The organism is Streptomyces sp. NPDC057307 (assembly GCF_042667665.1).
GTDB lineage: Bacteria > Actinomycetota > Actinomycetes > Streptomycetales > Streptomycetaceae > Streptomyces.
The window spans coordinates 1-42,044 of sequence record NZ_JBHUZM010000065.1; the positions used below are offsets into that span (position 1 = coordinate 1).

The following is a 42,044-nucleotide window of genomic DNA, read 5'->3' on the forward strand; positions in this document are numbered from 1 at the left end:
CCCTTACCGCCACCCCGCACGGCCACCCGCCGGTCGAAGCGGCACAGCAAGGAGCCACCATGAACGCGGTCCCCGACATCACGCTCAACAACGGGGTGAAGATCCCCCAGCTCGGCTTCGGCACCTTCCAGATCCCGCCGGCCGACACCCGGGCGGCGACACTGACCGCGCTGGAGATCGGCTACCGGCACATCGACACCGCGGAGATGTACGGCAACGAGAAGGAGGTCGGCCAGGCGGTCCGCGACTCCGGGCTCGACCGGGACGACATCTTCATCACCAGCAAGCTGAACAACCCCTTCCACGAGCCCGCCGCCGCGCACGCCGCGTTCGACCAGAGCCTCGCGGACCTCGGGCTGGCCCACCTCGACCTCTTCCTCATCCACTGGCCGCTGCCCGCCCTCGGGAAGTTCGTGGAGACATGGAAGGCGCTGGAGGAGATCTACCGGTCCGGGCGGGTCAGGGCCATCGGCGTCTCCAACTTCCAGCCGCACCATCTGCGCCGCCTCCTGGAGGACTCCGTGATCGTGCCCGCCGTCAACCAGGTCGAGGTGCACCCGTATCTCACCCAGGACGAGGTGCGGGCGTTCAACGCCGAGCACGACATCGCCACCGAGGCGTGGTCCCCCATCGCCCAGGGCAAGGTGCTGGACGACCCGATCATCGTCGGCATCGCCGACACGGTCGGCCGGACACCCGCCCAGGTCACGCTCCGCTGGGCCCTCCAACGCGGGGACATCGTCTTCCCGAAGTCGGTGACCCGCTCGCGCGTCGAGGAGAACTTCGCCCTGTTCGACTTCGAGCTGAGCGAGGGCGACATGGCGGAGATCTCGGCACTGAACCGGAACGAGCGCACCGGTCTCGACCCCGACCGCAACAACGGCTGACATCCGCCCCGCCGTCCGGTCCGTAATGGATGTCCCAACTCCGCAACTCTCGGCGGAGAACGGCCGGTGAGTACGGCAAGATCGGTCGTATGACCGAACAACGGGGCAGCGCACCGCGACAGAGCGCTACGGACGAGACGATCGCGGCCCTGGCGGTCCGCCTCCGCGCGGCGGACACCGGCGGCTGGACGGCGGACGCGACACGGGCCCTGGTCGTCCGGCTCGGCTGGGGCTGGAGCGGCAGCCCCACCGTGGTCACCGGCCGCTCCACCGGCGACGCGCGGCTGCGGCCCGTGGGTAAGTTCGAGGAGCGGTACGTGAGCGGGGAGGCGTACGTCGAACTCGCCGTCCCCGTACGGCACACCGCGCCGGACGCTGCCTCCCAGGCGGAGGCGTTCCGGCTGGTCAAGGACGAGCTGACCGCCGCACTCGGCGAGGCGTCGATCATGGGTGTGCACGGGAGGCTGGCGCCGTTCCTCGGCACCGTGCCCGGCTGGGGCTCCCCGTACCTGCGCTGGCGTGGTGAGTCCGACACGATCGAACTGCGCGCGGGAGCGACGGGGCCCGAGCTGGTCCTCCAGCCCACCGACCCGGCCGAGAGCTGGTTCGTACGCCAGGGGAACGGCGACGAGCACGGCATCACCGGCTTCTTCGGCTTCCGGCCCGACGGGTCGAACGGCGGCCTCACCTTCCCCGGCGGCTGGCGGACCCGGAGCTGGGAGACGATGACCAGGGCCCTCGCCGCCTTCCTGACGACGCTGCCGGCCGAGACGACGGCGCTGCGGACCCCGATGTGGATGCCGATCTACGGCCGGATCGAGGGGAAGGGCGCGCCGATTCTCTTCGACATCGACTGCGGCGACCGGCTGATGCTCGCCTCCTTCGCGGACGAGTCCGTCGACCCGCCGTCGCTGGGCTGGGGCACGGCGGCCGAGTACCCGACGACCGGCCGACCTTGGCCCGACCCCGGCCACCCGCGGCTGCGCATCGACGCCGGCGGTCCGGGCGAGCCCGACGGCCAGGTGCTCGCCGAGACGATCGTGGCGACGGCCCGCGCGATGGGTGTGGAGTCTCCCGAGGACCTGCTCATCGGCTCCGAGGCCACGGACATGGGCGCGTACCGGGTCACGTTCTACGGTCTGGGACTGCCGATGGGCTGAGGCCACCGGAGCCTCGCCTCCGCGTACCCGGAGCACCGCCTTCGCGCACCGCGAACTGATCAACTCGCGGCCGCTGTGGCAGACTTCTCCGGACGGCCGGTGACGCCGGGGGAAGCCCTGCGACGGCGCTCGCACGCGTCGTACCGCCTCCCGTCGCACCACCACGCACCCAACGGAGTTTCGTATGACGGCAGGGACGCCCAAACCTCAGGTCGACACCAGCAAGCCGCACCCCGCACGGGTCTACGACTGGCTGCTCGGCGGCAAGGACAACTACGAGGTCGACCGTCAGGTGGGCGAGAGGCTGCCGGCCGAGTCGAGGGACGGTGCCCGCCAGAACCGGGAATTCATGCACCGCGCTGCCGCCTGGCTGGCCGGCAACGGCGTGACCCAGTTCCTGGACATCGGCACCGGCATCCCGACCGAGCCGAATCTGCACCAGATCGTGCAGGCGATCCTGCCGACGGCGCGGATCGTCTACGCCGACAACGACCCCATCGTGCTGCGGCACGCCGAGGCCCTACTCGTCAGCACGCCCGAGGGCTCGACCGACTACATCCAGGCCGATGTGCGCAAGCCGCAGGAAATACTGCAGTACGCCCGCGCCACCCTGGACTTCGAGCGCCCGATCGCGCTGTCCCTCATCGCGCTCATGCACTTCGTCCCCGACGACCAGGGCCCGTACGACATCGTCTCCAGCCTGGTGGACGTGCTCCCGTCGGGCAGCTATCTGGTGCTGTCCCACGCGGCGTCCGACCTGGTGCCGGAGCTGTCGGACAAGGTCGTCGCGGAGTACGCGAAGGGCGGCATCAGGCTGGGATTCCGTACCCACGCCGGGGTCGGCCACTTCTTCGACGGGCTGGACATGGTCGAGCCCGGACTGGTCACGGCGCCCGCCTGGTTCAAGGACACGGACGCGCCCAAGGACGAGATGAGCGGCATCTACGCGGGCGTGGCGCGCATCCCGTAAGCCGCGGGTCGCTGCACCCTCGCACGGCCCGGTCCGGCTTACGCTGCGGTGGCCCGACCGCCGACGTGAGACCGAGGTGCTGTGCGATGCCGACGACCCTGCGCAAGTGGGCATGGCTGCCGGTGCTGGCCGTCGGGCTCGGGCTGTACTTCCTGGTGCAGGGCACGCTGATCGACACCGGCAACGTGAACTACGTACCGTCCCTGATCCTGTTGGGCGCGCTCGTCGTCCCGCTGTCCTTCCTCACCTTCGTGGCGGGGCACACGGGCGAGTGGCGGATCGGGCCGTTCGTGCTGGGGATCGCGGCGCTGTTCGGCGGCGTGGTCGGGATCGTGGCCGCCGGACGGCTGGAGTTCGACACCCTCCGGGGCCTCGGCACACTGTCCCTGATCGGCATCGGCCTGATCGAGGAGTCGTGCAAGCTCATCGTCCCGGTGCTGATCCTGGTGTGGCAGTGGCAGCGCGGCACCGTGCGGGTCGGGGACGGGCTGCTGATCGGGGTCGCGGCGGGGATGGGATTCGCCGTACTGGAAACGATGGGGTACGCGTTCACCGCGCTGCTGGCGTCCCAGGGGAACATCGGGGACGTCGAGGAGACCCTGTTGCTGCGCGGACTCAGCTCGCCCGCCGCGCACATGGCGTGGACCGGGCTGGTCTGCGGAGCGCTGTGGGCGGCCGTGGCGGCGCGATGGTCCCTCGCGGCCACCGCACGGCTCGTCATCACCTTCGTGTTCGCGGTCGCCCTGCACGCGCTCTGGGACGGGGTCGGCAACCGGGCCGCGTACGTCCTGCTGGCCGCGGTCTCGCTGGGCTGGCTCCTCGTCGAACTGCACCGGAGCGACACCCTGTCCTGGGACCGCCCGGCCGCGGGCGCGAGGCCGGTACAGCGGCCGTGAGACCCGTACAGCGGCAGTGAGGCCCGCACGGCGGTCGTGGGCGGGGGTTAGGTTCTCTCCATGTACTCGACCCAGATCTCCCGGCGTGTACGGGCCCCGCGTGCCGCCGTCTACCGCGCGCTGCTGAACGCGGACTCCGTCGCGAAATGGCGGGCACCCGAGGGAATGACCACCGAGGTGCACGAATTCGAGGGCCGTGAGGGCGGGCGGTTCCGTATCTCGCTCATCTACGAGGCGCCGACGGCTACCGGGAAGTCCGGTGCGCGGACCGACACGTACCACGGGCACTTCGAACGGCTCGTGCCCGACGAACAGGTCGTGGAGGTGATCGAGTTCGAGACCGCCGATCCCACGATGCGGGGCACCATGACCATGACGACGACGCTCTCGGACGTCGAGGGCGGTACGGAGGTCCTCATGGTGCACGCGGGGGTCCCGGACGCGGTGCCGGTGGCCGACAACGAGATGGGCACGCGCATGTCGCTGGACAATCTCGCGAGGCTCGTCGAAGGCGACGGCTGACCGGCGACGGCTGACGGACGCGCGGTACAGGTGTGCCGGGAGGGGACGACGGTGTCTCAGGAGCGGCGGCCCGGTTTGCCGCGCCTGCCGCTCTTCGCACCGCCGGAACCGCCGCCCCGGGGATTGCCGCGGGGGTTCTTGCCCGTCGACTTGCCGACGCCGCGCTTGGGCGCCCCTCCGGATCCGGCCCTCGGCGCCGACTTGGCCTTCGACGCGGACTTCTCCGGCGCGGGGGCCGAGCGGCGCCCCCGTGAGCTGTTGACGGTGCGCCCCCGGACGATCCCGATGAACTCCTCGACCAGGTCGGTGGTCGCCTCCTCCGGCCACGACAGCGCGATGCGCGACTCGGGGACGTCGGAGACCGGCCGGTAGGTGAGGTCCTTGCGGTGGTGCAGCCGGGCGAGCGACTGCGGTACGACGAGAAGGCCCACGCCCGCCGCCACCAGCTCGACGGCGTCCTCCGTCGTGGCCGGTCGCTCGTTCGCGGGCCGGCCGGGCGGGCCCACCTCCCAGTCGAGGGTGTCGTCGAGGGGGTGCAGCACGATCTCGTCGGCCAGATCGGCGGCGGAGATCTCGTCCACGGCGGCTACAAGGTGGTCCTTCGGGACGAGCACCACCGTCGTCTCGGTGTAGAGCGGGATCGCGCTGAGGTCGGTCCGGTCGACCGGCAGCCGGACGAATCCCGCGTCGGCCCCGCCCGCGCGCAGTGTGTCGGCGACGGCGGCGGCGGGCACCCCGGTCAGGGTCAGCGGAGTGTCGGGCAGCCGCTCGTTCCAGATCCGCACCCACTTGGTGGGGGTCACCCCCGGCACGTACGCGAGCCGGAACGTGGGGGACGCGAGGGGTACCTCCGAGCCAGTCACACGGCCAGGCTACCGGTCGTGGTCAGAGGCCCGGCACGCGCTCGATAGTCTGGGCACCATGACGTCGCACCAGACCACCCAGACGATGAAACCCGCCACGGCGGCGAAGAAACTGGGTGTGTACCTCGAGGCCACCCCAGCCGATTTCCAGGAGGGTGTCGTCTCACGCAACGAGTTGAGCGCACTCCAGGCCGATCCTCCCGAGTGGCTGCTGGAGCTGCGGCGCGACGGCCCGCATCCCCGGCCGGTGGTCGCGGCCAAGCTGGGCGTCTCCATCGCGGGTCTCGCCCGTGGCGGCGTCACCGACGCCCTCACGACCGAGCAGATCGACGCGCTCAAGGAGGAGTTTCCCGCGTGGCTGCGACGCGAGCGCGCCACCCAGGCCGAGGTACGGAAGGAAGCGGCCCGTATCAAGGAGAAGAACGCGGAGCGGACCGCCGAGGCCCGCCGCCCGCGCTCCTGACGGCGACGGCGCGACGGCGCGACGGCGAGCGGCAGGGAACCCCGGCCGCTCGCCGTACATGATCACCGCGCCGGCCCGACCGCGTCGTCGGCCCGACCGCGTCGTCGGCCCGACCAACGTGCCGGTCCGACTACCGTGCCGCCCTGGTGCGGTCGGTCAGCAGGGACCAGATGACGAAGACGCCGATCGCGATGGTGATGACCGCCCATACGGGCTGGTAGGGCAGCCACATGAAGTTCGCGACGACGCTGATGGCCGCCACGCCCACACCCAGCACCCGCGCCCAGGGCGCGCCGCTGATGATGCCCAGTCCCGTGAGGATCAGAACCGCGCCCACCACCAGATGGATCCAGCCCCATGAGGTCAGGGTGAACTGGTAGGTGTAGCTGCCGTTGAGCGTGAAGACGTTGTCCCGGGCGATGGCGACGACGCCGTTCAGGACGCCCAGTACGCCGTCCACGAACAGCAGGACCCCGGCGAACATCGCCCCACCCGTCGCCCACGCGGTCCCGCCGTGGCCTTTGCGACGCGGTGTCTGATGTGCCCCCGAAGGGGTCGCGGTCTGTGCCATGAGAGCCTCCTCGGCCGAGTACGTGGCCCGCTCTCCGGACCACTCCGGCATGGGCCCGACAATCCGCCGCTCCGGCTCCCACGACCAGCCGGACTGGGCCATTGGAGTGAATGGCCATGGATCGGTACCGCGTACGTACGCGCCCGCGAATTTGCCGTTATTTTTCTCCGGGCCCTACAACCATTCGGCCTTTCGGCCCACTTCAATTCATCCTGAAAACAGTGTGGGAATTGGCGGAACTATTTCTTTGCCGGGGCAGTCTTAGGCGGTGACCAAACGGCTCCGCGACAGACCTGGACCGAGACCACGTCGCGGCGCCGGACTACGGGGAAGGCACATTCTCATGCGCACTCGCATTCGCACGACGCTCATCGCCACCGCGGGCCTCGCCACCGCGCTCTCGCTGGTCGCGATCACCCCGGCCCTGGCCGGCGCGACCGGCCCGTCCGGGAAGGTCGCCGCACCGTCGCACAGCGTCGCGGCCGCCGCCGCGCCGGCCCAGGGCGACCCGCGCGCCGTCACCGACCGCGTCGCCAACTTCTACGGCTCGTACATCGACTCCGTGTACGACCTGGAGGACCCGACGGCGAGCGCCAACGCCAAGGCGCTGAAGAAGTTCTACCTGAGCGCCGCCGCGCAGAAGAAGGTCGCGGCGTTCGAGGCGAAGGAGCACGCCAACGGGATTCTCTTCGCGCAGAACGTGCCGGTGAAGTGGAAGGTCACGTACACCGGTTCGGGCGCGGGGCACGCCACCGCGCTGGTCACGCTGACCTGGAGCGACGGCGAGAACCCCGGGATCAGCAAGATCAAGGTCCAGTCGGATCTGCGGACCCGCAAGATCACGGATCTCGCTCCGGCCAACTGACATCGGCGCGGGCCGGTTTCCGGCCGGCTGAGGCCGGTGGTCGGAGGGGCGGCAGTCGGGGACTCCCGGCCGCCGCCCCTGTGTCGTTCCTCGTCATTCCTCGATGTGGATGGCGAGCGCCGGACAGACGGACGCCGCGTGGCGGCTGTCGGCGGCCTGGTCGGCCGGGGGCTCGGCGTCGAGGAGTACGGCGATGCCGTCCTCGTCGCGCTGGTCGAACACCTCCGCCGCGGCGACCACGCACTGTCCGGACGCGACGCACTTGTCCTGGTCGAGGGTGATCTTCATGAGGGCTCCTTCGGTGGGGGCTGGTCGTGGGCCCGGCCCGGCCGGGCCGGTCGCGGTGGAGTCACCAGGTGACGGGGAGTTCGTAGACCCCGTACACGCCGCCGTCGTGCTTGAACGGGATCTGCTCGATGTCGGCCGCGAGCCGCAGCGTGGGAACGCGCCGGTAGAGGGTGCTGTAGACGACCTGGAGTTCCAGCCGGGCCAGCGGCTGGCCCAGGCACTGGTGGACGCCGAAGCCGAAGGCCACGTGCTGCCGGGCGTCGCGCTCGATGTCGAGGCGGTCGGGTTCCGGGAAGACGCCGGGGTCGCGGTTGGCGATGTCGTTGGCGATGACCAGGCCGTCGCCGGCGCGCACGCGTAGACCGGCGATGTCGATGTCTTCGAGCGCGACCCGGCGGCGGCCGTTGTGGACGATGTTGAGGTAGCGCAGCAGTTCCTCGACAGCCGAGGCGACCAGCTTGGGGTCGTCGGAGTCACGCAGGAGCGCGAGCTGGGTGGGGTGTTCGAGCAGCGCGAGCGTACCGAGCGCGATCATGTTCGCGGTGGTCTCGTGTCCGGCGATCAGCAGCAGCACGCCCATCTGGGCCGCTTCGTGCCGGGTCAGCTCCCCCGCCTTCACCCGCACGGCCAGGCTGGACAGCACGTCGTCGGCCGGTGTGGCGAGCTTCTCGCCCATGAGGTCGTCCAGGTAGTCGAGCAGCCTTCGGAAGGCGTCGTTCCGCTCCTGCGGGTCGTTGTCCCGCTTGATGAGGATCTTGCTGTTGTCCTGGAAGAAGTCATGGTCTCCGTAGGCGACTCCGAGCAGTTGGCAGATCACCAGCGAGGGCATCGGCAGGGCGAACGCCTCCACCAGGTCCACCGGTTTCGGACCGGCGAGCATGTTGTCGATCAGGTCGTCCACGATCCGCTGGACGGCCGGTCGCATGGCCGCCACCCGCTTGATGGCGAAGGGCGCCGTCACCATGCGGCGCAGTCGGGCGTGCTCGGGGTCGTCCAGCATGATGAAGCTGGCCGACGGGGCGTCGGGAGGGAGCGGTGCCTGGAGCGGGTAGCCGGGCCGTTTCATGTCGGCGCTGACGCGGGGGTCGGCGAGCAGGGCGCGCCCTTCGGCGTAACCGGTCACCAGCCAGGGGGTGCTGTCGTCCCACATCCGGATCCTGGTGAGCGGCGCCTCCTTCCGCTGGGCGACCGCCACGGGGGGCGGGTCGAACGGGCAGCCGGCCGCCCGGTCCATCGGGAAGTGCGGGACTCCGGCCGGGGTCTCGCCGACTGATCCGACAGTGCTGGTCATGTGTCTCCTCCAAGGGGGTTGGGGCGTGGGGGTGTTGTGGGAGGGTCCGGTTGTCTGTCAGTGCGGGGCGGGGTCTGTCAGTGCGGGGCGGGCGTCCGGGCCGGTCCGGTGGTGAGGGCGTCGGCGACGTCCTGGCGGCGCAGGCGGGTCTGCTTGGGCATGTTCCAGCCGAGTACGCCGGTGACCCGGCCCTCGCGGCGGTAGCGCGCGACGAATCGTCCGGTCGCCGGGTCTCCGTCCACGACGGTCATCTCGGCGTCGGCACCGGTGGGAACGACGCCGTGCACCTGGATCTTCGTGTCGAACTGGTCGGTCCAGAAGTACGGCACGGGGGTGTACGCCCGGTCGCCGCCGAGGATGTTGGCCGCGACGGCCATGGCCTGTTCGCCGGCGTTGGTCCGGTTCTCCAGCCGCAGCAGCGCGCCGAGCCGGTCGTGGTGCCAGCGCGCCACGTCCCCGACGGCGTACACGCCCTCGCCCGCCCGGCAACGGGAGTCGCAGACAAGGCCGTTGTCCACCCGCAGGCCGCTGTCCTGGAGCCAGTCGGTCACCGGGTCGGCGCCGATCGCCACCACGACGAGGTCCGCGGGCAGCACCTCACCGTTGTCGAGACCGACGCCGGTGACGGTGCCGGCGCTGCCGACCAGTCCGCGGACCCCGGCGCCCAGCCGTAGCCGGATTCCCCGTGCGGTGTGCAGTTCGGCGAGCAAGTCGGCGACGCCGTGGCCGAGTTGGCCGGCCATGGGCGCGTGCTGAGGTCCCGCGACGGTGACGTCGAGACCCATGGTGCGGGCGGTGGCGGCTATCTCCGCGCCGAGCACGCCGTCCCCCACGACCACGAGTCGTCCGGCGCCCAGAAGTCCGGCGCGGAGCGCGAGCGCGTCGTCGAGGGTGCGCAGCACGTGGACCCCGGTAAGACCGGCCTGCCCGGGGAGGGTGCGGGGTCTCGTACCGGTGGCCACGACGACCGCGTCGGCGCGCAGGGCGCGTCCGGACCCGGTGCGCACGGTGCGGGTCGCGGCGTCCAGGCCGACCGCCGGGTCGCCGAGGATGAACTCGGCGTCCAACGCCGACAGCGCTTCCCGTGGGCGCAGTTGGGCTCTGTCGGGCTGCCAGGTGCCGGCGAGTACCTGCTTCGACAGCGGTGGCCGGTCGTACGGCGTGTGTGTCTCGGCGCCCAGCACCGTCACCTTGCCGGTGTAGCCGTGGCGTCGTAACGCTTCCACGGTGGTCAGCCCGGCGGCGGACGCGCCGACCACCAGCACGTCGGCGGCCTCGCGGTGTGGGGTGCGCGGTGTCCGGTCCACCGTTGCTGTCATCGTCGGAACTCCTCCGTCTGCGGTTCGGCGAGGAACGTGGGGTCGCAGGGGTGGCCTCGACAGCGCCCAGGGCATGAAAGGGCTCAAGGGCGAGGCGATCAGGGGTGGGGAGTGGTCGGGGGGTGAGCTGTGGTGAGGGTGAGGGGTGGTCAGGGCTGTGTGACGGGGGCCGCCCAGAGCCCGACGATCGCGTCGATCAGGCCCGTCCCGGCGTCGTGCCAGTTCGACCGTGGAGTGGCGGCGCCGAGGGCGAGCGCGCGCTCCCGCTCGGCGCAGACGTGCACCATCAGCTGGCGGGCCATGTCGCCGCGATCGGCCCGCACTTCGGCCGGCAGATCCGGCAGGGACGTGTCGAGCCCCTGAATGATTCGGTGCAGCGAGGGCGCGGTGAGCGATTCCTGCGTCATGATCTCGCGCAGACCGGGGTCGGTCATCGCCTGGGCGGAGAACCGGGCGTGCCACGTGGGGCTGCCCAGCTCGGCGAGATGGTCGGTGACGGGGCGTACGAGACAGGCCACCCAGTCCCGTACATCGGGGGAACCCCCGACGTCGGCCACCATGCGCTGCCGGAGTTCCTCGATCGGCTCCGCGTGCTTGCGTGCGATCGCCCGTACGAGATCGGTCTTCGTACCGAAGTGGTAGCCGACAGCGGCGTTGTTGCCCTGCCCGGCCGCTTCGCTGACCTGTCGGTTGGAGACCGCGAACACTCCGTGCTCGGCGAACATGCGCTCCGCCGTGGCGAGAATCAACTCCCGCGTCGCGTCGGCGCGTTCCGCCCGGCCGGTCTTCCCTCTCACGGGCACGAGAGTACCGGCACTCTGCGCGGAGTCACCCATCGCACATCCTCGTGGTCGGCTTCGAGTACGTGATCAGTTAACCGCCGCCTTCCAACTAAAGCAAGCGACTGACTTAATCTCGCCGTAGGGGCCTCCGCACCCGGCGCCGAAAACTCTGCCGCCGTCCGGCATCGGAGTGGTCTCCGCCGCGACTCGGTTATCGAGAGGCGTCCGGCGTCTATGGGTGCAGTGTCCGAAAGTCCCCGTAGCACCGTAGAAAGAGAAGTCCCATGCGTATCCGTACAGCAGTCGCCGCCACCGCGCTCGCCGCCCTCACCCTCCTCGGCAGCGCCGGCGCCGCCTCCGCCAACGACCGGGGCGGGGAGCACGACGGCAACAGCATCGTGAACAGCGACTTCGTCGCCACCTGGATCCACGACAGCTTCAACACGGTCATCGTCTTCGGCGACAACCTCTGAGACCCCTCGTACGCAGTCGTCGGCCACCCGCCGTCAGCCGCGGGGGGCCGACGGCCGTTTCGGAGTCGGCGACCGGTCAGAGTGAGCCGGGGACGACGAAGAGGCACCAGGTGACGAGGGGGCCGACGACGGCGATCCCCAGGCCCCAGGTCATGAGGCGGCGGAAGACCAGATCGCGCTGGTCCGCCGGGGTGTTCGCGGTCACCAGCGCGCCGCTCGTGGAGAACGGCGACGCGTCCACGATCGACGCGGATATGGCCAGCGCGGTGATCAGCCCGACGGCTCCCACCTGGCCGGTGAGCAGGAAGGGCACCGCGAGGGGGATCAGCGCCCCGAGCATGCCGGTGGTCGAGGCGAAGGCCGACACCACCGCGCCGATGAGACAGATCAGCAGGGCTCCCAGGAGTGGGGCGTCGATGCTCGCGACCCGCGTCCCGAGCCAGTCGATGGTGCCGAGGCGCTCCAGCTGGCTCACATACGTGACGATGCCGCACACCAGCAGCACGGTGGACCACGCGCACTTGTCCACGGCGCCCTTGGCCGACGTCGGCGCGACCAGGGTCAGGACGACGGAGATGGTGAGCGCCATCAGGCCCACGTCCAGGTCGAAGAAGAGGGCGCCGGCGACCAGGGTGAGCAGTCCGAGGAGGGTCAGCGCGCGCGGGAGGTCGAGGCGGAGGGGCTCCCGCGACGGGGTCCCTCCGGCCGCCTCGGCCGGGGCGCCCGCATCCTTCCCGGTGGCCGTCGCTATTCGCCCGAGCAACTGCCGGCCGCCGAAGAGCAGGAAGACGATGACGCACAGGCCGACGTTGAACAGGAACGAGGCCGTGAACAGCAGCGCGGGGTTGCCGGGCAGATCGTTGCGTTCGACCACGTTGTTGGTGATGCTGCCGAAGACCCCGATGGGCGAGAAGCCGCCCGCGCTGGCCCCGTTGGCGATGAACAACCCCATGAGTACGGGGCTGATGCCGTACGTCACGGCGAAGCCGAGCCCGATCGGCGCGACGATTCCGACGGCCGCGGGCGTGACCGCGCCGACCGCCGTGAGGACGGCGGTGACCAGGAACATGACCCAGGGAATGAAGGCGATCCTGCCGCGCACCGCCTTCACGGCCGCGTCGATGAGCCAGTCGACGGTGCCGTTGCTCTTCGCGATCCCGAACAGGAGGGTCACGCCGACCAGCACGACGAACAGGTCGCCGGGGAAGCCGGAGAAGATGTCGTCGCTGGACTCGTCGGCCACCGTGGAGCCGACGATGAACGCCGCGACGATCGCGAGGACGCCCAGGTGAACCGCGGAGAAGGTCGCGACGGCGAAGATCAGTACGAGGGCGATGATGGAGATGACTTGGTCTGACACGAGGGCTCCCTTGCCGTCGGCCGAAGGTCATGTCGCGGTGCACCGGGGCATGCTGGTGCCCTGGCGCGTCGGGGCATGACGAGGGGTGCGCGCGGCACCGGAGATGCCGGGACGTGAGACGGCGCGCGAACGATTCCCCAAGGTCCCGGGCCGGCCCAGGGATGGGTGATTCATTCCGCCAGGCGGAAATTGATTTCCGCAGTCGGGAGTATTGAAGAGGTTTTCCGGCGGCGTCAAGGGGCCTGCCGGAATCCTTCGCGACGGGCGGGGCGGGGACCCGTCCGGTCGGACGGTGAGCGGCCGAGGCGGCCCGGCCCTTCGTCGTACGACGGGAACGAGGCGGCCCGGCCCTCGTCGGACAGCCGCCCCGTTCCGCTGAAATCCCCTGGTGGGCGGCCCCGTTACCCTGGTGGACCGCCCCAGATCAGCCCTGGCGCGAGTGCCCCAGCGCCGCGCTGACCTGACGCGCCGTCTCGCTCACCAGCGCGCCGTGCGCGGCGGTCGACTCCGGGGTCATCCGGCTCGTCGGCATGTTGACGCTGATGCTCGCGATCGGCGTACCCGACTCGCCCAGGACGGGGGCCGCGACGGCGGAGACGTCGTCGCGCCATTCGCCGCTGTTGGTGGCGTACCCGCGCTCCCGGATCAGCGCCAGCTCGGCGAGCACCGCGTCCCGGCCCGTGAGGGTGGCGGTCGTGAACTCCTCCAGCCCCGAGGTCAGTTGGCGCTCGATCACCTCGGGTGCGCTCGCGGCGAGCACGGCCTTGCCGTTCGCGGAGGCGTGGAGCGGCAGGTGTGTGCCCAGGGCCAGGATGATCCGGACCGCCTTCGACGTCTCCAGGCGCTCGATCAGCACCACCTTGTCGCCGTCCGGCACCGTGAGATGAACCGTCTCGTCGGTGCGTCTGCGCAGCTCCTCCATCATCGGCACGGCCACGTCGCGCAGGCTCAGCTCCCCGGTGGCACGCCGTCCGACCTGCAGCGCCTTGGTGGTCAGGACCCAGCGGGTGACCTCGCCGCCGGCCGGGCGGATCCAGCCCGCGGTGTCCAGGGTGCGCAGCGCGCGCTGCGCCGAGCTCTTGGGCAGATCGAGGGCGCGGGCCAGGTCCGCGACGCCCACCGGCTGCCGTGCGGCGACCTCTTCCAGTACCCGAAGTGCGTTGAGAACGCTCTGCATCCGTTGACTCCCGAGTGGTTGGCTCATATGCTCCGCCGTGCCATCTTACGACACACCGTGCCACATAGTGGCACGCTTTTCAAGGGAGTTGGCCACCGTGACCACTCACACCGGGCGGCACTTCTTGCAGATCCCCGGCCCCACCAACGTCCCCGACCAGGTACTCCGCGCCATGTCGGCGCCCACGATGGACCATCGCGGCCCCGAGTTCGCCGCGTTCACCACGAACCTGCTCGCCCGGCTCAAGCCGGTGTTCGGCACCTCAGGGCCCGTCGTGGTCTTCCCCGGCTCCGGCACCGGAGCCTGGGAGGCCGCCCTCGTCAACACCCTCAGCACCGGCGACCGCGTCCTGCACCTGGAGACCGGCCACTTCGCCACCCTCTGGCAGCGCATGGCCACCGACCTCGGTCTCTATGTCGACTTCGTGCCGGGCGACTGGCGCCACGGCGCCGACCCGGAGGCCGTCGCCGAACACCTCGCGGCCGACACCGCCCGTACGATCAAGGCCGTCTGCGTCGTGCACAACGAGACATCGACCGGCGTCACCAGCCGGATCGCCGAGATCAGGCAGGCGATGGACGCGACGGGACACCCGGCGCTGCTCCTCGTCGACACCATCTCCTCGCTCGGCTCGATCGACTACCGGCACGACGAATGGGGGGTCGACGTCACGGTGGCCGGCTCCCAGAAGGGGCTGATGCTCCCACCGGGCCTGAGCTTCAACGCGATCAGCGAGAAGGCCCTCGCCGCCTCCCGCACCTCGGGACTTCGCACGTCGTACTGGGACTGGCAGCCGATCATCGAGGCGAACCGGCGCGGCTTCTTCCCGTACACCCCCGCCACCAACCTGCTGTACGGGCTCGACGAGGCACTGCGGATGCTCGCGGCGGAGAGCCTGCCCGCGGTCTTCGCCCGGCACGACCGGCACGCCGCCGCCACCCGGGCCGCCGTGCGGGGATGGGGACTTGAGGTGCTGTGCGCCGACGACCGCGAACACTCCTCCGCGCTCACCGCCGTCCTCGTGCCCGACGACGTGGACGCCGACAAGGTGCGGGAGATCATCCTCGACCGGTTCGACATGTCCCTGGGCGCCGGACTCGGCAAGCTCGCCGGACGGATCTTCCGCATCGGTCACCTGGGGCACTTCAACGACCTGACGCTCGCGGGCACGCTCGCCGGGGTGCAGATGGGTCTCCAACTGGCAGGCGTACGTATCGATCCGGGCGGGCTCAACGCGGCGCTGGACGTCCTGAGCGCGGGCTGAACACCGAGGAGGTTGCCGAGCATGACCGTCACCAGGGGCGAGCGCCCCACGCACGACAGCGCGGAGAGCCAGGAGCTGGCCCGCACGCTCCAGAGGGATCTCAGCGGGGATCTCGACGGAGAGGCCCAATTCGACGACTACACACGGCAGTTGTTCGCACGCGACGCCAGCATGTACGCGATCACCCCGCTCGGGGTGGTCTTCCCCCGGCACGCCGACGACGTCGCCGCGGCGGTCGCGGCCGCCGCCGCCCACCAGGTGTCGGTGGTGCCGCGCGGCGCCGGGACGAGCCTGGCCGGCCAGACCGTCGGTCCCGGCCTGGTCCTGGACCTGTCCCGGCACATGAACCGCGTCGTGGAGCTGGACGCCGGCAGCGGTACGGCGCTGGTCGAGGCCGGAGTCGTACAGGACCAGCTCAACCGCGCCGCGAGCCCCTGGGGGCTGATGTTCGGCCCGGACACCTCGACCAGCAACCGCGCCACGATCGGCGGGATGATCGGCAACAACTCCGCCGGCAGCGGTTCGGTCCGCCACGGCATGACCATCGACCACGTCCGCGAACTCGACGTGGTGCTCTCCGACGCGAGCCGGGTCCGGCTGGACCGCGTCGACGAGGCGACACGCGCGCACCGGGCCACGCGGACCACCCTGGAGGGCGCGCTCTACCGGGAGTTGCCCGAGATCGTCCGGGCCAACCACGCGGCCATCGCCGACGGCTTCCCCGCCCACTGGCGCCGCGCCTGCGGCTATCGGCTGGACCGGCTGGCCCGCGAGGACACCAGCTTCGACCTGGCCAAATTCGTCGTCGGCTCGGAAGGAACGCTGGCCGTCGCGACCAGCGCGCTGGTCGACCTGGTGCCCAAACCGAGCCGTACGGTGATCGCCGTCGGCCACTTCACCTCCGTGGCCGGCGCCATCGACGCGACCCAGGACGCGCTCGCCTGCGACCCGGCCGCCGTGGAGCTGATGGACCGGACGATCCTCGACCTGTCACGCCGCAAGATCGAGTACGCGGCGCTGGGCGAACTCCTCAACGGGGATCCCGAGGCCCTGCTCTTCGTCTCCTTCAGCGGTGACGACGAGGCCGAGCTGCTGGGACAGTTGAAGCGGCTCACGGGACTGTGGTCCCGGAACGGGCACGGCTATCACACGCTGCGGGCGGTCACCCCGACCCAGCAGGCGTCCCTGCTGAAGGTCCGCAAGGCGGGCCTCGGCCTGCTGATGGCGGCCAGCGAAGGCACCAGGCGCCCGCTGGCGTTCGTCGAGGACACCGCCGTCGATCCCGTCCATCTCACCGAGTACACCCGCAGGTTCAAGGAAGTCCTCGACCGGCACGGGATGACGGCCGGCTTCTACGGGCACTGTTCGGTCGGCTGTCTGCACATCCGGCCGTATCTCGACCTCACCGATCCGGCGGACGTGGTCAAGATGCGCAGCGTCGCGGTGGAGATCAAGGATCTCGTCGCCGAGTACGGCGGCGTCAACTCCAGCGAGCACGGCGACGGGCTGGCCCGGAGCGAGTTCAACCGGGAGATCTTCGGCGACGCGCTGTACGAGGCGATGCGGCAGGTCAAGAAGCTCTTCGACCCGGACAACGTGCTCAACCCCGGCAAGATCGTGGACGCGCCCTCGATGACGGACAACCTGCGGGACGTGACACTGCTCCCCGTCGAGCCCCTGCGCACGCGGCTCTCCTTCGAGGTCGTCGGCGCGGGAGCGGCGCCGGGAGCGGGCGACGGCGGCGGGGGCGCCATGCGGGCCGCGGCGGACCGGTGCATGAACATCGGCCTGTGCCGCAAGTCCGGCAGCGGCGCCATGTGCCCCTCGTACATGGCCACCCGCAAGGAGGAGGACTCCACCCGCGGCCGGGCCGCCGCCCTGGTCAAGGCCCTGTCCGAACCGGACCCGCGCGCCGCGCTCGGGGACGAGCGGCTGCACGAGGTCCTGGACCTGTGCCTGATGTGCAAGGCGTGCAAGAGCGAATGCCCCCTCGGCGTCGACATGGCGACCCTCAAGAGCGAGGCGCTCTCGCACCACCACGACATCCACGGAGTGCCGTTGCGCTCCCGCGTCTTCGGGTCGATCCGGTTCCTCAACCGCATGGGCTCGGCGACCGCGCCGCTGTCCAATCTGCCGGGGCGCATCCCCCTGGTACGCCGGCTGATGGACCGTACGGTGGGCATCGCCCCGGCGCGACCGCTGCCCGTCTTCGTACGGCAGAATCTGACGCGCTGGTTCCGCCGCCGTAAGAACACCACGCATCCGATCACCCAGGGCACCGTCACCTACCTCGCCGACTCCTTCACCACCTTCACCGAGCCGGACATCGGCCGGTCGGCCGTCCAACTCCTGGAGCGGGCGGGATGGGACGTACGGCTGGAGAGCGGCGTCTGCTGCGGCAGGTCGAGCCTCTCCAAGGGCCTGGTGGACGACGCGAAGAAGAAGGCCCGCCACCTGGCGGACACCCTCAGCAAAGCGACGGAGGCGGGCTCACCGGTCGTGGGCTGCGAACCCTCGTGCCTGATGACCCTGCGCGACGAGCACCTGTCCCTGCTGCCGGACGACCCGGCGGTCAAGGACATCGCGGGGAGGGTGCGGCAGGTCGAGGAGTTGCTCGTCGAAGCGATCGACGACGGACGGCTGCGACCGCGCGAGGACTCCTGGCTCGCCGGGCGCACCCTCATGTATCACGGCCACTGCCATCAGAAGGCGGAGGTGGGTACGGCGGCGACCGTCGCGCTGCTGAACCGTATCCCCGGCGTGACGGTGGTCGAACTGGACGCCGGGTGCTGCGGGATGGCGGGGTCCTTCGGCTTCGAGTCGGAGCACTACGACGTGTCGATGACGGTGGGCGAGGACCGGCTCTTCCCCGCGATCACGGCCGAGCCGCAGGACACGGTGGTGGTCGCCACGGGGGTGTCCTGCCGCCAGCAGATCTTCCACGGCACGGCGCGCGACGCCTGGCATCCCGTCCAGTTGCTGTGGGAGGCCGTCGCTCCGGAGGCCGGTCAGGGGCCGCCGAACTGACGTCCCGGCGGAGCCCGGGGAGGAGTGGCGGGACGTCAGGGCCCGTGGTCCGCCGCGTCCTGCGTGGCGGCGCGGGCCGGCCGGGTCACATCGGTCGCTTCGGTCGTGACCACGACCACCTGGTCCTCGGCGCTCCACACCCGTCGCTCGCCCTTGTGGGGGTTGAGCCGCACCCCGTGGTCGGGCGTCGCCGTCAGCCGGTCGTGACGGCGGTAGCCGATGGCGCACTCGCCCCGGTCGCGGGCTGCGGCCACGACGGTCGCGAAGGCCGTCGTGACACCCGGACGGACATAGGTCCCGGCGGGCCGCAGGCAGATCATGCTGCCGTCGGCCGAGAACAACTCGTCGAACACGTCGGCCAGATGCCGGTTCTGCGCGATCTGCGCCATGAGCAGTCCGGTCAGTTCGCCGCTGACGATGACGTCGGAGCCGGGGTCGACGGGTGCCAGGGGCCGGTTGCGGTCGTCGGTGAGTTCGCTGACGACGCGTAACTCCCGCCCTCCGGTTCGCTCTTCGAGCAGTCGCAGCGCCAGCAGGGTGACCAGTGTCCAGTCGTCGGGGCGGTCCGGCCCGTCGCCCGGGTCGGGGCCGAGGACCACCAGCCCGTCGTACGGGGTGAGGTCGAGCCCGAGGAGGGTGTCGGGCCGCGACAGGGCGGCGGACCGGAACCGTACGGTCAGTCTCGTCCCGGAGACCGCCGCCTCCTCCGGCTCCGGCTCGCGCGGGCCGGGCACGGCCCGGTCCGTCAGCACGTCCAGGACGGCACCCGGCCGGGCGGTACGCCGTAACTGCCCCACCACGAGCGGCGCCCGCCGGTTCCAGCCGAGCATCAGCAGACGCGCGGGCCCCTCCGGCGGTGACGGGTCCGTGGTGATCGCCGAGGGGTCGACCAGATGCCGGCAGTCCGCCGGCCGGGACGTGCCGTCGTCGCGGGTGACGACGATCAGCCGGCTCCCCGGCGTGACGGCGGTGCCGGCGGGCGGATTGAGCAGCGTACGACCCTCCGGGGTGAGCAGTCCGACCACGCAGGAGTCGGCGTGCCCGAGCACCGCGGTGCCGAAGGGGCCGCCGTGGAACGCGGTCGCGTCGATGACGTGGAACTCGTCGCCGGCGAAGTCGAGCAGATCACGCAGGACGAGGGAGAGTCCGGGGCGGCCGACGCACTGGGCGATGAGCCGGGCCGTGACCGTGTCGGTCTCCAGGACCGTGCCGCGCGGGCCCGCGGCCAGCCGGGCGGACGCGCGGTAGTGGTCGTCCCGCACCGCCGCCAGCACCGGCGGCCCGTCCGGTCCCTCGCCGACGACCGCCCGCAGCGCGAGCAGGACGCGCAGGACCTCGGCGTCGCCCCCCGCCTCCCCCGACGGCAGTACCAGCACAGTGCTCGCCGTCCCGGGGCTGACCAGTGCCAGGACGGCGGGGTCGCTCGCGGGACCGCTGCGGCAGATGAGCCGGGCGCGTCCGGCCGGGCCGACGTGCGCGGCCAGCGTCCGTTCCATCTCGGTCTTGTCCCGGTCGGCGAGCAGGACGACGGCCCGCGCGCGGCGGGCGGCGACCGCGGCGATCAACTCCCCCACCACCGTCGGCACTTGGTCCGACCAGCCCAGTACGACGACATGGCCCTGCTCCAGGACCGTCGACCGCCCACGGCTCAACTCCGCCATGCGCTCGGCCAGGCTGTTGGTGATCACCCCGACCAGGGTCGAGACACAGAGCAGGGCGACCAGCCCGAGAAAGGCCGACATCACCATGCGCGGCGCCGTGCCCGTCATGGCCCCCAGGCGCAGTGTCTCCGCGCTGGTGCGCCACGCCGCCGTCAGCCGGCCCGACAGTGACCGCGGCGACCCGGGATCGGTCCACACCAGCAGCGCGCTCACCGGGACGACGACGGCCAGACAGGTGACCACCAGCCAGCCCATCAGCGTGCCGGTGCTTCGGGCCAGCGTACGGTCGAACCGGTAACTCGCCCTGTCCCGCAACGAGACCGGCCGCCGAGTCCTGTCTCGTGCCACTCCCGCCCCCCTTCCCCCAGGCCCTGTGAAGCGGTTACGACGCAGGTCGGCCCGCCTTCGCACAGTGCTGCCTCCGGCACCGGAACACGCCGTGTTCGGGGGCCGGTTCACCCTTTCGGGCAGGCGTACATGGGGCGGGCGTCAGCGACGGGGCTGATATGTGCCGGGGGTGTGTCCGAAGGCACGGCGGAAGACATCGATGAACGCGCTGGCCGACGACCAGCCGCACCTGTGGGCCACGGTGGTCACCGGGGTGTGCTCCGCGAGCAGCACCAGTGCGTGATACAGGCGCAGTTGGGTGCGCCACTGCGGGAAGGTCATACCGAGGTCGGCCTTGAAGAGGCGGGAGAGAGTGCGGTCGCTGGCGCCGACCTCCCTGCCGAGCGCGGGGAGGGTGCGGTTGTCGGCGGGGTTCGTGCGCAGGATCTCGCAGACCGCCCTCAGCAGAGGAGTGGTGGGGGTCGGCAGATGCACGGGCTGCTGCGGCGAGACGCGCAGCTGGTCGAGCAACACGGCCCGCAGCCGGGCGCGTTCGGGGCTGTCGTCGTGCGGAGTGCGCGCGCCCGCGCCCCCATCCGTGTGCGTGTGCGTGAGGATCAGTTCCCGAAGGAGGGGGCCGACGGTCAGCACGGTCGGCTCGTCCAGACCGAGCGGGTTCTCGCTCGCGGGCAGACCGACCAGACGCAGTTCGAGTTCACCGTGGGCCTGGTGGGCGTGCACCGTGCCGGCCGGTACCCAGATGGCGCGCGTTCCCGGCGCGATCCACAGACCCGCACCGGTCGTGACGGCCAGCACGCCGCGGCCCGCGTAGACGATCTGGTGGTCGTCGTGGCGGTGGGCGTCGATCGCGGCTCCGGGCGCGAGCCGCTGGGTGCGGGTCGGCGCCACAGGCGTGTGGCGGATTCCCTTCATCGTCTGGCAGTTTATCGGAAGCGCGACAGGCGGCTCGGCGATGACCATGGCGAGGTGCCGAGGAACAGATCGATCATCCTGCTCGCGGTCGGCCACGCCTGCGTGGACGTGTACCAGGGCGCTGTCGCGTCGCTGGTGCCGTTCTTCGTCGCCGAACGCGCCTACAGCTACGCCGCGGTCTCGGGCATCGTGCTCGCCGCGTCACTGCTGTCCTCGGTGGTGCAGCCGGTGTTCGGCGCGCTCACCGACCGTTGGGCGATGCCCTGGCTGCTGCCGGCGGGCACGATCCTCGGCGGGGTGGGGATCGCGCTGAGCGGTCTGAGTGGTTCGTACGCCATGACGTTGGCGTTCGTCGCGGTGTCCGGCATCGGGGTCGCCGCCTACCATCCCGAGTCCGCCCGCGTCGCACGGCTCGCCAGCGAGGGCAGCCACAGCGCGATGGGCTGGTTCTCGCTCGGTGGCACCCTGGGCTTCGCCACCGCGCCGCTCCTGGTCACCGCGGTCGTCGCCACCGGCGGTCTGCGCCTGTCGCCGCTGCTCGTGGTGCCGGCCCTCGCGGGCAGCGTGCTGTGTCTGCCCGTCCTGCGGGCCCTGCGGAAGTCGGCGGATGCCCGCTCCGACAAGGCGGTCGTGCCGGCCACCGACGACGTGGCCTCCTTCGTGAGGCTGTCGCTGGCCGTGGTCTGCCGGTCCGTCGTCTTCGTCGGTCTGAGCACGTTCATCTCGCTCTACATCGAGCAGCGTCCGGGCGGCAGCAGGACGGCGGGCACGGCGGCGCTGTTCGTGCTCTACTGCGGCGGCGCGGTGGGCTCGGTGCTGGGCGGCGCCCTGGCGGACCGCTGGGACCGGGTCACGGTCGCCCGCTGGTCGTATCTGGTCTCGATCCCCGCCGTCGCGGGGATCGTGTTCGTCCCCGGCCCGGCGGTCTTCGTGTGTGTGGCACTGACCTCGGCCGGCCTGTACGTCCCCTTCTCACTGCAGGTCACCCTCGGCCAGGACTATCTGCCCACGCGCGTCGGCACCGCCGGCGGGATCACCCTGGGGCTGACCGTCAGCATCGGCGGCCTGGCCAGCCCCCTCGTCGGCGCGGTCGCCGACGCGACATCCCTGCGTACGGCCCTGACACCACTGATCCTGATGCCCGCGCTGAGCTGGCTGCTGTTCCGTACCCTGCCCGAACCGGGCGCGCCCAGGTCCGGGGCAACGGCGCGGCGGAGCGCCGAGGCGCGGTCAGAGCCCGGGGGCACCCCAGACGGGGAACCAGCGGGCGAGGTCGGACTCCATCCGCAGGTCGTCGCCGAGGACCGCCCTGACCTGTAGCTCCCGCTGGTTGTCCCGCTTCTCGGCGGCACCGGGCAGCGGTGCGAAGGGGTAGAAGCTGCCGCGCTTGTAGAGATAGACGAGGGCGAGCGGCCGCTGCTCCGTGTCCCGGAAACTGATCAGTGAGCAGAGGAGCTGCGGGCCGAAACCGCCGTCCTGGAGCAGGGTGTTGACCGCGTGCAGATCGTTGACCAGCGAGGCCGTGTCACCGGGTGCCTGCCGGGCGAGCAGCCAGGTGTAACCGTACGAATCCTGGCTGAACTCCACGGGGTGGCTGCCCTCGCCGGTGTCCGCGTCGAGCAGTTCCTGTACGTCCTGTCTGATCCGGGCGAAGCCGCCGCCCTCGACCCCGGCGAAACAGACCGAGCCGAGGCCGGTGGGTGTGTAGCCGGCCCCGGCCTGGAGGGTGAGTGCGGCGGACGGGAGGGCGAAGAGCTGGTCGAGATCCGGGCGGACCGGTTTGCTCCGGCCGAGGATGGTGTCGAGAAGGCCCACGGGACCAGCTCCTCACGGTGACGATCGGACGGGCGGCGGATTCACGGGCGGCGGATTCACGGGCGGGCGAGCTCGGCGGACATCCGGCCCAGCTGGTCCAGCCGCTGTTCCAGTGTCGGGTGGGAGGAGAGCAGCCGCCCCAGGCTCTCGCCGGAGGAGAAGGCCGGCACGAAGAAGAAGGCGTTGTACGGCTCCGCCTTGCGCAGGTCCCGCGTCGGGATCCGCGCCATCTGGCTGTCCACCTTGGTCAGCGCCGACGCGAGGGCCGAGGGCCGTCCGGTGAGCAGCGCCGCCGTACGGTCGGCGGACAGCTCGCGATAGCGGGAGAGCAGCCGTGTGAGCAGGAAGCCGACCGCGTACACCACCGCGCTGACCAGCGGAATCAGCAGGAACGCGATACCGAGGGGGCCGGAGTTGCCGGCGCTCCTCGACAGCCCGCTGTAGAGGGCGAAGCGGGTCAGCAGGCCCGCCAGCACACCCAGGAACGACGCGATGGTCATGACGGCGACGTCGCGGTGCGCGACGTGCGACATCTCGTGGGCGAGGACGCCCTCCAGCTCCTCCGGTTCCAGTCTGCGGAGCAGGCCGGTGGTGGCGCAGATCAGTGCGCTGCGTTCGCTCCGGCCGGTGGCGAAGGCGTTCGGTATGTCGCTGTCCGAGATCGCCACCTTGGGCTTGGGCATGTCGGCCAGCGCGCAGATACGGTCCACGGCGCCGTGCAGCTCGGGCGCCTGCTCGGGGGTGACCTCGTGGGCGCCCATGCCGAAGGCCGCGATCTTGTCGCTGAACCAGAACTGGGCGACGAAGAGCGCCCCGGCGAGGATCAGGATCACCGGCCAGAACTTCCCCAGCACGGCCAGCAGCACACCGACCAGGACCACGTACAGCAGGCCGATCAGGAACATGGTCGTCACCATGCGAGTGGTCAGGCCGCGGTCCTTCGTATAGCGGGTTCGTGTCATCGCTCGCCTCCGTCAGATCTCTACTTCTGCCATTTTCCTCCACATCTCGGCAAAACGACGTAAATAGAATGTATGGACGATACGGGACCAGTGGCCCGGCCCACCACGGAAGGGTCAGGCCCTAGGCTGCCACCCTGCACCGGCCTCGATCCCAGGAGCGCGAACCGTGTTCGACCTCGTACCAGAGCACCCGTATCCCGATGCCCACCGACCGGACGAGGCACCCGCGCCGCACGCCCTGCTCGCGCCCGTGCTCGGTCTCCTGGGTACGTGGCACGGCCGGGGCCGCGGCGGATATCCGACACTCGCCGGGGACTTCACGTACGCGCAGGAGATCACCTTCAGCCATGACGGCCGCCCCTTCCTCCACTACGAGACGCGGGCCTGGCTGGTCGACGCCGACGACGTACCGCTGCGTCCGTCGGCCCGCGAGAGCGGCTGGTGGCGGCTACAGCCCGACGGCCGGGTGGAGGCGCTGATCACCCAGCCCACCGGTATCGCGGAGATCGCGGTGGGCCACGCGGCGGCGGACACGGTCGACCTCGCCACCACGGAGGTGGCCCGCACCCCCACGGCCAAGCAGGTCGACGCCACCCGTAGGCGCTACACCCTGACCGACGACGGCGCGCTCACGTTCGTCCACGATCTGGCGGCGGTGGGCCAGCCGCTGCAGCACCACCTCTCGGCGCACCTGCGACGCGGCAGGTAGTGACGCGGCGGGTGGTACGGGCATGAGGTGGGCCCGGCCGCGCGGCCGGGCTCCTTCGCTGTCCAGGCCGGGGCGTTTCATGCGCGGACCGGTGGATTGCCCCCGTTCGTGTGCAGCACAGCGGCTTTCCGCACTCCGGCTCCCGCGCCCGCCGGATAGTGAGGGAGCCGCCGGGGCACGGGCTCCGGTCGGAGGACCGGAGAGAAAAGGTGAGCGCCCATGCGTACCGTCGAGGCGACCGACCGTGTCGAACTTGTCTTCTCCCTGCTCGACGCCGACGGGAACGGCTGTCTGGAGGCCGAGGACTTCGAGCTGCTGGGTAGCCGGGTGTCCGCGGCGGCGCCCGCGTCGGACGAGGCCGCGAAGAGCGCGCTGCTCCAGTCCTGTCGTCGCTACTGGCGGACCCTGGTCACCGAGTTGGACGCCAACGGTGACGGGCGGATCAGCCGGGAGGAGTTCACCGCGTGTGTGCTGTCGCCGGAGCGGTTCGAGGCGACGATCGACGAGTTCGCCAAGGCGCTGGCCGCGCTCGGCTCGCCGGAGGGCGACGGTCTCGTGGCCCGGCCCGTCTTCATGTCCCTGATGATCGCCATCGGCTTCGAACGGTCCCGGATCGACGCGCTGTTCGACGCCTTCGGCCCCGTTGACGGTGACCGGATCGCGGAGGCCGTCTGGGCGGAGGGAATCAGGGACTACTACCGTCCCGAGAAGGCCGGTATCCCCGGCGACCACCTGACCGGCGTCGCGGGGCCCTGACCAGGCGAAGGACGTGGGCCTGGCGAGGGGGAGCCGGGCCCCGGCTCCGCGTCGGGCCGCCCCCGGAGCCCCGCGTACCCACGGAGCATTCCCCGGCCGGTAGGCCGTCGGCACCGACGAGTTAGGGTGCGGCGGTACGTACGGAAGGCACCGGACGCCTCCGGGTGGCCGGTACGACGGGGGAACGATGCGGCGCTGGGTGAAGGTCTCCGTGGTGGCTGCGGCCGTGCTCGGGCTGGGCGGGTATCTGGCCGCGCCCTCCGCGCAGGAGTGGCTGCTGGTCCGTCAGGCGTGCGACGGCGCGCTGCCGCGCGACGCCCTGAAGAGTCTCACGCCGGCGGACGCCGACCTGAAGTCGGCGGAATCGAAGCGTACGGAGTCGCTCGGCTCCTACTCCTGTTCGCTCACCTTCGACGGTCACAACGTCTCCGGGGAACGGACCATCACGATGTCGGCGTACACCCGGCGCGACGACCAGGACCGGGCTTTCATGGCGGTCTTCTCCGAGGAAGGGTTCGACGACCAGGCGCCGCTGCCCGGGAGTCTGCCGGGCTTCGTCGACCAGTACGGCTCCATCCGGTTCCTCGTGTCCTGCCCGGATCTCGGCAAGGACGGTCAGGGCCGACAGCGCAAGCTGATGGTGCAGACCTACCTGGGGCAGAGCATTCCCGCCAAGACGCGGTCGGCCGCGTACCGTATCGCCGCGGCGTTCGCCAACTCGGCCTCGGACAAGGTGGGTTGTGGCGCCGAGGCGATCGAGCCCCCGAAGAAGGACCTTCCACGGACCGACGCCGCGGACGATGTGCCGACGGTCCCCGTGGCCGAGGCGGGGGACACGGCCTGCGCGTGGGTGTCCCGGGCCGGGCTGCCGGAGGGCGGCGACTGGCGGATCAGGGTGGGCGCGAACAGCGCGGCCCCGACGGGGCGTTGCGAGCTTCTGTCCGGGAGCGACGACGAATCCTGGCGGGACGGCTCAAGGCTCGCCTTCGTGTCCTGGTACGGCGACTGGAGCAACCGGCTCACGGCGTACGACAACGACGGCATCCCCCGATCGGGAACCGCGAGCGCGCGCTGCGACGGCGAGGCCGCCAACTACGCCTTGAGCGCCACCCCTGACATTCCCGGGGTCGACGCGGCGGCCAAGGAGCGGATGTTCAAGGAGTTCGCGCGGGACGAGGTCCGCCGGCACGGCTGCTCGGGTCTCCGGTTCCACTCCTGACGGGACGCCGGGTCACGCCGTCGCGTCCGCGTAACTACCTGACCCACAGCCCCCGGACATAGAAGTCGTCCATCAACTGCCGCATGGCGGCGGCTCGTCGGTCCGGTACATGGCGCTGCTCCGCCCAGCTGTCCAGCACGGTGAACAGCTGCTCCCGGCCGTCCGTCAGCTCGCCCCGCACGGGGCCGGCCACGGGCCGGTCCGCTATGTCGCCCACCGGGATACGGGTCTTCAGCTGCTTCCCGGCCGGCCGGAACGTGCCCCGGCTGTGCTCGCGCACGGACCGGTCGAAGGCGTCGAGGTCGGAGATCGTGCCGTCCCTGGTGTGGTTGGCGCGGTGTTTCATCAAGGTGCCCACCCGGCCCGCCAGGTCCTGCAGATCGTTGTCCGGCCAGATCGTCGGGCCCGATCCGCGGTCGGCCGGGGAGGAGCGGAAGTCGGGGTCACCGCCCTCATCGGTCAACCGCTCCAGGTAGGCGGCCAGATTGGCGCGTTCGGCGTCGTAGAGAACGGCGAACGCCTCGGGGTCCTCGGCGAGTTCGGCCACCAGGGATTTCATGTCCGTGTCGGCGTCGAAGTCGTCGTACTCGAATCTGGTGTGAGCCTCGCCGGGCGCGAGGAAGCGGCCGAGTTCCGTGTAGCCGTTCTTGTCGGGCAGGGCCTCATCGGGCAGGGCCACCGGGCTGGTCGCGTCATTCCCGCCGAAGCCGTCGTCCCGTCCGACGTCCACCACGTACTCGGCCAGCATCCGTGCCACACCCGGCGCGAGCCCCGCCGGAAGCTCCTCGCCGCTCAGGGCCGCCGCCACCGCGTACGCGCTACGGGCCTGCGCCGCGGTGTGCGGCTCGCCGGGCCCTGCGGCGCGGGTACCCGCGTCCACGACACGGCCCAGTACGCGAGCCCCGTCGCCGCACACCGCGCCGTGCGCCAGCAGACGCGTCGCGGACGAGAGCCGGTCGAGTTCGTCCCCGGGATCCAGGGCCTTCGTGGCCGCCGCGGGGTCGTCGGCGAGCGCCCGGACCGACGCGGGGACCTCGTGGCACTTCTCGCCGTCCTCGTCACCGGTGACGCCCACCGCGACGGCGACTCCGGCCACCAGCACCACGAACGCCGTTCCCACCACGAGGAGTTGGTACTTCCCCGCTCGACGCAGCCGGCCACGGAACCCCGGCCGCTCGGCAGAACTCTCCGGGGCGCCGCCGCCGTCACTACCGCCGCCGTCACTACCGCTACCGTTACCGCCGTCGCCGCTTTCCCCGATGCCCCCGATACGCATCCGGCAAGACTAGGGCCTGACTTCCGGACGCCGCGGACCGGGCGCCGTCACAGCAGTACCGCGCCCGTGACCGACGCGGCCGCGCCCAGCAGCAGGCACAGGGCGACGAAGGCGACGTCCCTGACCTCGGAGCGCCGACCGGCGGCACCGTCCAGGCTGAAGACCTCGGGGGCCTCGGGTGAGTGGTGAACGGTGACTTCCCGGCCGTACGCGGTGGCCGGATCGTTCCGCTCGACGCGGAAGCGGGCGGTGACAACCGTGTCCTCGCGCGTGGTGAAGGTGATCACGGCCGCGTAGCTGGTCCAGGAGCCCTCCCCGTCCTCGTGCTCGGTCCTGAGGACGGCCACGACCCGGCCGGGCACGGCGACGGCGGCGTCCCGTCTCGCGGCGCGGCGGCGCGCGATGCGGAATTCGTCAGGCAGGGCGACCGCCATGACGACGGTCAGTGGCACGCCCACGCCGAGGAGGATCCACGGGTAGCCATGTCTGATCGAGGTGTCGGCGACCAGCCCCGCGTACAGCAGGAAGGCCAGGAAGTGCGGCCAGGCCAGGCCGTGCCGGTTGTCCCCGAGGTCGTATTCGATCGTGAAATCGGCGGGCTCGCCGGGTGGGTGGAGCACCGCCAGCTCGCGGCCCACCCACACCGTGTCCAGCCGGATCCCGCTGTCCCCGGCCACGTAGGGCAGGACGTGCTCCTGTCCGGTGGCGGGGTCGGGAAAGGCGATCGTCACGGGTATCCCGGCCGAGCCGTCGCTTCCGTACCTCGGCTATCCGCCCCGGGACCCGCACCGCCCGCTGCGCCCGGGTGACGCCGGCGAGTGACCGGCCGTACCCGATCAGCGCGAGTACGCCGCAGACCGCGCACCACAGCAGCAGCACCCCGTGCCAGTTCATGTCCGCCCCCTGTCGTCACCCCGCCGCCCGGCGCCGATCCGCGATCATCATGCCGCAGGGGCCCGGCGACCGGCAGTCCCCTGCGTGTCCGCCCGTCCTCCGGTGTGCGCGGCCGGATTCAACGCACACCTCCGAGGGTAGAAATGAGGTGTTTTGTAAGTCCCTTTGGCATTCGTGAGTCCAGGAGACCATCGAGGAGGGAGGCGCCGGCGGCATGACCGGGATGCAGTTCGGAATCTTCACCGTGGGTGACGTGACCCCCGACCCGACCACAGGCCGTGCTCCGACCGAGGCGGAACGTATCCGGGCCACCGTGACCGTGGCCCGTAAGGCGGAGGAGGTCGGCCTCGACGTCTTCGCCACCGGAGAGCACCACAATCCGCCCTTCGTGCCCTCCTCCCCCACCACCCTGCTCGGGCACATCGCCGCGCTGACCGAGCGGATCATCCTGTCGACCTCGACCACGCTGATCACCACGAACGACCCGGTCAAGATCGCCGAGGACTTCAGCGTCCTCCAGCACCTGTCGGGCGGCCGGACGGACGTGATGCTGGGGCGTGGGAACACCGGGCCGGTCTATCCGTGGTTCGGCCAGGACATCCGTCAGGCCATTCCCCTGACCGTCGAGCACTACGACCTGCTGCGCCGGCTGTGGCGCGAGGAAGTGGTCGACTGGGAGGGCAAGTTGCGCTCGCCCCTGCAGGGCTTCACCCTCGCGCCCCGCCCGCTGGACGGCATCCCGCCCTTCGTGTGGCACGGCTCCATCCGTACCCCCGAGATCGCGGAACTGGCCGCCTACTACGGAGACGGATTCTTCGCCAACCACATCTTCTGGCCGGCGTCGCACACCCGGAAGATGGTGGAGATGTACCGGCAGCGCTTCGCGCACTACGGGCACGGCACCCCGGAGTCCGCCGTCGTCGGCCTCGGCGGACAGGTGTTCATGCGCCCCAACAGCCAGGACGCGGTACGGGAGTTCCGGCCGTACTTCGACAACGCGCCCGTGTACGGGCACGGGCCGTCGCTGGAGGAGTTCAGCTCGCTCACGCCCCTGACCGTCGGCTCCCCGCGGCAGGTGATCGACAAGACGCTGGGCTTCCGTGAGTACGCGGGCGACTACCAGCGCCAGTTGTTCCTCCTCGACCACGCGGGACTCCCGCTCAAGACCGTGCTGGAGCAGCTGGACCTCCTGGGGGATGAGGTGGTGCCGGTCCTCCGCAAGGAATTCGCCGTCGGCAGGTCCGCCGAGGCACCGGCGGCCCCCACACATCAGTCGCTGCTGCGGGAACGCGACGAGCGGGACGCGAGGGATGCGGGGAACACGTGACGACCAAACTGACGATCATCACCGGCGGACTGCGCGAGCCCTCCTCGACGCGCATGCTCGCCAACCGCCTGGAGGCGGCCGTACGTACACAACTCACCGCCGCCGGGACCACGGTGGAGTCCTCGTTCGTCGAACTGCGCCCCCTGGGGCACGCCATCATCGACGCGATGTTCAGCGGCTTCCCGGCCGCGCCGCTCGAAGAGGCGTTCGGTACGGTCGCGGACGCCGACGGGGTCATCGCGGTCACCCCCGCGTTCAACGCTTCCTTCAGCGGTCTCTTCAAGTCCTTCTTCGACGTGCTCCCGGAGGAGACGCTGTCGGACATGCCCGTACTGATGGGAGCCACGGGCGGCACCGAACGGCACTCGCTCGTTCTCGAACACGCGCTGCGGCCGATGTTCTCGTACCTGCACGCCATCGTGTCGTCGCGGGGCGTGTACGCCGCCACCGACGACTTCGGCTCCCGGTCGGACGGGGCGGCGGTCCTGCGCGACCGCATCACGGCCGCCGCGGCCGACTACGCCCGCCTGGTCCAGGGATGCGGCCCCCACCGCAGGCGCGACGCCTTCAACGAGGGCGCCGCCGCCATGGAACAACTCCTGGGCCGCGACCGGTCCTGAGGCCGTCCCGAGGCGGCGCCGTGCCCGTCCCGAGGTCGGTCCCGACGGATCGGCGGGCCGTCATCGCGCTTCGTCGAACAGGGCGAACATGTCGAGGAGCGGACGCGGCGCGGTCGCGGCGAAGATGGTCTCCAGGCCCTCGGCGGACTGCTTGGCCGTCTCCTCGGAGCGGGGGAAGAGGATCTCCTCGTACGCCGTCAGCGCCGCCTCCCGGTCGCCGGGATGCTCGGCGAGGCAGCGCCCGAGGTCCGCGCCGTCGATCAGGGCGAGGTTGGCGCCCTCTCCGGCGAAGGGTGACATCAGATGGGCCGCGTCGCCGAGGAGCGTCGTCCCCGGGACCCGGGACCAGCGGTGGCCGATGGGCAGGGCGTGGATGTGGCGGGGCACGAGCGGGCCGTCCGCGTCGGCGACGAGATCACGCAGGGCGGGGGCCCAGCCGTCGAAGTGCTTCAGCAGGTCCCTCTTCACGGCGTCGGTGTCCGGATCGGTGAAGTCCATGGTGCCCAGCCACTTCTCGTCCGCGCGCAGCGCCGCGTAGATGTGCAGACTGCCGTCCGTCTCGCGGTGGGCGAGGAAGCCCTTCTCGTCGCCGAGCGCGAAGCACATGCCGTCGCCGATCACCGCCGCGCTCCCGGGATGGCGCTTCTCCGCGTCGTGCAGGTCGAGTTCGACGAAGGAGATGCCGGTGTAGACGGGCGTCTCGGCGGACATCAGCGGCCGGACGCGGGACCAGGCGCCGTCGGCGCCGATGAGCAGATCCGTGGTGAACACGTGGCCGTCGGCCAGCGTGACCTCGTGCCTGCCGTCACCCAGCGCGCGGCACGAGACCGCCTTGGCGTTCCAGCGGACGGTGCCCTCGGGAAGTGAGGAGACCAGCAGGTCGCGCAGGTCGCCCCGGTCGATCTCGGGGCGCCCTCCCGTACCGTCGTCCCGCTCTTCGCGCAGGACGTGCGCGTGCTTGTCGAGGACCCGCAGCGCCTGGCCGCCGGCGTGGACCTTGGCGAGGAACCCGTCGTGCAACCGGGCCTCGCGGAGCGCGGCCTGGCCGGTCTCCTCGTGGATGTCGAGCATGCCGCCCTGCGTCCGCGCGTTCGGGGACGCCTCCAGGTCGAAGACCGTGGCGTCGATGCCGTGGACGTGCAGGACGCGGGCGAGGGTCAGGCCGCCGAGGCCGCCGCCGATGACGGCGATCGGGTGGTGGGTGGTGGTGGTCATGGGGGTGCTCCTTCTTCAGGGGTGTGAGGTGCAGGGGAGGCACTGCCGACGGGGCGCGCCGGGGCCGGGTTCAGGGCTGTTGCCGAGGTGTGGTCAGCGCGCCGTTGACGACCGTGCGGAACATCCAGCTCAGGCGTTCGCGCGGCGTGCCGGACACCAGGTCGTCGGCGAGCGCGGCGATACGGGGGTGGGTGTCGGCCGACACCTCGCGCAGGGTCCGGGCGAGTGCGTTGTGGTCGTCCCTCGCGTCGGTGTCCTCGGCACGGGTGGACTGCTCGGCGGCGGTGGCGGTGGCCACCTGGAGCAGCACGTCCACGCCCCACGCGGCCTGGTCCCCGGGGACACCGCCCTCGTCCAGCAGGGCGAGGACCGCCTCGACCAGCGCCAGGTAGTTGGCGCCGGACGGCCGGGCGACGAGCGCGGAGTGCGCGAGGGTCGGGTGCTCGAACAGGACGCGCGTGTACGAGATGAGGACCGAGGCGAGCCGCTCGCGCCAGTCCCCTCGGACCGTCACGGGGCGCAGATCGACGGCGCCCAGGAACTCCTCCAGGATCGCGGCGTGCAGCTCCGCCGTACTGGCGACGTAGACGTAGAGGGACGCGGGCCCGGTGTCCAGCTCCTTCGCGAGACGGCGCATGGTGACGCGCCGCAGGCCCTCCGTACGCATGATCCGTACGGCTGCCTCGACTATGCCCTGATGGCTGAGCGCGGGCTTGGCCGGACGCTCGCGGCGGCTCTTTGGGGCGGGGGGACGTGATGTCATACCCACGAGCGTAACGAACATGTTCGTCACGAACAAGTTCGGCCGATCCTGCGCCCAACCACCCCCTCCCCTTCGGCAGGCTCGACCGTCAGCCCGGAGGGGCTTCGGACGCTTCGGAGCCCAGGACCTTGGCCGTGAAGGCCGCCAGTTGCGCCCGCATCAGTTCACGCGGCACGCGTTGCTGACCCGCGAGGTGTTCGACGAGGTCGGCGCGGGTGGCGGCGAGCAGCGCGTGGGCGGTGAAATCGCTGTCCGTGAGGCCGGGGATCTGCTCCAGTACGGCCTGGAGTGTGCCGTGCCACCGCCGGTAGTGGCCCGCCCGGTACGGGCTGTCGCCGCCGATCCCTTCCAGGGCCAGGGCGAGGTGGCGGTTGTCGAGCTTGAAGCACAGGACGGCGTCGAGCAGGGCGGGCACGCGCTGTCGCGCCGGGGCGTGGGGCCCGAGCGGCGGCGGGCCCTCCTCGATGGCGCTCGCGACCGGTTCGAGCCGTGCTTCGTACAGCGCGTGGATCAGGCCGGTGCGATCGCCGAAAGCGCGGAAGAGCGTCGCCTTGCCGACACCGGCCGCCGCCGCGATGTCGGCCATCGTCACCGACTCGGGGCTCTCGCAGTGGGCGAAGAGGTCGTCGGCCGCCGCGAGGGCGGCCACCCGGTTGCGGGCCGCGTCCTTACGCGGTTTGCGCTCGGGCACCGGCACTGGCGCTGACATGAGGTTCCTTCCGTCGCTTGCAAAGCGGACCCAAGGTCCGTATCGTTCGACAGGAAGCGGACCCACGGTCCGTATCGTACTGGATGGAGCACCTCATGCCCACGAACACGGCACCGGCACCCGCACTGACACCCACACCCACACCGGCGGACCTGTACCGCCAAGGACTGCGGCTGCTGGTGGACAAGGACATCCCCGCCTGGGTCGACCTCTGGGACGCCGACGGCGTGCTCGAATTCCCGTTCGCGCCCGACGGCTGGCCGAAGCGGCTGGACGGCAAGGCCGCGATCGGCGACTACATGCGCGGCTACCCCGACCACATCGACGTCCACGACTTCCCCGACGTGGAGATCCACCGGACCACCGTCGCGGAGACGATCGTGGTCGAGATGCGCGGGGTGGGCCGGCTGGTGGAGACCGACAAGCCGTTCGACATGAGCTACATCGCCGTGGTGACCGTCAAGAACGGCCTCATCACCCACTACCGCGACTACTGGAACCCGCTCGCGGTCCAGGACCCCTCGGTCGACTTCACAGGGAAGAACTGATGAGCACTCCCGGACGGATGACCACCCCCGGAAGCACGACGACGCCCGGCACGACCCTGGTCATAGGCGCCACCGGTACCACGGGCAGCCGCGTCGCCGCCCAACTCGCCGTGGGCGGGGACCGCGTGAAGGCCGCGAGCCGACGCGCCACCGCCGTGACCGGCGCCGAGGCCGTCCGCTTCGACTGGAGCGACCCCACGACGTACGGCGACGCTCTCAGCGGCACGGACCGGGTCTATCTCCTACCGCCGCTCGGCTCCCTGGAGCCGGCCGCCGTCATGCTGCCCTTCCTCAAGCAGGCCCGTAAGGCCGGGGTGCGCCGCGCCGTACTGCTCAGTTCGTCGGCGATCCCCGCCGGCGGTCCGTCCACGGGACAGATCCACCAGGCGCTGCCCGGCCTGTTCGACGAATGGGCGGTACTGCGGCCCTCGTGGTTCATGCAGAACTTCACCGGCGACCACCCGCACGCACAGAGCGTCCGAACGGACGGGACGGTCGAGACGGCCACCGGTGAGGGCCGGGTCGGATTCATCGACGCCGACGACATCGCCGGCGTCGCCGTCCACGCGCTGACCGACACCCGGGCCCCGAACAGCGAACTGCTCATCACCGGCCCACAGGCGCTGAGTTACGGCGACATCGCCGCCGTACTCGCCGAGGTCACGGGCCGGGCGGTCACCCATCGACAACTGACGTACGAGCAGATGCGCGACCGTCTGGCACTCTCGATGCCCACCGAGTACGCCGCGCTGCTCGCCGGCCTGGACCGCTCCATCTCGGAGGGGGCCGAGGACCGCACCACCGACACGGTGCGGCGGATCACCGGCCGTGCTCCGGGCACCTTCCGCGCCTTCGCCGAGCGGGAGTTGGCCTGAGCCGGCGCGCACGACCCGTCGGCCGTCCTACTGTCCGGCGCGGCGTTCCGTGTGGGCCGAGCGTACGGTCGGCCAGTTCTGGGGCGGTACGGCCTCCCGCGTCAGGCCGGTGAGGACCGCCCGTACGACGCGCTCCGCCTCGCGAGCGACGGCCTGCGGCTCGTCGAGCCGGGCCAGCCCGTCGACGAGCAGCGTCGCGAGTCCGTGGATGGCGGCCCAGACGACGAAGTCGGCCCCGGGGCGGGCCGCTTCCGGTCTATCCGACGATCACGCGCTTCCACCCCGAACACGGCTTCGGAGCGCAGGCGTTCAAGAGCGCGGCCACGATCGTGTACAACCGCGGCCAGCGCGATGAACTGCACCGCAAGGGCTCCGCGTACATCGACATGTTCCGGAGAATGAGCCCCGCCGTCGCGGCCGAACTCGACGGCGTCGAGCTGGTCGACCCCGATCTCGTGGACGACGACCGGGCCGAGATCGACCTCGGCGGCCGTACGGCGGTGCTGCGCACCGTCGGCCCGGCGCACACCTCGCTGATCCGCGACGTACGCGACTACCTGACCTATCGTCCGCGACGAGGTCGAGCGGCTGCGTACGAGCGGTGCGTCCGCCGACGAGGCGGCGACGACGAGGCGGCGACGACGAGGCGGCGACGGCGATCGAGAAGGCCGCGCGGGCCCGTTGGAGCACCTGGGAGCGGCCCGAGTGGATCGGCCTCGCCGTTCAGGCGTTCTACGCGGCCGGCTCCACGGGCTGACGATCCACCCCGCCGGCCGGGTCCGCCCTGCCCCGCCGGAAGGTCCGGATCCGTCCGTGGGTTGACGGGCGGCCCGGACCTTCCGGTCGGCTTCAGTGGCCTTCGGTCGGTTGTCGCTCAGCTTTCGGTCAGACGCGGTCGGCCGCGATCAGCAGGTACTGGAAGGAGCCGTCCTTGTACGAGTTGATGAACGCCTCCTCGATACCGGTGACCAGCGAAGACGTGGCCCGCAGCTCCCAGTAGGGCAGCGTCTCGGGGGTCAGGTCGATGATGGCCTGCGGTACGAGACGGTTGTCGGCCATGGCCTTCAGATACTCCCGGCGGGAGTGGATGTTGCACTCGAAGTGCGCGTTGATCTGGGAGACCCACTTCGAGGGCTGGCCGTAACGCGGGTTCCAGCAGCCGGTGATGGTCACATAGCGGCCGCCGATCCTGAGGACGCGGGAGTGTTCGGCGAAGAGGTCGTCCAGATCGACGTACATGCTCGACTCGTTGTTCCACGAGCCCGCGGCCTGTCCCGTCTCGAAGGGCGTGTCGAGCATGTTGCACACGCGGGCCCGGACGTGGTCCTCGATGCCGAGTTCATGGGCGCGCCGGTTGGCGAACTCGGCCTGTTTGGCCGACAGGGTGACGCCCTCGACCGTGCAGCCGAAGCGTTGATGGGCCATGACCATCGAGCCGCCCCGGCCGCAGCCGGCGTCCATGAGTGTGTCGTCGCGCCCGATGGAACCGAGCTGGTCCAGAAGGACTTCGGCCTGGGCCGACTCCAGCCGGTGCAGCTCGGCGATCAGCCTCTTCTCGTACCCGCTGTCGTCCGAGTCCCCCAGGGCCGCGTGGTCGACGTCGCCGAGGCCGTAGTGGTGGTGGTAGAGCCCGTCGACGTCGCCGAGACGCAGATTCACGGGCCTGGCCTCACCGTCCCAGTAGCGGGCGATGTCCCCCTGGTACGGCGACGCCGGGGCGGGGATGTACACGGACGTGCCGGTGCTGAGCTGGGTGCTGGTCACAGTGAAATGCGCTCCTTACCAGAAATCGGGCAGGCTGTATCGGTAGGTGTTGGTCTGGTGCCAGTAGTGGTTGCCGTCGACCCACACGGCCACTCCCCGGAGGAAACGCAGCACGCTCGGGACGGGGCAGGCGGCCGCCAGGGCGGCGGCTTCGGCTTCGAAGTCGTGCATGAGGTCGTTGTGGACCTCGACCGCCTTCAGATAGGCGTCCCGGTCGGAGACCCGCTCACGTTCGGCGATCACCACGGGCAGGTTCAAGTGCCGTCCGGGGCTCTTGAGTTCCTTGGTGTACGAGTACAGGTCGTTGACGATGGTGGTGGCGTTGCCGGCGAGCGCGATGACCCGCTGCATGGCGGGCTGGGCGTGCAGGTCCGCGGGCAGTTCGTAGCCGCCGACGGTGTCGGTGATCGTGGGGCAGGGGCGGAAGTTGTTGAACTGGCGCATCGCCAGGTACTCCCACACCTCCGGTACGTGATCCGTCTCGGCCCACGCGGCCTCGGCGAGATAGCCCAGGTGCAGACGGGCCATGTCGTGCCGGTACCGGTCGGCCTGCGAGGGAGTGGACTGCCGGCAGAAGTACTCCATCGCGGAGCGGTAGGCGCGCCGGGGTCCGTCGGACCGGAGCGACTCCGCCCACTGCGGCTCGTAGTCCTTCGTCGTGTGCAGGGGGTCGAGGGCCGTGTGCGCCAGCAGAAGACGGCCGCCGAGTCCGACGGGCGAGCCGCCGTGATCCTCGCAGTAGCAGTCGTCGACCGCGTTCTCGGCGACCATCAGCCGGGTGGCGATCATCAGGTGGTCGACGGTGGGGGCGTCCGGATGGCAGGCGACCATGTAGCGGCCGACGGAGAAGCCGTCGAACTGGTCCTGCCACTCCGGCGGGAACGCCTGGACCTCGTCCACCGCCCACGTTCTGATCCGGCGTCCGACCTCCGCCACCCGCGCCGGGTCGGGCCGCGGCACCGGGTGGTGGTAGAGGCCGGGGATCGGTCTGCCCCCCACGTCCTCCACGTCCTCCACGTCCTGCCCGGGGCTCTCGGGCCCCGGGGGGTCCGGGAGAGCGGTGGTTTCGGGGGGAGTCGGAGGTGCCGCGGGTCGGCCCAGGTGCAGGCTCGCCGTGCCCAGACCACTGGGGCCGCCCAGGATCCGCTCCAGGGCGGGGCTCGGTCGCCCCACCTCGGCGGCGGACGGACTCGGCTGCAGAGAGGAAGGCCCGGGATCGGGCATCCGTAACTCCTTGGGGTCGAGGTGCCCGGTCGGTACTACGGCCGTGTACGGGCGATCTGCACGTTCTCCAGGATGCCGAGCGCGTCGGGCACCAGGACGGCGGCGGAGTAGTAGGTGCTGACCAGGTACGAGATGATCGCCTGCTCGCTGATGCCCATGAAGCGGACCGACAGCCCCGGTTCGTACTCGTCCGGCAGGCCGGTCTGGCGCAGCCCGACGACGCCCTGGTTGTCCTCGCCGGTGCGCATGGCGATGATCGAGCTGGTGTTCTGCTTGGTGATGGGGATCTTGCCGCAGGGCAGGATCGGTACACCGCGCCAGGCCGGGACCTGCTGGCCGCCGAGGTCGACGTGGTCCGGATAGAGCCCGCGGGCGTTCAGCTCACGCCCGATCGCCGCGATCGTCCTGGGATGGGCGAGGAAGACCTTGGTGCCACGGCGGCGGCAGAGCAGCTCGTCCAGGTCGTCCGGGGTGGGCGGACCGGAGTGGGGCTGGATGCGCTGTTTGAAGTCGGCGTTGTGGAGCAGGCCGAACTCCCGGTTGTTGACCAGCTCGTACTCCTGGCGCTCACGCAACGCCTCGACGGTGAGGCGCAGTTGCTCCTCGGTCTGGTTCATCGGCCCGTTGTAGAGGTCGGCGACCCGGGTGTGGACGCGCAGAACGGTCTGGGCGACGGAGAGTTCGTACTCGCGCGGCTTCAGTTCGTAGTCCACGAACGCGCCGGGCAGCGCGGCCTCGCCGGTGTGGCCGGCCGACATCGCGATCTCGGCCTCGCCGTGCCGGTTCTGCCGCTGGTGGGGAATCGAGCTGAACCCCTGGACATGGGCCCGCAGGCCGGGCGCCGAGGACAGTACGGCGGCGAAGTCGGCCCGGGACAGGGTGAGAAGGGTGCCGTTGGTCTCGGCGGTCGCGGTGTGGTCCCACCTCGCTTCGGAGTCCAGGAGCGCGTCCTCACCGAAGTGGTCGCCGTCGGCGAGGACCGCGACGGCCAGCTCGTCGCCGTACTTGCCGACGGAGGTCTGGTTGACACGGCCGTGTGCGATGAGGTGGATCTGCTCGGCGGGCGTACCGCGTTCGGCCAGCGTCTCGCCCGCGCGGAAGTCGCGCTGGACGCACCGGTCGGCGAGCGCGCTCAGCACCTCGACGTCCTCGAAGCCGCTCAGCAGGGCCAGTTCGCCGAGTTCGCGGGGGATCACCCGGACGTTGGCACCGTCCTGAACGAACTCCACGCGCCCGTCGCCGACGGTGTACGTCAGCCGACGGTTCACCCGGTAGGCACCGCCCTTGGTCTCGACCCAGGGAAGCGTCCGCAGCAGCCACCGAGAGGTGATCTCCTGCATCTGCGGGGCGGACTTGGTGGTGGTGGCGAGGTTACGGGCAGCCGCGGTACCGAGACTGGACTGCGGTGGCGACTCCTGCTGTGCTTCCGGGCTGCTGTCGACGGTCATCGGGTGGGTTCTCCTTAGCGACGGCGGTACTCGACGGACATCCGCGCAATCACGGGCAATCCGTCCAGATCCAGGGGAACGCTAACGGCCGTCGCGCCCAACTCGGCCGAAGAATCCGCCGGGTTACCTCGATACGGCGATCTTGCTGGCCATGAGGTTTATCCGACTGACCGGCGGTGTTCGAACGATGCGATCAACGAGTGCCGAGCGGGACGGTGGCCGGACCCGTCGGCCGGTACGTGGCCCCGCTTGAGCGGGACTTGAGCGCTCCGGTGTCTGATGGGCGCATGGTGACGATGATCAATCAGATGACGGTCCACGGCGACGAGGCGCTGTTCCGCTCGGCGCTGGACGCGATCTGCGCCCATATGCGCGCCCGGCCGGGCTTCCTCGACCTGCGCCTGCACCGTGGGACGGCCCGGCCGGAGCGCTGGGCGATGATCGCCCACTGGTCGGACGCGGGCGCGCACCGCGCCGCCGCGACGGCGCCGGGGGCCGCCGCCCTCTTCGAGCGGCTGCGGGCGCAGGCGGAGACGGCGCCCGAGGTGTACGAGACGGTGGAGGACACCGGTCACGAAGGCTAGACCCTGTCTTCGAAGTCCCTCCCGGCCGGGACGCCCGGTACGGCACATCGCCGCCGTTCGGTGTCGTCCACCGTGAGTCGAGCGCGGCTCCAGCCGGGCGGGACAGGTTCGTGCCGGAGGTGGTGGAACCATGACCGAGCACATCACGACAACAGACCGTGCCCCAGCGGGTGTCGGCTCCGGGGCGGTGGCCGTCGCGCGGGTCGCGGCGGCCCACGCGAAGGCCGGGGAAGAGGATCGCCGGCTCGCCCCCGAGGTCGTCGCGGCACTGGTCGAGGCGGGCTTCGCACGACATTTCGTACCGGCCGTCCACGGGGGCGCCGACGGCGGCTTCGCCGAACTGACGGAGGCGGTCGCGCGCGTCGGTGAGGGCTGCACCTCCGCAGCCTGGGCGGCTTCGCTCGCCGCGTACGCGGGGCGCTACGCCGCGTACCTGCCGCCCCAGGCGCAGGAGGAGATCTGGGGCGGCGGACCCGACGTGCTGCTGGCGGGCGCCCTGATCCCCTCGGGGAAGGTGGAGCGCACCTCACGGGGGTGGCGGCTGACGGGTGACTGGCCGTACATCAGCGGCGTGCACCACGCGGACTGGGTGCTGGCCTGCGCGACGGTGCGCGACGACGACACCGGCGAGGACGACGAGGTGCGGTTCTTCGCGGTCCCGCGTGCCGAGCACCGTATCGAGCGCACCTGGTCGACGTCCGGGATGCGGGCCACCGGCAGCGACACGCTCGTCCTGGACGGGGTCGTGGTGCCGGAGCACCGGTCGTTCCCGCGTGCCCGGGTGCTGGCCGGTCGCGCCCCGGGGTCCGTGGCGCGCTGTCACACGGTGCGGATGGCGGAGGTCGGCGCGCTGCCCTTCGTCGCCCCGCTGATCGGCGCGGTACGGGGCGCGTTGCGTGCCTGGACCGCGCGTACCTCGCTGCGGGTGGATGCCAGGGGCCGGGCGGTGGCGGCGTCACCGCTCGTTCAGTCGACGCTGGCGCGGGCGGCCGGCGAGGTGGACGCGGCCGAGCTGCTGGTCCTGCGCGCGGCGGCGGTCGCGGACGGTGACGCGCGGGTGTCGGGGGACGATTCGGCGCTACGGGGTCCGAGAGACACCGCACTCGCGGTGGAGCTGCTGGTGGCCGCGGTGGGCCGGATCATGCGGGCGAGCGGTACGTCGGGGCAGACCGAGTCCGATCCGGTGCAGCGTTTCTGGCGGGACGTGAACGCCGCCGCGTCGCACGTGGCTCTCTCTTTCGACTCCGCCGGGACCGCGTACGGCGCCTGGGCCTTGAAGGAGGCGCGATGACAGGCACGGGGACGGGCACGACGACGGGCACGGTGCTCGTGACGGGGGCGACCGGGGCCGTGGGCGGTCGCCTGGTGCGGAAGCTGGTGGCCGACGGGAATCGGGTGCGGGCCCTGGTCCGCAGCCCCGAGCGGGTCTCGGCGCTCGCCGGGACGGGGGCGGAGCCGGTGCTCGGGGATCTGCACGACGTGCCGTCCCTGGACGCCGCGCTGAAAGGGGTCGACCGGGCCTTCCTCCTCCTGGAGGAGGACGCGGGACGGTCCTTCTCCGAAGCGGCGGCCCGCGCCGCCGGGCTGCGGCAGATCGTCGTGCTCTCGGCGACGGCCGCCGCCGACCCCTCGTACGAGAACCCGATGTTCCGCAAACACGTCCTGGGCGAGCGGCACGTGCGCGGCACGGGGGTGCCGTGGGTCTTCCTGCGGCCGGGGGCCTTCGCCTCGCTCGCGCTGCACTGGGCACCCGCGCTGCGCGGTGACGGGGTCGTGCGCGTACCGCATCCCGAACTGGCGGTGCCGCTCATCGATCCCCGGGACATCGCCGACGTCGCCGCGGTGGTGCTGGGGTCGCCGGTGCCTGACTGGGCCGGCCGCGTCGTCCCGCTGTCGGGCCCCGAGGTGCTGACCCTGCCGCGGCGGGCGGAGATCCTCTCCGCCGAACTGGGCCGTCCCCTGCGGGTGGTGGGGGTGCCCGAGGAGCAGTGGGTGGCGCTGGCCGCGCGGCAGCTTCCCGAGGAGTTCGCGCGGGCGCTGGCCGGGGTGGAGCGGTACTTCACGGCGCATCCGCCGAAGGCGCTGTCCACGGTCCAGGAGATCACCGGCAGTCCGGCGCGCGACTTCCACACCTGGGTGCGGGACCACGCGGGGGCGTTCGGGCTCGACTCCTCCGTGGCCCCTTCGGGCTGAGCGGGACGGCGCGGAGGAAGGCGGGCGGGCCCCGGTTCTACGAC

General features: G+C 71.1%; 42 protein-coding genes. 22 read left to right on the forward strand and 20 right to left on the reverse strand.

All coding sequences use genetic code 11. The features are described 5' to 3' along the window. The first annotated feature begins 59 nt into the window (after positions 1 to 59). The 5 genes from ACFUN8_RS21710 (at position 60) to ACFUN8_RS21730 (ending at position 4,435) form a co-directional block, all read left to right on the forward strand. A complete protein-coding gene (locus tag ACFUN8_RS21710) occupies positions 60 to 887 on the forward strand; it encodes an aldo/keto reductase (RefSeq protein WP_383640125.1) in 828 nt (275 codons plus the stop codon). Positions 888 to 976: 89 nt separating this feature from the next. After that, positions 977 to 2,047: a hypothetical protein gene (locus tag ACFUN8_RS21715; RefSeq protein WP_383640020.1), complete on the forward strand. Its 1,071-nt coding sequence runs from the start codon at positions 977 to 979 to the stop codon at positions 2,045 to 2,047. Between the two features lie 184 nt (positions 2,048 to 2,231). After that, positions 2,232 to 3,017 carry an SAM-dependent methyltransferase gene (locus tag ACFUN8_RS21720; protein WP_383640023.1) on the forward strand — a complete coding sequence of 262 codons (786 nt, stop codon included), beginning with the start codon at positions 2,232 to 2,234 and terminating at the stop codon, positions 3,015 to 3,017. An 86-nt stretch (positions 3,018 to 3,103) separates the two neighbouring features. Continuing rightward, on the forward strand, positions 3,104 to 3,913 hold the full coding sequence (locus tag ACFUN8_RS21725) for a PrsW family intramembrane metalloprotease (RefSeq protein ID WP_383640026.1): 810 nt from the start codon (positions 3,104 to 3,106) through the stop codon (positions 3,911 to 3,913). Between the two features lie 60 nt (positions 3,914 to 3,973). Then, positions 3,974 to 4,435, forward strand: a complete 462-nt coding sequence (locus tag ACFUN8_RS21730; protein WP_383640028.1) for an SRPBCC domain-containing protein — start codon at positions 3,974 to 3,976, stop codon at positions 4,433 to 4,435. Between the two features lie 56 nt (positions 4,436 to 4,491). Here ACFUN8_RS21730 and ACFUN8_RS21735 read toward each other — a convergent pair whose 3' ends face one another. Further along, positions 4,492 to 5,298 (reverse strand): LysR family substrate-binding domain-containing protein, encoded by an 807-nt coding sequence (locus ACFUN8_RS21735; RefSeq protein WP_383640031.1) that lies wholly within the window; start codon positions 5,296 to 5,298, stop codon positions 4,492 to 4,494. A gap of 58 nt (positions 5,299 to 5,356) precedes the next feature. Between ACFUN8_RS21735 and ACFUN8_RS21740 the strand changes: the two genes are divergently transcribed. Continuing rightward, positions 5,357 to 5,761, forward strand: coding sequence for a DUF5997 family protein (locus ACFUN8_RS21740; protein ID WP_383640034.1), 405 nt, complete (start codon positions 5,357 to 5,359; stop codon positions 5,759 to 5,761). Positions 5,762 to 5,891: 130 nt separating this feature from the next. Here ACFUN8_RS21740 and ACFUN8_RS21745 read toward each other — a convergent pair whose 3' ends face one another. Further along, positions 5,892 to 6,332: a hypothetical protein gene (locus ACFUN8_RS21745; RefSeq protein ID WP_382559325.1), complete on the reverse strand. Its 441-nt coding sequence runs from the start codon at positions 6,330 to 6,332 to the stop codon at positions 5,892 to 5,894. 343 nt (positions 6,333 to 6,675) lie between these two features. On the opposite strand from ACFUN8_RS21745, the gene ACFUN8_RS21750 reads away from it, so the two are divergent. After that, on the forward strand, positions 6,676 to 7,197 hold the full coding sequence (locus ACFUN8_RS21750) for a hypothetical protein (RefSeq protein WP_383640037.1): 522 nt from the start codon (positions 6,676 to 6,678) through the stop codon (positions 7,195 to 7,197). Positions 7,198 to 7,290: 93 nt separating this feature from the next. Here ACFUN8_RS21750 and ACFUN8_RS21755 read toward each other — a convergent pair whose 3' ends face one another. The 4 genes from ACFUN8_RS21755 to ACFUN8_RS21770 form a co-directional block, all read right to left on the reverse strand. Next, on the reverse strand, positions 7,291 to 7,485 hold the full coding sequence (locus tag ACFUN8_RS21755) for a ferredoxin (protein WP_069627339.1): 195 nt from the start codon (positions 7,483 to 7,485) through the stop codon (positions 7,291 to 7,293). A gap of 61 nt (positions 7,486 to 7,546) precedes the next feature. After that, complete coding sequence (locus ACFUN8_RS21760) at positions 7,547 to 8,776, reverse strand: cytochrome P450 (protein ID WP_383640040.1); 1,230 nt, start codon at positions 8,774 to 8,776, stop codon at positions 7,547 to 7,549. A gap of 77 nt (positions 8,777 to 8,853) precedes the next feature. Next, on the reverse strand, positions 8,854 to 10,095 hold the full coding sequence (locus ACFUN8_RS21765) for an NAD(P)/FAD-dependent oxidoreductase (protein ID WP_383640043.1): 1,242 nt from the start codon (positions 10,093 to 10,095) through the stop codon (positions 8,854 to 8,856). 149 nt (positions 10,096 to 10,244) lie between these two features. Then, entirely contained in the window at positions 10,245 to 10,892 is a 648-nt protein-coding gene (locus tag ACFUN8_RS21770) for a TetR/AcrR family transcriptional regulator (RefSeq protein WP_383640046.1), read from the reverse strand. Between the two features lie 269 nt (positions 10,893 to 11,161). On the opposite strand from ACFUN8_RS21770, the gene ACFUN8_RS21775 reads away from it, so the two are divergent. After that, entirely contained in the window at positions 11,162 to 11,350 is a 189-nt protein-coding gene (locus ACFUN8_RS21775) for a hypothetical protein (protein WP_383640048.1), read from the forward strand. 76 nt (positions 11,351 to 11,426) lie between these two features. On the opposite strand, the gene ACFUN8_RS21780 is transcribed toward ACFUN8_RS21775, so the two are convergent. Then, entirely contained in the window at positions 11,427 to 12,710 is a 1,284-nt protein-coding gene (locus ACFUN8_RS21780) for an SLC13 family permease (RefSeq protein WP_383640051.1), read from the reverse strand. A 424-nt stretch (positions 12,711 to 13,134) separates the two neighbouring features. Next, the gene (locus tag ACFUN8_RS21785) at positions 13,135 to 13,887 is read right to left on the reverse strand and encodes an IclR family transcriptional regulator (RefSeq protein WP_383640055.1); all 753 of its coding nucleotides are present in this window, start codon (positions 13,885 to 13,887) and stop codon (positions 13,135 to 13,137) included. Between the two features lie 97 nt (positions 13,888 to 13,984). Here ACFUN8_RS21785 and ACFUN8_RS21790 point away from each other — a divergent pair, with 97 nt between their 5' ends. Next, the gene (locus ACFUN8_RS21790) at positions 13,985 to 15,151 is read left to right on the forward strand and encodes a pyridoxal-phosphate-dependent aminotransferase family protein (protein WP_383640057.1); all 1,167 of its coding nucleotides are present in this window, start codon (positions 13,985 to 13,987) and stop codon (positions 15,149 to 15,151) included. Between the two features lie 21 nt (positions 15,152 to 15,172). After that, positions 15,173 to 18,178, forward strand: coding sequence for an FAD-binding and (Fe-S)-binding domain-containing protein (locus tag ACFUN8_RS21795; protein ID WP_383640060.1), 3,006 nt, complete (start codon positions 15,173 to 15,175; stop codon positions 18,176 to 18,178). A 35-nt stretch (positions 18,179 to 18,213) separates the two neighbouring features. Here ACFUN8_RS21795 and ACFUN8_RS21800 read toward each other — a convergent pair whose 3' ends face one another. Then, the gene (locus tag ACFUN8_RS21800) at positions 18,214 to 20,187 is read right to left on the reverse strand and encodes an NAD-binding lipoprotein (protein ID WP_383640063.1); all 1,974 of its coding nucleotides are present in this window, start codon (positions 20,185 to 20,187) and stop codon (positions 18,214 to 18,216) included. Between the two features lie 141 nt (positions 20,188 to 20,328). Then, positions 20,329 to 21,099 carry an AraC family transcriptional regulator gene (locus ACFUN8_RS21805; protein WP_383640066.1) on the reverse strand — a complete coding sequence of 257 codons (771 nt, stop codon included), beginning with the start codon at positions 21,097 to 21,099 and terminating at the stop codon, positions 20,329 to 20,331. Positions 21,100 to 21,153: 54 nt separating this feature from the next. Between ACFUN8_RS21805 and ACFUN8_RS21810 the strand changes: the two genes are divergently transcribed. Next, entirely contained in the window at positions 21,154 to 22,419 is a 1,266-nt protein-coding gene (locus tag ACFUN8_RS21810) for an MFS transporter (protein ID WP_383640069.1), read from the forward strand. On the opposite strand, the gene ACFUN8_RS21815 is transcribed toward ACFUN8_RS21810, so the two are convergent. After that, positions 22,330 to 22,914 (reverse strand): hypothetical protein, encoded by a 585-nt coding sequence (locus tag ACFUN8_RS21815; RefSeq protein ID WP_383640071.1) that lies wholly within the window; start codon positions 22,912 to 22,914, stop codon positions 22,330 to 22,332. The genes ACFUN8_RS21810 and ACFUN8_RS21815 overlap by 90 nt on opposite strands. A 56-nt stretch (positions 22,915 to 22,970) precedes the next feature. After that, positions 22,971 to 23,876, reverse strand: a complete 906-nt coding sequence (gene htpX, locus ACFUN8_RS21820; protein WP_383640074.1) for a zinc metalloprotease HtpX — start codon at positions 23,874 to 23,876, stop codon at positions 22,971 to 22,973. Positions 23,877 to 24,042: 166 nt separating this feature from the next. On the opposite strand from htpX, the gene ACFUN8_RS21825 reads away from it, so the two are divergent. The 3 genes from ACFUN8_RS21825 (at position 24,043) to ACFUN8_RS21835 (ending at position 26,560) form a co-directional block, all read left to right on the forward strand. Continuing rightward, on the forward strand, positions 24,043 to 24,585 hold the full coding sequence (locus tag ACFUN8_RS21825; RefSeq protein WP_383640077.1) for an FABP family protein: 543 nt from the start codon (positions 24,043 to 24,045) through the stop codon (positions 24,583 to 24,585). Between the two features lie 219 nt (positions 24,586 to 24,804). Further along, entirely contained in the window at positions 24,805 to 25,341 is a 537-nt protein-coding gene (locus ACFUN8_RS21830) for an EF-hand domain-containing protein (RefSeq protein ID WP_383640080.1), read from the forward strand. Between the two features lie 187 nt (positions 25,342 to 25,528). Next, positions 25,529 to 26,560 (forward strand): hypothetical protein, encoded by a 1,032-nt coding sequence (locus ACFUN8_RS21835; protein WP_383640083.1) that lies wholly within the window; start codon positions 25,529 to 25,531, stop codon positions 26,558 to 26,560. Positions 26,561 to 26,594: 34 nt separating this feature from the next. On the opposite strand, the gene ACFUN8_RS21840 is transcribed toward ACFUN8_RS21835, so the two are convergent. Together ACFUN8_RS21840 and ACFUN8_RS21845 are read right to left on the reverse strand one after the other, a co-directional pair. Then, entirely contained in the window at positions 26,595 to 27,683 is a 1,089-nt protein-coding gene (locus ACFUN8_RS21840) for a hypothetical protein (RefSeq protein WP_383640086.1), read from the reverse strand. A 200-nt stretch (positions 27,684 to 27,883) separates the two neighbouring features. Beyond that, complete coding sequence (locus tag ACFUN8_RS21845; protein WP_383640088.1) at positions 27,884 to 28,567, reverse strand: DUF3592 domain-containing protein; 684 nt, start codon at positions 28,565 to 28,567, stop codon at positions 27,884 to 27,886. A 386-nt stretch (positions 28,568 to 28,953) separates the two neighbouring features. Here ACFUN8_RS21845 and ACFUN8_RS21850 point away from each other — a divergent pair, with 386 nt between their 5' ends. Further along, positions 28,954 to 30,057 (forward strand): LLM class flavin-dependent oxidoreductase, encoded by a 1,104-nt coding sequence (locus ACFUN8_RS21850; protein ID WP_383640128.1) that lies wholly within the window; start codon positions 28,954 to 28,956, stop codon positions 30,055 to 30,057. After that, on the forward strand, positions 30,054 to 30,677 hold the full coding sequence (locus tag ACFUN8_RS21855; protein WP_383640091.1) for a CE1759 family FMN reductase: 624 nt from the start codon (positions 30,054 to 30,056) through the stop codon (positions 30,675 to 30,677). The genes ACFUN8_RS21850 and ACFUN8_RS21855 overlap by 4 nt, the downstream gene beginning before the upstream one ends. A 60-nt stretch (positions 30,678 to 30,737) precedes the next feature. On the opposite strand, the gene ACFUN8_RS21860 is transcribed toward ACFUN8_RS21855, so the two are convergent. The 3 genes from ACFUN8_RS21860 to ACFUN8_RS21870 form a co-directional block, all read right to left on the reverse strand. Beyond that, on the reverse strand, positions 30,738 to 31,892 hold the full coding sequence (locus tag ACFUN8_RS21860) for an FAD-dependent oxidoreductase (protein WP_383640094.1): 1,155 nt from the start codon (positions 31,890 to 31,892) through the stop codon (positions 30,738 to 30,740). A 70-nt stretch (positions 31,893 to 31,962) separates the two neighbouring features. Further along, the gene (locus ACFUN8_RS21865) at positions 31,963 to 32,655 is read right to left on the reverse strand and encodes a TetR/AcrR family transcriptional regulator (RefSeq protein ID WP_383640097.1); all 693 of its coding nucleotides are present in this window, start codon (positions 32,653 to 32,655) and stop codon (positions 31,963 to 31,965) included. Positions 32,656 to 32,743: 88 nt separating this feature from the next. Next, a complete protein-coding gene (locus tag ACFUN8_RS21870) occupies positions 32,744 to 33,346 on the reverse strand; it encodes a TetR/AcrR family transcriptional regulator (RefSeq protein WP_383640131.1) in 603 nt (200 codons plus the stop codon). Between the two features lie 113 nt (positions 33,347 to 33,459). On the opposite strand from ACFUN8_RS21870, the gene ACFUN8_RS21875 reads away from it, so the two are divergent. The 3 genes from ACFUN8_RS21875 (at position 33,460) to ACFUN8_RS21885 (ending at position 35,544) form a co-directional block, all read left to right on the forward strand. After that, positions 33,460 to 33,912: a nuclear transport factor 2 family protein gene (locus tag ACFUN8_RS21875; RefSeq protein ID WP_383640099.1), complete on the forward strand. Its 453-nt coding sequence runs from the start codon at positions 33,460 to 33,462 to the stop codon at positions 33,910 to 33,912. Continuing rightward, positions 33,912 to 34,787, forward strand: coding sequence for an NAD(P)H-binding protein (locus ACFUN8_RS21880; protein ID WP_383640102.1), 876 nt, complete (start codon positions 33,912 to 33,914; stop codon positions 34,785 to 34,787). Before ACFUN8_RS21875 ends, ACFUN8_RS21880 begins: the two co-directional genes overlap by 1 nt. Before the next feature lie 601 nt (positions 34,788 to 35,388). After that, a complete protein-coding gene (locus tag ACFUN8_RS21885) occupies positions 35,389 to 35,544 on the forward strand; it encodes a hypothetical protein (RefSeq protein ID WP_383640105.1) in 156 nt (51 codons plus the stop codon). A 128-nt stretch (positions 35,545 to 35,672) separates the two neighbouring features. Here ACFUN8_RS21885 and ACFUN8_RS21890 read toward each other — a convergent pair whose 3' ends face one another. Genes ACFUN8_RS21890 through ACFUN8_RS21900 form a run of 3 tightly spaced genes read right to left on the reverse strand, consistent with a single transcriptional unit; the run spans position 35,673 to position 39,223 of the window. Further along, a complete protein-coding gene (locus ACFUN8_RS21890) occupies positions 35,673 to 36,551 on the reverse strand; it encodes a geranyl diphosphate 2-C-methyltransferase (protein WP_383640107.1) in 879 nt (292 codons plus the stop codon). Positions 36,552 to 36,566: 15 nt separating this feature from the next. Further along, positions 36,567 to 37,775 (reverse strand): family 2 encapsulin nanocompartment cargo protein terpene cyclase, encoded by a 1,209-nt coding sequence (locus ACFUN8_RS21895; protein WP_383640110.1) that lies wholly within the window; start codon positions 37,773 to 37,775, stop codon positions 36,567 to 36,569. A gap of 35 nt (positions 37,776 to 37,810) precedes the next feature. Next, a complete protein-coding gene (locus ACFUN8_RS21900; RefSeq protein WP_383640113.1) occupies positions 37,811 to 39,223 on the reverse strand; it encodes a family 2B encapsulin nanocompartment shell protein in 1,413 nt (470 codons plus the stop codon). A gap of 287 nt (positions 39,224 to 39,510) precedes the next feature. Between ACFUN8_RS21900 and ACFUN8_RS21905 the strand changes: the two genes are divergently transcribed. From ACFUN8_RS21905 to ACFUN8_RS21915, 3 genes are all read left to right on the forward strand, one after another. Beyond that, positions 39,511 to 39,807, forward strand: coding sequence for an antibiotic biosynthesis monooxygenase family protein (locus tag ACFUN8_RS21905; protein ID WP_383640116.1), 297 nt, complete (start codon positions 39,511 to 39,513; stop codon positions 39,805 to 39,807). 130 nt (positions 39,808 to 39,937) lie between these two features. Further along, positions 39,938 to 41,098, forward strand: coding sequence for an acyl-CoA dehydrogenase family protein (locus ACFUN8_RS21910; protein ID WP_383640119.1), 1,161 nt, complete (start codon positions 39,938 to 39,940; stop codon positions 41,096 to 41,098). Continuing rightward, positions 41,095 to 42,000 carry an NmrA family NAD(P)-binding protein gene (locus tag ACFUN8_RS21915; RefSeq protein ID WP_383640122.1) on the forward strand — a complete coding sequence of 302 codons (906 nt, stop codon included), beginning with the start codon at positions 41,095 to 41,097 and terminating at the stop codon, positions 41,998 to 42,000. Before ACFUN8_RS21910 ends, ACFUN8_RS21915 begins: the two co-directional genes overlap by 4 nt. Positions 42,001 to 42,044 lie beyond the last annotated feature (44 nt).

Bases quoted from the DNA above. Each gene is read 5' to 3' on its own strand.
- ACFUN8_RS21775 (WP_383640048.1), top strand. From the start codon at position 11,162: ATGCGTATCCGTACAGCAGTCGCCGCCACCGCGCTCGCCGCCCTCACC.
- ACFUN8_RS21880 (WP_383640102.1), top strand. From the start codon at position 33,912: ATGAGCACTCCCGGACGGATGACCACCCCCGGAAGCACGACGACGCCC.
- ACFUN8_RS21730 (WP_383640028.1), top strand. From the start codon at position 3,974: ATGTACTCGACCCAGATCTCCCGGCGTGTACGGGCCCCGCGTGCCGCC.
- ACFUN8_RS21725 (WP_383640026.1), top strand. From the start codon at position 3,104: ATGCCGACGACCCTGCGCAAGTGGGCATGGCTGCCGGTGCTGGCCGTC.
- ACFUN8_RS21805 (WP_383640066.1), bottom strand. From the start codon at position 21,099: ATGAAGGGAATCCGCCACACGCCTGTGGCGCCGACCCGCACCCAGCGG.
- ACFUN8_RS21795 (WP_383640060.1), top strand. From the start codon at position 15,173: ATGACCGTCACCAGGGGCGAGCGCCCCACGCACGACAGCGCGGAGAGC.
- ACFUN8_RS21875 (WP_383640099.1), top strand. From the start codon at position 33,460: ATGCCCACGAACACGGCACCGGCACCCGCACTGACACCCACACCCACA.
- ACFUN8_RS21850 (WP_383640128.1), top strand. From the start codon at position 28,954: ATGCAGTTCGGAATCTTCACCGTGGGTGACGTGACCCCCGACCCGACC.
- ACFUN8_RS21860 (WP_383640094.1), bottom strand. From the start codon at position 31,892: ATGACCACCACCACCCACCACCCGATCGCCGTCATCGGCGGCGGCCTC.
- ACFUN8_RS21785 (WP_383640055.1), bottom strand. From the start codon at position 13,887: ATGCAGAGCGTTCTCAACGCACTTCGGGTACTGGAAGAGGTCGCCGCA.
- htpX (WP_383640074.1), bottom strand. From the start codon at position 23,876: ATGACACGAACCCGCTATACGAAGGACCGCGGCCTGACCACTCGCATG.
- ACFUN8_RS21905 (WP_383640116.1), top strand. From the start codon at position 39,511: ATGGTGACGATGATCAATCAGATGACGGTCCACGGCGACGAGGCGCTG.
- ACFUN8_RS21755 (WP_069627339.1), bottom strand. From the start codon at position 7,485: ATGAAGATCACCCTCGACCAGGACAAGTGCGTCGCGTCCGGACAGTGC.
- ACFUN8_RS21750 (WP_383640037.1), top strand. From the start codon at position 6,676: ATGCGCACTCGCATTCGCACGACGCTCATCGCCACCGCGGGCCTCGCC.
- ACFUN8_RS21710 (WP_383640125.1), top strand. From the start codon at position 60: ATGAACGCGGTCCCCGACATCACGCTCAACAACGGGGTGAAGATCCCC.
- ACFUN8_RS21865 (WP_383640097.1), bottom strand. From the start codon at position 32,655: ATGACATCACGTCCCCCCGCCCCAAAGAGCCGCCGCGAGCGTCCGGCC.
- ACFUN8_RS21765 (WP_383640043.1), bottom strand. From the start codon at position 10,095: ATGACAGCAACGGTGGACCGGACACCGCGCACCCCACACCGCGAGGCC.
- ACFUN8_RS21895 (WP_383640110.1), bottom strand. From the start codon at position 37,775: ATGCCCGATCCCGGGCCTTCCTCTCTGCAGCCGAGTCCGTCCGCCGCC.
- ACFUN8_RS21830 (WP_383640080.1), top strand. From the start codon at position 24,805: ATGCGTACCGTCGAGGCGACCGACCGTGTCGAACTTGTCTTCTCCCTG.
- ACFUN8_RS21760 (WP_383640040.1), bottom strand. From the start codon at position 8,776: ATGACCAGCACTGTCGGATCAGTCGGCGAGACCCCGGCCGGAGTCCCG.
- ACFUN8_RS21915 (WP_383640122.1), top strand. From the start codon at position 41,095: ATGACAGGCACGGGGACGGGCACGACGACGGGCACGGTGCTCGTGACG.
- ACFUN8_RS21745 (WP_382559325.1), bottom strand. From the start codon at position 6,332: ATGGCACAGACCGCGACCCCTTCGGGGGCACATCAGACACCGCGTCGC.
- ACFUN8_RS21835 (WP_383640083.1), top strand. From the start codon at position 25,529: ATGCGGCGCTGGGTGAAGGTCTCCGTGGTGGCTGCGGCCGTGCTCGGG.
- ACFUN8_RS21720 (WP_383640023.1), top strand. From the start codon at position 2,232: ATGACGGCAGGGACGCCCAAACCTCAGGTCGACACCAGCAAGCCGCAC.
- ACFUN8_RS21740 (WP_383640034.1), top strand. From the start codon at position 5,357: ATGACGTCGCACCAGACCACCCAGACGATGAAACCCGCCACGGCGGCG.
- ACFUN8_RS21910 (WP_383640119.1), top strand. From the start codon at position 39,938: ATGACCGAGCACATCACGACAACAGACCGTGCCCCAGCGGGTGTCGGC.
- ACFUN8_RS21900 (WP_383640113.1), bottom strand. From the start codon at position 39,223: ATGACCGTCGACAGCAGCCCGGAAGCACAGCAGGAGTCGCCACCGCAG.
- ACFUN8_RS21715 (WP_383640020.1), top strand. From the start codon at position 977: ATGACCGAACAACGGGGCAGCGCACCGCGACAGAGCGCTACGGACGAG.